Source organism: Marinobacter santoriniensis NKSG1 (assembly GCF_000347775.1).
Classification (GTDB): domain Bacteria; phylum Pseudomonadota; class Gammaproteobacteria; order Pseudomonadales; family Oleiphilaceae; genus Marinobacter; species Marinobacter santoriniensis.
This window is the reverse complement of record NZ_APAT01000003.1, coordinates 1-57,023: the sequence shown is the minus strand read 5'-3', so window position 1 is coordinate 57,023 and position 57,023 is coordinate 1. Positions and strand designations below refer to the sequence as shown.

Annotated in this window: 51 protein-coding genes, 1 other RNA gene and 1 pseudogene (1 of these 53 running past the window's edge); 10 read left to right on the top strand and 43 right to left on the bottom strand. The window is 59.4% G+C overall.

Going from position 1 to position 57,023, the window contains the following annotated elements:
* From MSNKSG1_RS00275 to MSNKSG1_RS00265, 3 genes and pseudogenes are all read right to left on the bottom strand, one after another.
* Positions 1 to 1,024 carry the 5' portion of a sodium-dependent transporter gene (locus MSNKSG1_RS00275; RefSeq protein ID WP_008937221.1) on the bottom strand. It extends 362 nt beyond the left edge of the window, so only the first 1,024 of its 1,386 coding nucleotides appear in the window; the start codon lies at positions 1,022 to 1,024; its stop codon lies beyond the left edge, outside the window.
* A 49-nt stretch (positions 1,025 to 1,073) separates the two neighbouring features.
* Positions 1,074 to 2,255 carry an amino acid aminotransferase gene (locus tag MSNKSG1_RS00270; protein WP_008937220.1) on the bottom strand — a complete coding sequence of 394 codons (1,182 nt, stop codon included), beginning with the start codon at positions 2,253 to 2,255 and terminating at the stop codon, positions 1,074 to 1,076.
* Positions 2,248 to 5,769 (bottom strand): annotated as a pseudogene (locus MSNKSG1_RS00265) (indolepyruvate ferredoxin oxidoreductase family protein). Before MSNKSG1_RS00265 ends, MSNKSG1_RS00270 begins: the two are co-directional and overlap by 8 nt.
* 158 nt (positions 5,770 to 5,927) lie before the next feature.
* Here MSNKSG1_RS00265 and MSNKSG1_RS00260 point away from each other — a divergent pair.
* Together MSNKSG1_RS00260 and MSNKSG1_RS00255 are read left to right on the top strand one after the other, a co-directional pair.
* A complete protein-coding gene (locus MSNKSG1_RS00260; RefSeq protein WP_008937219.1) occupies positions 5,928 to 6,401 on the top strand; it encodes an Lrp/AsnC family transcriptional regulator in 474 nt (157 codons plus the stop codon).
* Between the two features lie 148 nt (positions 6,402 to 6,549).
* A complete protein-coding gene (locus MSNKSG1_RS00255; RefSeq protein ID WP_008937218.1) occupies positions 6,550 to 8,061 on the top strand; it encodes a DEAD/DEAH box helicase in 1,512 nt (503 codons plus the stop codon).
* On the opposite strand, the gene MSNKSG1_RS00250 is transcribed toward MSNKSG1_RS00255, so the two are convergent.
* The 4 genes from MSNKSG1_RS00250 to MSNKSG1_RS00235 all read right to left on the bottom strand — a co-directional run bounded on the left by MSNKSG1_RS00250 (position 8,058) and on the right by MSNKSG1_RS00235 (position 11,437).
* Positions 8,058 to 8,570: a dihydrofolate reductase gene (locus MSNKSG1_RS00250; RefSeq protein WP_008937217.1), complete on the bottom strand. Its 513-nt coding sequence runs from the start codon at positions 8,568 to 8,570 to the stop codon at positions 8,058 to 8,060. The genes MSNKSG1_RS00255 and MSNKSG1_RS00250 overlap by 4 nt on opposite strands.
* A 434-nt stretch (positions 8,571 to 9,004) precedes the next feature.
* A complete protein-coding gene (locus tag MSNKSG1_RS00245) occupies positions 9,005 to 9,844 on the bottom strand; it encodes a thymidylate synthase (RefSeq protein WP_008937216.1) in 840 nt (279 codons plus the stop codon).
* Positions 9,841 to 10,629, bottom strand: coding sequence for a prolipoprotein diacylglyceryl transferase (gene lgt / locus MSNKSG1_RS00240; protein ID WP_008937215.1), 789 nt, complete (start codon positions 10,627 to 10,629; stop codon positions 9,841 to 9,843). The genes MSNKSG1_RS00245 and lgt overlap by 4 nt, the downstream gene beginning before the upstream one ends.
* A gap of 10 nt (positions 10,630 to 10,639) precedes the next feature.
* Positions 10,640 to 11,437: a sulfite exporter TauE/SafE family protein gene (locus MSNKSG1_RS00235; protein ID WP_040886489.1), complete on the bottom strand. Its 798-nt coding sequence runs from the start codon at positions 11,435 to 11,437 to the stop codon at positions 10,640 to 10,642.
* Between the two features lie 98 nt (positions 11,438 to 11,535).
* Between MSNKSG1_RS00235 and MSNKSG1_RS00230 the strand changes: the two genes are divergently transcribed.
* From MSNKSG1_RS00230 to dxs, 4 genes are all read left to right on the top strand, one after another.
* Positions 11,536 to 12,309: an NRDE family protein gene (locus MSNKSG1_RS00230; RefSeq protein ID WP_008937213.1), complete on the top strand. Its 774-nt coding sequence runs from the start codon at positions 11,536 to 11,538 to the stop codon at positions 12,307 to 12,309.
* 52 nt (positions 12,310 to 12,361) lie between these two features.
* Entirely contained in the window at positions 12,362 to 12,616 is a 255-nt protein-coding gene (locus MSNKSG1_RS00225; protein WP_008937212.1) for an exodeoxyribonuclease VII small subunit, read from the top strand.
* On the top strand, positions 12,616 to 13,512 hold the full coding sequence (locus MSNKSG1_RS00220; RefSeq protein ID WP_008937211.1) for a polyprenyl synthetase family protein: 897 nt from the start codon (positions 12,616 to 12,618) through the stop codon (positions 13,510 to 13,512). The genes MSNKSG1_RS00225 and MSNKSG1_RS00220 overlap by 1 nt, the downstream gene beginning before the upstream one ends.
* A gap of 76 nt (positions 13,513 to 13,588) precedes the next feature.
* A complete protein-coding gene (gene dxs, locus MSNKSG1_RS00215; protein WP_008937210.1) occupies positions 13,589 to 15,511 on the top strand; it encodes a 1-deoxy-D-xylulose-5-phosphate synthase in 1,923 nt (640 codons plus the stop codon).
* Positions 15,512 to 15,580: 69 nt separating this feature from the next.
* Here the strand turns inward: dxs and ribA are convergent, their stop codons facing one another.
* The 6 genes from ribA to MSNKSG1_RS00185 all read right to left on the bottom strand — a co-directional run bounded on the left by ribA (position 15,581) and on the right by MSNKSG1_RS00185 (position 23,057).
* Positions 15,581 to 16,192, bottom strand: a complete 612-nt coding sequence (gene ribA, locus MSNKSG1_RS00210) for a GTP cyclohydrolase II (RefSeq protein ID WP_008937209.1) — start codon at positions 16,190 to 16,192, stop codon at positions 15,581 to 15,583.
* A 131-nt stretch (positions 16,193 to 16,323) separates the two neighbouring features.
* The gene (moaC, locus tag MSNKSG1_RS00205; RefSeq protein ID WP_008937208.1) at positions 16,324 to 16,803 is read right to left on the bottom strand and encodes a cyclic pyranopterin monophosphate synthase MoaC; all 480 of its coding nucleotides are present in this window, start codon (positions 16,801 to 16,803) and stop codon (positions 16,324 to 16,326) included.
* A gap of 81 nt (positions 16,804 to 16,884) precedes the next feature.
* Positions 16,885 to 17,868: a Nudix family hydrolase gene (locus MSNKSG1_RS00200; protein ID WP_008937207.1), complete on the bottom strand. Its 984-nt coding sequence runs from the start codon at positions 17,866 to 17,868 to the stop codon at positions 16,885 to 16,887.
* Between the two features lies 1 nt (position 17,869).
* Positions 17,870 to 19,087: a bifunctional glutamate N-acetyltransferase/amino-acid acetyltransferase ArgJ gene (argJ, locus tag MSNKSG1_RS00195; RefSeq protein WP_008937206.1), complete on the bottom strand. Its 1,218-nt coding sequence runs from the start codon at positions 19,085 to 19,087 to the stop codon at positions 17,870 to 17,872.
* 110 nt (positions 19,088 to 19,197) lie between these two features.
* Entirely contained in the window at positions 19,198 to 21,939 is a 2,742-nt protein-coding gene (gene secA / locus MSNKSG1_RS00190; RefSeq protein ID WP_008937205.1) for a preprotein translocase subunit SecA, read from the bottom strand.
* A gap of 182 nt (positions 21,940 to 22,121) precedes the next feature.
* Positions 22,122 to 23,057 carry a M23 family metallopeptidase gene (locus MSNKSG1_RS00185; protein ID WP_008937204.1) on the bottom strand — a complete coding sequence of 312 codons (936 nt, stop codon included), beginning with the start codon at positions 23,055 to 23,057 and terminating at the stop codon, positions 22,122 to 22,124.
* A 256-nt stretch (positions 23,058 to 23,313) separates the two neighbouring features.
* Here MSNKSG1_RS00185 and MSNKSG1_RS00180 point away from each other — a divergent pair, with 256 nt between their 5' ends.
* Complete coding sequence (locus MSNKSG1_RS00180; RefSeq protein ID WP_008937203.1) at positions 23,314 to 23,736, top strand: DciA family protein; 423 nt, start codon at positions 23,314 to 23,316, stop codon at positions 23,734 to 23,736.
* A gap of 11 nt (positions 23,737 to 23,747) precedes the next feature.
* Here the strand turns inward: MSNKSG1_RS00180 and lpxC are convergent, their stop codons facing one another.
* The 18 genes from lpxC to rsmI all read right to left on the bottom strand — a co-directional run bounded on the left by lpxC (position 23,748) and on the right by rsmI (position 43,458).
* The gene (lpxC, locus tag MSNKSG1_RS00175) at positions 23,748 to 24,665 is read right to left on the bottom strand and encodes a UDP-3-O-acyl-N-acetylglucosamine deacetylase (protein WP_008937202.1); all 918 of its coding nucleotides are present in this window, start codon (positions 24,663 to 24,665) and stop codon (positions 23,748 to 23,750) included.
* Positions 24,666 to 24,898: 233 nt separating this feature from the next.
* A complete protein-coding gene (gene ftsZ / locus MSNKSG1_RS00170; RefSeq protein ID WP_008937201.1) occupies positions 24,899 to 26,059 on the bottom strand; it encodes a cell division protein FtsZ in 1,161 nt (386 codons plus the stop codon).
* Between the two features lie 96 nt (positions 26,060 to 26,155).
* Positions 26,156 to 27,391 carry a cell division protein FtsA gene (gene ftsA, locus MSNKSG1_RS00165; RefSeq protein ID WP_008937200.1) on the bottom strand — a complete coding sequence of 412 codons (1,236 nt, stop codon included), beginning with the start codon at positions 27,389 to 27,391 and terminating at the stop codon, positions 26,156 to 26,158.
* A 35-nt stretch (positions 27,392 to 27,426) separates the two neighbouring features.
* Positions 27,427 to 28,266 (bottom strand): cell division protein FtsQ/DivIB, encoded by an 840-nt coding sequence (locus tag MSNKSG1_RS00160; RefSeq protein ID WP_008937199.1) that lies wholly within the window; start codon positions 28,264 to 28,266, stop codon positions 27,427 to 27,429.
* Positions 28,259 to 29,233, bottom strand: a complete 975-nt coding sequence (locus tag MSNKSG1_RS00155) for a D-alanine--D-alanine ligase (RefSeq protein WP_008937198.1) — start codon at positions 29,231 to 29,233, stop codon at positions 28,259 to 28,261. Before MSNKSG1_RS00155 ends, MSNKSG1_RS00160 begins: the two co-directional genes overlap by 8 nt.
* On the bottom strand, positions 29,226 to 30,671 hold the full coding sequence (murC, locus tag MSNKSG1_RS00150) for a UDP-N-acetylmuramate--L-alanine ligase (protein WP_008937197.1): 1,446 nt from the start codon (positions 30,669 to 30,671) through the stop codon (positions 29,226 to 29,228). The genes MSNKSG1_RS00155 and murC overlap by 8 nt, the downstream gene beginning before the upstream one ends.
* On the bottom strand, positions 30,664 to 31,749 hold the full coding sequence (gene murG / locus MSNKSG1_RS00145) for an undecaprenyldiphospho-muramoylpentapeptide beta-N-acetylglucosaminyltransferase (protein ID WP_008937196.1): 1,086 nt from the start codon (positions 31,747 to 31,749) through the stop codon (positions 30,664 to 30,666). The genes murC and murG overlap by 8 nt, the downstream gene beginning before the upstream one ends.
* The gene (gene ftsW / locus MSNKSG1_RS00140; RefSeq protein ID WP_008937195.1) at positions 31,742 to 32,941 is read right to left on the bottom strand and encodes a putative lipid II flippase FtsW; all 1,200 of its coding nucleotides are present in this window, start codon (positions 32,939 to 32,941) and stop codon (positions 31,742 to 31,744) included. Before ftsW ends, murG begins: the two co-directional genes overlap by 8 nt.
* Positions 32,941 to 34,281: a UDP-N-acetylmuramoyl-L-alanine--D-glutamate ligase gene (murD, locus tag MSNKSG1_RS00135; RefSeq protein ID WP_008937194.1), complete on the bottom strand. Its 1,341-nt coding sequence runs from the start codon at positions 34,279 to 34,281 to the stop codon at positions 32,941 to 32,943. Before murD ends, ftsW begins: the two co-directional genes overlap by 1 nt.
* A gap of 15 nt (positions 34,282 to 34,296) precedes the next feature.
* Positions 34,297 to 35,382 (bottom strand): phospho-N-acetylmuramoyl-pentapeptide-transferase, encoded by a 1,086-nt coding sequence (gene mraY, locus MSNKSG1_RS00130; protein WP_008937193.1) that lies wholly within the window; start codon positions 35,380 to 35,382, stop codon positions 34,297 to 34,299.
* Complete coding sequence (locus tag MSNKSG1_RS00125) at positions 35,367 to 36,758, bottom strand: UDP-N-acetylmuramoyl-tripeptide--D-alanyl-D-alanine ligase (protein WP_008937192.1); 1,392 nt, start codon at positions 36,756 to 36,758, stop codon at positions 35,367 to 35,369. Before MSNKSG1_RS00125 ends, mraY begins: the two co-directional genes overlap by 16 nt.
* Positions 36,755 to 38,239 (bottom strand): UDP-N-acetylmuramoyl-L-alanyl-D-glutamate--2,6-diaminopimelate ligase, encoded by a 1,485-nt coding sequence (locus tag MSNKSG1_RS00120; RefSeq protein WP_008937191.1) that lies wholly within the window; start codon positions 38,237 to 38,239, stop codon positions 36,755 to 36,757. The genes MSNKSG1_RS00125 and MSNKSG1_RS00120 overlap by 4 nt, the downstream gene beginning before the upstream one ends.
* Positions 38,240 to 38,243: 4 nt before the next feature.
* Positions 38,244 to 39,983: a peptidoglycan D,D-transpeptidase FtsI family protein gene (locus MSNKSG1_RS00115; RefSeq protein WP_040886485.1), complete on the bottom strand. Its 1,740-nt coding sequence runs from the start codon at positions 39,981 to 39,983 to the stop codon at positions 38,244 to 38,246.
* 41 nt (positions 39,984 to 40,024) lie between these two features.
* The gene (gene ftsL, locus MSNKSG1_RS00110; protein ID WP_008937189.1) at positions 40,025 to 40,429 is read right to left on the bottom strand and encodes a cell division protein FtsL; all 405 of its coding nucleotides are present in this window, start codon (positions 40,427 to 40,429) and stop codon (positions 40,025 to 40,027) included.
* A gap of 19 nt (positions 40,430 to 40,448) precedes the next feature.
* Positions 40,449 to 41,402 carry a 16S rRNA (cytosine(1402)-N(4))-methyltransferase RsmH gene (rsmH, locus tag MSNKSG1_RS00105; RefSeq protein WP_008937188.1) on the bottom strand — a complete coding sequence of 318 codons (954 nt, stop codon included), beginning with the start codon at positions 41,400 to 41,402 and terminating at the stop codon, positions 40,449 to 40,451.
* The gene (gene mraZ / locus MSNKSG1_RS00100; RefSeq protein WP_008937187.1) at positions 41,399 to 41,851 is read right to left on the bottom strand and encodes a division/cell wall cluster transcriptional repressor MraZ; all 453 of its coding nucleotides are present in this window, start codon (positions 41,849 to 41,851) and stop codon (positions 41,399 to 41,401) included. The genes rsmH and mraZ overlap by 4 nt, the downstream gene beginning before the upstream one ends.
* A 300-nt stretch (positions 41,852 to 42,151) precedes the next feature.
* An RNA gene (gene rnpB / locus MSNKSG1_RS18605) (RNase P RNA component class A) lies at positions 42,152 to 42,501 on the bottom strand.
* 60 nt (positions 42,502 to 42,561) lie between these two features.
* A complete protein-coding gene (rsmI, locus tag MSNKSG1_RS00095; RefSeq protein WP_008937185.1) occupies positions 42,562 to 43,458 on the bottom strand; it encodes a 16S rRNA (cytidine(1402)-2'-O)-methyltransferase in 897 nt (298 codons plus the stop codon).
* A 131-nt stretch (positions 43,459 to 43,589) separates the two neighbouring features.
* Between rsmI and MSNKSG1_RS00090 the strand changes: the two genes are divergently transcribed.
* From MSNKSG1_RS00090 to MSNKSG1_RS00080, 3 genes are read left to right on the top strand one after another with little or no spacing between them, the layout of a single operon-like run.
* Positions 43,590 to 45,485, top strand: a complete 1,896-nt coding sequence (locus MSNKSG1_RS00090) for a penicillin-binding protein activator (protein WP_008937184.1) — start codon at positions 43,590 to 43,592, stop codon at positions 45,483 to 45,485.
* A gap of 28 nt (positions 45,486 to 45,513) precedes the next feature.
* Positions 45,514 to 45,879: a YraN family protein gene (locus MSNKSG1_RS00085; protein WP_008937183.1), complete on the top strand. Its 366-nt coding sequence runs from the start codon at positions 45,514 to 45,516 to the stop codon at positions 45,877 to 45,879.
* An 8-nt stretch (positions 45,880 to 45,887) separates the two neighbouring features.
* Positions 45,888 to 46,478, top strand: a complete 591-nt coding sequence (locus MSNKSG1_RS00080; RefSeq protein WP_008937182.1) for an SIS domain-containing protein — start codon at positions 45,888 to 45,890, stop codon at positions 46,476 to 46,478.
* 52 nt (positions 46,479 to 46,530) lie between these two features.
* Here the strand turns inward: MSNKSG1_RS00080 and MSNKSG1_RS00075 are convergent, their stop codons facing one another.
* From MSNKSG1_RS00075 to MSNKSG1_RS00020, 12 genes are all read right to left on the bottom strand, one after another.
* Positions 46,531 to 46,938: a ClpXP protease specificity-enhancing factor gene (locus tag MSNKSG1_RS00075; RefSeq protein ID WP_227497915.1), complete on the bottom strand. Its 408-nt coding sequence runs from the start codon at positions 46,936 to 46,938 to the stop codon at positions 46,531 to 46,533.
* 49 nt (positions 46,939 to 46,987) lie between these two features.
* Complete coding sequence (locus tag MSNKSG1_RS00070) at positions 46,988 to 47,617, bottom strand: glutathione S-transferase N-terminal domain-containing protein (RefSeq protein WP_008937180.1); 630 nt, start codon at positions 47,615 to 47,617, stop codon at positions 46,988 to 46,990.
* 107 nt (positions 47,618 to 47,724) lie between these two features.
* Positions 47,725 to 48,483: a cytochrome c1 gene (locus MSNKSG1_RS00065; protein ID WP_008937179.1), complete on the bottom strand. Its 759-nt coding sequence runs from the start codon at positions 48,481 to 48,483 to the stop codon at positions 47,725 to 47,727.
* Complete coding sequence (locus MSNKSG1_RS00060) at positions 48,483 to 49,715, bottom strand: cytochrome b (protein ID WP_008937178.1); 1,233 nt, start codon at positions 49,713 to 49,715, stop codon at positions 48,483 to 48,485. Before MSNKSG1_RS00060 ends, MSNKSG1_RS00065 begins: the two co-directional genes overlap by 1 nt.
* On the bottom strand, positions 49,715 to 50,308 hold the full coding sequence (gene petA, locus MSNKSG1_RS00055; RefSeq protein ID WP_008937177.1) for a ubiquinol-cytochrome c reductase iron-sulfur subunit: 594 nt from the start codon (positions 50,306 to 50,308) through the stop codon (positions 49,715 to 49,717). Before petA ends, MSNKSG1_RS00060 begins: the two co-directional genes overlap by 1 nt.
* A 246-nt stretch (positions 50,309 to 50,554) precedes the next feature.
* Positions 50,555 to 50,947 carry a 30S ribosomal protein S9 gene (rpsI, locus tag MSNKSG1_RS00050; RefSeq protein ID WP_008937176.1) on the bottom strand — a complete coding sequence of 131 codons (393 nt, stop codon included), beginning with the start codon at positions 50,945 to 50,947 and terminating at the stop codon, positions 50,555 to 50,557.
* A gap of 12 nt (positions 50,948 to 50,959) precedes the next feature.
* A complete protein-coding gene (rplM, locus tag MSNKSG1_RS00045; RefSeq protein WP_008937175.1) occupies positions 50,960 to 51,388 on the bottom strand; it encodes a 50S ribosomal protein L13 in 429 nt (142 codons plus the stop codon).
* 204 nt (positions 51,389 to 51,592) lie between these two features.
* On the bottom strand, positions 51,593 to 52,378 hold the full coding sequence (locus tag MSNKSG1_RS00040) for a TatD family hydrolase (protein WP_008937174.1): 786 nt from the start codon (positions 52,376 to 52,378) through the stop codon (positions 51,593 to 51,595).
* Between the two features lie 23 nt (positions 52,379 to 52,401).
* The gene (prfC, locus tag MSNKSG1_RS00035) at positions 52,402 to 53,982 is read right to left on the bottom strand and encodes a peptide chain release factor 3 (protein ID WP_008937173.1); all 1,581 of its coding nucleotides are present in this window, start codon (positions 53,980 to 53,982) and stop codon (positions 52,402 to 52,404) included.
* A 96-nt stretch (positions 53,983 to 54,078) separates the two neighbouring features.
* Positions 54,079 to 54,564 (bottom strand): ribosomal protein S18-alanine N-acetyltransferase, encoded by a 486-nt coding sequence (rimI, locus tag MSNKSG1_RS00030; protein ID WP_008937172.1) that lies wholly within the window; start codon positions 54,562 to 54,564, stop codon positions 54,079 to 54,081.
* On the bottom strand, positions 54,564 to 55,364 hold the full coding sequence (locus MSNKSG1_RS00025) for a hypothetical protein (protein ID WP_008937171.1): 801 nt from the start codon (positions 55,362 to 55,364) through the stop codon (positions 54,564 to 54,566). Before MSNKSG1_RS00025 ends, rimI begins: the two co-directional genes overlap by 1 nt.
* Positions 55,365 to 55,379: 15 nt before the next feature.
* The gene (locus tag MSNKSG1_RS00020) at positions 55,380 to 56,930 is read right to left on the bottom strand and encodes a 2-isopropylmalate synthase (protein ID WP_008937170.1); all 1,551 of its coding nucleotides are present in this window, start codon (positions 56,928 to 56,930) and stop codon (positions 55,380 to 55,382) included.
* Positions 56,931 to 57,023: the final 93 nt, after the last annotated feature.

The following is a 57,023-nucleotide window of genomic DNA, read 5'->3' as shown; positions in this document are numbered from 1 at the left end:
ATTCCACCACCGGCTCCAGCATGGAAATGGCCGAAGTCACGGCCGCGACGAGCAACAGGGTGAAGAAAATGGCCCCGAAAACGATACCGCCGCCCATCTTGCCAAATGCCAGGGGCAGAGTGACAAAGATCAGCCCCGGACCGGCGCCGGGCTCCAGCCCGTTGGAAAAGACCAACGGGAAGATCGCGAGCCCCGCCAGCAGAGCCACACTGGTATCGATCACGGCGATCGTCATGGCGGTGCCGGCGATATTGACCCGCTTGGGCAGATAAGAGCCATACGCCATGATGACACCGATACCGATACTCAGGGTGAACGCCGCGTGGCCCAGAGCCGTCAGCACACCCTGCGTCGTGAGCTTGCTGAAATCGGGCGAGAACATGAAACTGACGGCGCGACCGAAACTGTCGGTATTCATCGCGTAGATCACCATCGCAATCAGCAGCACGAACAACAACGGCATCAGCAGGTTCACTGCCCGCTCCAGCCCTGAGCGGATGCCTTTCGCCACGATAAAGATCACGATCGCCATAAAGACGCCGTGCCAGGCCAGCAACTCCCAGGGGTTGCCAAGAAGGCCACCGAACTGGGCACCGATAGCATCCGCGTCGGCTCCGACAAACGCCCCCGCGGCGGCCTTGCCAATGTAGACCAGCGACCAGCCGCCAATCACCGAATAGAAGGACAGCACCAGGAAGGAAGCGATCACACCATTCCAGCCGATGGCACGCCAGCCCCGGGATACGCCTTCGGATTCGGTCAGCGAGCGCATGGTGCCCACCGGGCTCTGCCCGCCACGGCGGCCAATCATTGTCTCTGCGATCAACACCGGCACCCCAATGACGGCGATACAGATCAGGTAGACAATCACGAAGGCGCCGCCGCCATTCTCACCGGTGATGTAGGGGAATTTCCAGATATTCCCCAGACCCACCGCCGAACCGGCGGCAGCGAGAATGAAGGCGAGACGCGACGACCAGAGGCTCGACGCCTGCTGGTGCGGTTGAACAGTTTGGTTACTCATTGAGATCTCCGGTTAGTTGTTTTTGTCGGAAAGCGCGAACAGAGACGGGTCACAGCACGGACCGGACAGCCTCCGCCACGCGTGGCATGGATTGGTCGTTCAGACCCGCCACGTTGACCCGACTGGAATCGAGCATGTAGATACCAAACTCTTCCCTGAGCTGCCGGACCTGCTCCGGGGCAATACCGAGGAATGAAAACATGCCCCGTTGACGGGCGATGAATCCAAAATCACCGGCAGGTGCAAGCGCTGCGGCAAAGGCATGACGCAGATGGAGAATCCGCTCACACATGCCGTTCAGTTCGCTCTGCCACTGGCTGCGCAACCCTTCGTCTCCCAGGATGGTCTCGACGATGGCCGCCCCATGGGCAGGCGGCATGGAATAATGGGAACGGATCACGCTCAGGAGCTGACTGGTAGCCGCTTTCTGGGCGTCCGCCGTTTCCCCGATCAGCATCAGGGCGCCAGTACGCTCCCGATAGAGACCGAAATTCTTGGAACAGGAAGAGGCAACCACCATTTCAGGAACCCGGCTTGCCACATGCCGAAGCCCTGCGGCGTCGGCATCGAGTCCGTCCCCCAGACCCTGATAGGCCATATCGACAAACGGCAGCAGGCCTTTCTTCAGCATCAGATCAGTGACCTGCTGCCACTGGTCGACGGTCAGGTCCGCGCCGGAAGGGTTGTGGCAACAGCCATGCAGCAACACAACGTCACCGGCGCTGGCCTGCTCCAGGGCACCCATCATGCGGTCGAAATCCACCTGAAGTGTCTGGCTGTCAAGGTAGGGGTACTCGCGGATCGCCAGACCGGCGCCGCCAAGCAGAGGCAGGTGATTGCCCCAGGTTGGCGTACTGACCCAGACGGTCGTGTCCGAATGGCACAGCCGCAGAAATTCCGCGGCCATGCGCAGGGCACCGCAACCACCGGGCGTCTGTACCACCGATACCCGCTGATCACGAATCAGCGCATTGTCGGCACCAAGCACCAGATCGGCGATGGCCTGATTGAAGCCTGCAGAGCCGGCCGGCCCGACATAGCTTTTGGTCACTTCCTGTTCCAGCAGGCGGCGTTCGGCCTCATGAACCGCCGCCATGATCGGTGTATTGCCAGAGTCGTCCTTGTACACCCCAATACCCAGATCAATCTTGTCGTCACGGGGATCGTCCCGAAACGTCTGCATCAGTTGCAGGATCGGATCCTGGGGTAACGGCTTGAGGCCTTCAAACATGGTTTTCCTCCTTCACATCGGCCTGAACGGTCCGGATCAATGTCGGCCGACCGGTATCCAGTGCCTTGAACAGTTGTGCCTGTTTCTCCTGGATCGCTTCGGCCGCCTGCTCGCGAACCGGTCCAAAACCGCGAATCTCTGCGGGCAACTCGGCCAGCTGCAGGAAAGTTTCATGGTTGTCCGCATTCAGTTCCCGAACGATCCGGTCAACCAGCGTGCGATAGTCATTCAGGAGAGACCGATCCAGCTTCCGATCCGCGGAATAGCGGAACGGATCCAGGGCCGTTCCTCGCAGACCGCGCAGTTTGGCCAGCAGTTTGAACGCCCGGAACATCCAGGGCCCGAACTGCCGCTTCTTCGGACGGCCCCGGGCATCCAGGCCCCGATTCAGGATCGGCGGCGCCAGATGGAAGTGAACCTTGTAGTCCCCTTCAAAGGTGTTACTGATTTCTTTCATGAAATCGGTTTCCGTGAACAGCCTGGCCACTTCGTATTCGTCCTTGTAGGCCATGAACCGGTAAAGCTGTTCGGCAACCGCCCTCGTCAGCAACAGGCTGTCCGACCCGAGTTCCTGCTCGGCCTTGCGCACCTGGTCGACCAGATCCCGATACCGATCCGCCCACTGGCGATTCTGGTATTGCTCGAGGTGGGCATGCCGGGTCTGGATCAATGCATCCAGGGAGGGCTCCACTTCGACCACGTCCGGTTGTTCACCGTTGCTCTCCGCCAGCTTGGTCACGACATCGAGACGCTCGGCGGCGACCCGCCCCCAGCCGAAGGCTTCCTTGTTGCGCTCAACCGCGACACCGTTGAGCTCAAGCGCCTTCATCAGTGCGTCTTTCGATAGCGGCAGCAGCCCTTTCTGCCAGGCGAACCCGAGCATCATCACGTTGGAGAACACGGTATCCCCCATCAGCTTGTCTGCCAGGGCATTGGCATCCAGCGCGGCGAAATGATCCTCACCAACGGCATCACGAATCACGCCCAGCCGTTTGTCCGCCTGCATGTCAGCGTCCCGGAACAACACATAGTCCGCCGTGGGCAGTTCGGCCTGGTTCGCCACCACACGGGTGTGATTCGGCCGCAGTACGCTGAGTGCTTTCTGGGACGAGGCGACAACCATGTCACAGGCAATCACCGCATCGGCCTGCCCGTTGCTGATTCGAACCTGGTGGAGCCTATCCGGAGACGGCGCCATGCGCACGTAGCTGAGCACGGTACCGCCCTTCTGCGCGAACCCCATGAAGTCCAGGACCGAAGCACCGCGGGATTCCAGGTGCGCGGCCATGGTAATGACCTGGCCGACGGTGACCACCCCCGTACCACCAACACCGCCAACGAGCAGATCGTAGGAGCCATTGAGCGCCGGCAGAGTGGGTTCCGGCAGGCTGGACAGGTTGTCCGCCAGCACGGATCCGGTATCCATCCCCCGGGACTTGCGGAGCTGACCGCCCTCGACGGTCACGAAGCTCGGACAGAAGCCGGACACGCAGGAGAAATCCTTGTTACAGGAGGACTGGTCGATCTTGCGTTTGCGCCCCAGCTCGGTCTTGCGCGGAACCACCGACAGGCAGTTGGACTGCACCGAACAATCACCACAACCTTCACAGACATGGGGATTGATGTAGGCGCGCTTGGCCGGATCCGGGAACTGACCACGCTTGCGGCGCCGACGCTTCTCGGCGGCACAGGTCTGGTCGTAGATCAGCACGGTACAGCCCGGAATCTCGCGCAGCTCCCGCTGCACCTGGTCCAGCTCGGAACGGTCGTGGAAGGTGACATCCGACGGGAACAGGGCTTCATGCCCCTTGTATTTTTCCGGCTCATCGCTGAGCACCACCACCCGGCGAACGCCCTCCGCCTTCACCTGCTGGGCGATCATTGGCACGGTAATCTGACCGTCCACCGGCTGGCCACCGGTCATCGCAACAGCGTCGTTGAACAGGATCTTGTAGGTGATGTTGATGCCGGCCGCTATGGCCTGGCGAATCGCCATGGAACCGGAATGGAAATAGGTTCCCTCACCCAGATTCTGGAACACGTGAGGATTGCCTGTGTACCGGCTCTTGCCGATCCAGTTGACGCCTTCACCGCCCATCTGGATCAGCGACTCGGTGTTACGGCCCATCCAGGATGCCATGAAGTGGCACCCGATGCCGGCCAGCGCTTTGCTGCCCTCCGGAACCTTGGTGGAGGTATTGTGCGGACAGCCCGAGCAGAAATACGGCAGGCGCTTCACCCCGCCGGGGTCCATTGCATCGGTCATCTGGTTGATGGCGCTCAGACGATCGCTGAAATCCACATCGAAGAACCGAGCCAGCCGTGCCGCGACGTATCCGGCCACCAGCTTCGGGCTGAGTTCGCCCACGTACGGAATCAGCGGTTGCCCGGATTCGTCCTATTTGCCGGTGATCAGAACCTCGCCGGGGCGATCCGGTTCGGACATGTATTCCTTAATCTGGCTCTCGATGATGCCCCGCTTTTCCTCGATGACCAGCACTTCCTGCTTGCCATGGACAAAGTTCAGGATGCCGCGACGTTCGAGCGGCCACACCATGCCCACCTTGTAGATATCGAGCCCCATTTCAGCGGCTCTGGCCTCATCGATACCCAGCAGGTCCAGTGCCTCCAGCAGGTCCAGGTGCCCCTTGCCGGTAGTTACGATGCCAAAACGGGCCTGCGGATTATTGAACAGGCACCGGTCAATCGGATTGGCACGGGCGAACGCCTGGACGGCGGCAAGCTTGTGCTCAATCCGTGTTTCCAGCTGGGGACCAGGCAGGTCCGGCCAGCGATAGTGGAGGCCGTCGGCCGGTGGCGTGAAGTCATCGGGAATCTGGAACTCGGGCAACGGCGGCAGCTCCACGGAAGCCGCGCTTTCAACGGTTTCCGAGATGGCTTTGAAACCGACCCAGCAGCCGCTGTAACGGGACAGCGCATAACCCCAGAGGCCGAACTCCAGGTACTCGGCAATGTTTGCCGGATTGATCGTTGGCATGAACCACGCCATGAATGCCACATCGGACTGGTGAGGCATGGAGGACGACACGCAGCCATGGTCGTCGCCGGCCACGACCAGCACGCCGCCGTGAGGGGAGCTGCCATAGGTGGTGCCGTGTTTGAGCGCATCACCGGCACGGTCTACACCCGGGCCCTTGCCATACCAGAGCCCGAAAACCCCGTCGACCTGGCGATCGTCGTCTGTTTCGACCTGCTGGGTGCCCAGCATGATCGTTGCGGCCAGGTCTTCGTTGATGGCCGGTACGAAATCAATGCGTTTCTCATCCAGCAGATCCTTGGCCTGCCAGAGCGCCTGGTCATAGGCACCCAGCGGAGAGCCCCGGTAGCCACTGACCAGCCCGGCGGTGTTCAGGCCGAGCTTCTTGTCCAGGGCTGCCTGCATCAGCGGAATCCGGACCAGTGCCTGGGTGCCGGTCAGGAAAACCCGGCCGGATTCCCGAAGATATCGATCCTCGAGCCGGTAGTCGTCGAGTTGAGGTGTACTGGCGGTCATGGTCGCCCCTCCGGTTGTCGATTTTATAACCAAAATTCTAGAGGGAAGGGCTTCAAAGGTGCTTGCTTTTTCATGCAGGCGGACAGCACGACGTGCAATATTCTTTGATAAATGACAATATTTAGAAATATTGTTTTGATATTTATGGGTGTTACCAAATGAAACAGGTCAACCTCGACAAACTGGACCGTCGCATTCTCGATGTCTTGCAGCAGGATGGGCGAATCAGCAACCAGATGCTCGCGGAACAGGTCGGCCTGTCTCCCGCCGCCTGCTGGCGCCGGGTACGAACCCTGGAAGAAGCCGGCGTTATCGTGGGATACAGCGCCCGGCTGGATCCCGAGGCCATGGGCCAGGGCCTGTGCGTACTGGTGAATCTCTCCCTGCAGCGACACACCATCGACAGCACGGCGGAAATCGAGCGGGAGGTCAGCAGCTATCCGGAGGTCCTGCAGTGCTTTGCCGTGACCGGCAATGCCGACTTCGTGTTGCGGGTTGTGGTGCCGGACATGGCCAGCTACGACCAGTTCCTGAACGAAAAGATCTTCACCCTGAGGGGAATTGCCCAGGTAAACTCCAACTTCGCCCTGCGCGAGATCAAGAACACCCATACCCTGCCGGTCAGCGAGTGATGGACAAGGACAGAACCGCCCGGGTCAGGGGAATTGCATACCCCCGCATCGCCATTGCGCGTATCCAAGGCGGCGCAAAGTGACTATACTGTGACCTTTGTCATGCATCGCGCCGCGATGCCCTGCCCTCCGAATTCCGAGTGAATCAATGTCAGAAACGTCCTTTGCCGACCTGGGGCTGGATGCAGCCGTACTCGAAGCTGTCACCGCCGTTGGCTATGAAACACCTTCGCCCATCCAGGCGAAATCCATTCCGGCTCTGCTCGCCGGCCGACATCTTCTTGGGGTTGCCCAGACCGGTACCGGTAAAACGGCGGCCTTCGCGCTGCCGTTGCTGAGCCGAATCGATGCCTCAACCGCAGAGCCGCAAATCCTGGTGCTGGCCCCGACACGGGAACTGGCCATCCAGGTCGCTGAAGCGTTCACAACGTACGCCAGCAAATTCCGGCAGTTCCATGTGCTTCCCATTTATGGTGGCCAGGACTTCGGCCCCCAGATCAAGGGCCTTCGCCGTGGTGCCCAGGTCATCGTCGGTACGCCGGGCCGATTGCTCGACCATCTGCGCAAGGGCACACTCAAGCTCAACAGCCTCAAGGCGCTGGTGCTGGACGAAGCCGACGAAATGCTGCGTATGGGCTTTATCGATGATGTCGAAGCCATCCTGGCGAAAACCCCCGAGAACTGCCAGCGCGCACTGTTCTCCGCCACCATGCCGCCGCAGATCAAGAAAGTCGCCCAGACCTATCTGAGGGATGCGACCGAAGTCCGGATCGAGAGCGAAACCCGCACCGTGGAGCGGATCTCCCAGTTTGTGCTGCCGGTCTACGCCGAACGCAAACTGGACGCGCTCACCCGCATCCTGGAAGTGGAACCGTTCGACGCGTCGATCATTTTTGTGCGCACCAAGGCAGAGACCACACTGCTGGCTGAAAAGCTGTCAGCACGCGGCCACGCGGTTGCGCCGCTCAATGGCGATCTGAACCAGCGCCAGCGTGAGCAGACAGTGGAAGATCTCAAGCGGGGCAAGAAGGACATCATCGTTGCTACCGACGTCGCCGCCCGCGGCCTTGATGTGCCCCGGATCACCCATGTGATCAACTACGATGTGCCTTACGACACCGAAGCCTACATTCACCGGGTCGGCCGGACTGGTCGTGCCGGTCGCGCCGGCAAGGCCATCCTGCTGGTCACACCGCGTGAGCGCAGCTGGTTGAGAACCCTGGAGCGAGCCACCAACTCGCCCATGGAGTCTTACCAACTGCCCTCTCCTGCCGATCTCCAGAAGATGCGGGTACAGCAGTTCGAGACCCAGCTGCTGGCGTTCGCCGAAGACGGCAAGCTGCCCAAGGCGATGGCACTGCTGGACGAGATTGCCGAGCGCAACGATATGGACATGGCGATGATCGCCGGTGCCATGGCGTGCTGGATGGAAATGGCCCAGCCGGGCGCATTGCCGCTGGAAACACCAGAAGCGCTGCCGGAGATTTCCGCAGCACCCCGCCGTGACCGCAAGGGCCCGCCGCCGGGCAAGAAGAACTTCCGCAAGGGCCCCGGCAAGGGCTTCAAGAAAGACGCCAAGCCCGGCCACCGCAAGGGCGGCCCGAAGGGCAAGCCCGCCGGCAAAGGCGGCAAAACCCCGAGCAAGCGCCCCGCCCGCTAAGCGGTGCGGCGCTGGTAAACGATGAAACTGTAGTCGTAGGGATTGTTATCGGACGCGGAGAAATCCTCCCGTCCGATTTCTTCCCACTCATCCCAGTTCACTTCCGGAAAGAACGCATCCCCGTCCACCTCGGCATGAACCTGGGTAATGTAGATGCGGTCGACTCTGGGCAGGGCCTCAGCGTAAATCTGTCCGCCCCCGATGATCATCACCTCGTCTCCCCCTTCCAGCTCAGCCTGGGCTGTCGCTTTCACCAGCGCATCATCCAGCGACGCGGCGGAAACGGTACCAGCCGGGGCCTCCCAGTCCGGATTACGGGAGATCACCACGTTCATACGTCCCGGCAACGGCCGACCGATGGAATCCCAGGTTTTACGCCCCATGATGATGGGTTTGCCCATGGTCGCCTGCTTGAAGTAACGCAGGTCGCCGGGGAGATACCATGGCAACTTGTTGTTCCGGCCGATGACCCGGTTTCGGGACATGGCTACGATCAGAGCTGTTCTCATCTCCGGTCCTCTTGACGGTGGAGTCTGGCTTTAAGAGTTCTTACTTGGGGGCTGCAAAAGGGCGGGAAGTGTTGACCAAAAAACGCCTCAAGGCATCCCTGCGCGGCTTGGGCTCCGCCATCCATGGCTCCGCACATTTTTGGTCAACACTTCCCACCCTCTTGCGATTCAACCCGGGGCAAACCGCCCAGCGCACACTCCCAGGTTGCTGACAACCCGATCTCAAAGTCGAATTTGCTACTCAATTATTCTTTTTCAGGTCGTCGATCACGGTAATGCGAACGCAGTGCAGCGGGCGGGGCTTATCGAAAATGTGCGGAGCCATGGATGGCGGAGCCCAAGCGTACAGGGACGTATTTATAGCGTTTTTCGATAAGCCCCGCCCGCTGCATTGCCACCGCCGAAACAACCGGACCGCGATTAAAGACTAAAAGTCAGATCGCAATAGGCGCCTTGATCACAGGATACGGCTCATACCCCTCGAACTCGAAATCCTCAAGTTCGTAATCAAAGATGCTTTCGGGCTTGCGCTTGATGACCAGTTTCGGCAACGACCGCGGCTCGCGCTTGAGCTGCTCAAAGACGATGTCGTCGGTCAGATGGTTCTGGTAAAGGTGACAGTCGCCAAAGGTATGCACAAACTCACCCACGCCGAGGTCACACTGCTGGGCGATCATGTGGGTCAGCAAGGCATAGGACGCGATATTGAATGGCACACCAAGGAACAGGTCGGCACTGCGCTGGTACAACTGACAGGAGAGCTTGCCGTCGGCTACGTAGAACTGGAACAGGCAGTGACACGGAGCCAGTGCCATCCGGCCTTCGCGGACATTGTCCTGCGGACTGATGGACTCGTCCGGCAGTTCCGCGGGGTTCCAGGCGGAGACGATCAAGCGCCGGGAATTGGGTTTGGTCCGGATCTGGTCGATCACCTCACTGATCTGATCCACCACCCGGCCATCCGGGCACTGCCAGCTTCGCCACTGTTTGCCGTAGATCGGGCCGAGGTCGCCATTTTCCAGTGCCCACTCGTTCCAGATGGACACTTTCCGCTCTTTCAGCCAATTGTTGTCCGTCGATCCACGCAGGAACCACAGCAGCTCGTAAATGATGCTCCTCAGGTGGACTTTCTTGGTCGTCACCAGAGGAAAACCCTCCTGGAGATTGAAGCGAAGCTGACGCCCAAACACCGAGCGAGTCCCCACACCGGTGCGATCGCCCTTGTCGAAACCGTTGTCGACGACGTCTTGCATCAGGTCAAGGTAGGCTTTCATGCCGAATGTCTCCGGTAAGCGATAGCAATGAGAATGGCGCCGGCAAGGATCATGGGCGCAGACAGTACCTGCCCCATGGTCAGCCAGTTGAAGGCCAGGTACCCGAGCTGGGGATCCGGCTGCCGGACGAACTCCACAAGAAAACGGAATATGCCATAGCAAAGCAGGAAGAGACCGGATACCGCCATCCTAGGCCTGGGTTTGGCCGAGAACCACCAGAGGATGAGGAACAGGGCAACCCCTTCAAGTGCAAACTGATAGAGCTGGGACGGGTGCCGCGCCAGAGCGTCCGGTGCCTTGGGAAAGACCATGGCCCAGGGCACATCCGTGGGCTTGCCCCAGAGTTCGCCGTTGATAAAGTTGCCGATCCGGCCCGCACCGAGGCCGATGGGGACGAGCGGCGCGACGAAATCGGCAATGCGCCAGAATCCGGCATCGACTTTGCGGCCATACCACCACATGGCGAGCATCACCCCGAGCAATCCGCCATGGAAGGACATTCCGCCTTCCCAGACCCGGAACAACCAGAGCGGGTCGGCGAGGAACAGGTCGAAATTGTAGAACAGGACATAGCCCACCCGGCCACCGAGAATCACGCCGAGTGCCAGGTAAAACAGGAGGTCCCCCATCTGTTCTTCGTTGATCGGAGACCAGGGCTTGCGGGTGCGTAACCGCCCGAGCCACCAGCCGGCCAGGAAGCCAAGCAGATACATCAGCCCGTACCAGTGGATCTTCAGCGGGCCGAGGGAGACGGCAATGGGATCGAACTGCGGATATTTGATCATCAGAGACCTGTCAACTCAGGAGGAAACGGAGCCCCACGATCAGGAGCACGGTGGCAAAAATACGTTTGAGAATTCTGGCATTCAGGCGGTGGGCAAGATTTGCGCCCACCCGTGCAAAGAGCACGCTGGTCAGGATAATACCGACCAGCGCCGGCAGATAAATGAATCCGACACTGTAGTCCGGCAGGTTCGGATCCTGCCAGCCGGTCCAGATGTTGCCCAGCGCTCCGGACAGGGCGATCGGCAGCCCACAGGCAGCGGAGGTGCCGACTGCATTCTGCATGCGCACGTTACACCAGCTCAGGTAGGGCACCGTCAGCGTACCGCCGCCGATCCCGAAGATGGCAGAGGCCCAGCCGATACCGACACCAGCGGCTCCAAGCCCGCCGGTTCCGGGGATGTCCCGGGAGGGCTTCGGGTTCACCTCCAGATACATTTTCAGCGCCACCAGGATGGCAAACACGCCGATAATCAACTGCAGAGCGCGGCCACTGAGGAAGGCGGCCGTCCAGGCCCCGGCGATCGCACCCAGAACGATGCCCACGGTCATTGGCCGGAAAATATCCCAGCGCACCGCACCGTGATTGTGGTGGGAGCGGATTGACGACAGCGACGTAAAGACGATGGTTGCCAGGGAGGTACCGACAGCCAGATGCGCTGCGACGTCCGGGCTGATCCCCTGCACACCGAAACTGAAGATGAGGACCGGCACGATGATCAGGCCGCCCCCGATGCCGAACAGGCCCGCCATGATCCCGGCCAGTGCGCCAAGCGCCATGTATAATGCGAATACGGTTACCAGGGTCATCGTCATATACGCCCAGAAGAAAACAAGGCTGGTATGATACACACCGTTCGTGGCAAGTTCATTCCCCAACCTCACGTTCTCTGGAGTCGACTCCGTTCATGTGTCTGATCACATTCTGCCTGGGCCAGAACCCCCATTTTCCACTCGTGGTGGCCGCCAACCGGGACGAATTCTTTCATCGCCCGACAGATCCGATGGCCTGGTGGACATCGGACTCCGGGCTGCGGATTCTTGCCGGGCGGGATCGTCAGGCCGGAGGAACCTGGCTCGCGATCACTCCGGATGGAGAGGTATCGGCCGTAACCAACGTACGCGAGGGCACGCCGGAGGCGGGGCGATCCACCCGCGGCGAACTTCCGCTGAGAGCACTGGAAGAGCAGCGCTCAGAGCTGTTCCGTTCTCTGGCAAGCGATCCCGACCGCTACGCCGGCTTCAACCTGATCCAGTTGAATCAACAGAGTGGCTGGTATTTCAGCAACCGGGACGCGCACCCCGGCCGGCACCTGCACCGGGGCACCTACGGCCTGAGCAATCACCTGCTGCAAACACCCTGGCCCAAACTGCTAAGGCTTCGACAGGCCGTCGACCGGATTGTGGAAACCGCCGATGAAGACGCAGATGCACTGCATCAGCAACTGATTGCGCGACTCCAGGACTCCGAACCCGCGCCGGACCGTTTTCTCCCGGATACCGGGGTTGGTCTTGCCACGGAACGCTTCCTGTCGTCCCCGTTTATCGTGGGCGACGACTACGGCACCCGGGCCACCACCGTCGTTACCGTCTCCCGCAGCGGGAATATCCGGGTGACCGAACAGAATTGGGGACCAGGCGCGGCAAAAGCCGGCTGCCAACGCTTTGACTGGCAGCGATAGCGCTCCGGCTCTGATATAATCCGCGAAATTCTGCACCCGACCGGAGGGCCTGATGGCCGGTGAAAAAGACACCACATCCCTTGCCGACTTCGAAAAATCACTGGATGAGCTGGAAAAGCTGGTCCGGGATCTGGAACAGGGCGAGTTGTCGCTGGAGCAGTCTCTGACTGCCTTCGAGCGCGGGGTCAAACTGACCAGGGAGTGCCAGCAGGCACTGAAAAGTGCCGAACAACGCGTCGATCAGCTGGTAGAGAACAGCGACGGCACTCTGGAAACACGCCCCTTCTCTGCGGATGACGCCGACTGATGAGCGAACAGACCCTGGACGCCACTCGCTTTCTCGACAGTTGCCGTGACCGGGTTGATGCGGAGCTGGATCGCTGTATCGACCGGAAGGCCGCATCGGAGCGGCTTCAGGAAGCCATGCGCTACAGCGTACTTGGTGGCGGCAAACGAATCCGGCCAGCACTCTGCCTGGCGGCCGCCAAAGCCGTCGGCGGCTCCTTTGAGTCGGCGCTGGTGCCGGCGTGTGCGGTAGAACTCATCCACGCATACTCCCTGATCCACGATGACCTGCCGGCCATGGATGACGATGAGCTTCGGCGCGGGCGCCCCACGACCCATATCGCCTTTGACGAGGCCACAGCAATTCTTGCCGGTGACGCCCTGCAGGCCCTGGCGTTCGAGATGCTTTCACAGAGCTCCACGCTGGACACCGAAGCACGGCTTGCCATGATCCGCGAACTGGCGGCCGCCTCCGGTCATCGGGGTATGGTGGGCGGCCAGGCGATCGACCTCGAGTCGGTGGGTCGAACACTGACCCTCGCGCAGCTTGAAACCATGCACCGCCACAAGACCGGGGCGCTCATTGAGGCCAGCGTTCGCATGGGGGCGCTGGTTTCCCCAGAATTGGACGAACCGGCGCTCGACGCCCTCACCGCGTTCGCGCGATCACTCGGGCTGGCGTTTCAGGTTCAGGATGACCTTCTGGACATTGAGGGCGCGACCGAAGTCATCGGAAAACCCCAGGGCTCCGACGCCGCCCGGGCCAAACCAACGTATCCGGCGCTGCTGGGACAGGAAGGCGCCCGTCGCCATCTGTCGGACCTGCTGTCCGACGCCCATGAAAGCCTGCGGGCGTTCGGGCCGGAGGCAGACCCACTGAGAGCGATGGCGGACTTTGTGGTGGCACGAACCCATTGAACCACCCGGCGCCAAAGGCGCACACTTGCGGTACTGATTCTTGAACTCATTGGACGACTCCAAAAGACCCGAGCAAATGCAGGACACATATACATTCAGGGAAATTCCCTTGCAGAGGCCAAACACGCCGCTGCTGGACCGGATCGAGGTACCGGCACAATTGCGTGAGCTGCCACCAGAGCAGCTGACTCAGCTGGCCCGCGAACTCCGGGCGTTTCTGCTTTGGTCGGTCGGACAGACCGGTGGCCATTTCGGTGCGGGGCTCGGGGTTCTGGAACTGACCGTGGCCCTGCACTATGTATTCAATACCCCGGAAGACCGTCTGGTGTGGGACGTCGGGCATCAGGCCTATCCTCACAAGATCCTGACCGGACGTCGCGAACAGATGGGCACGATTCGCAGGAAAGGTGGACTGGCCGGCTTTCCGAAAAGGGCCGAAAGCGAATACGACACCTTTGGCGTGGGGCATTCGAGCACGTCCATCAGCGCAGCCCTGGGCATGGCGATCGCGGCCCGCATGCAGAACACCGGCCGCAAGAGCATTGCCGTCATTGGCGATGGTGCCATGACCGCCGGCATGGCGTTCGAAGCGCTGAATCACGCCGGCCACCTGCACGCCAATATGCTGGTGGTACTCAACGACAACGACATGTCCATTTCCCGGAACGTGGGCGGACTGTCCAACTATTTTGCCAAGCTCCTCTCCAGCCGGACCTACAACCAGGTTCGGGATGGCAGCAAGAAGGTGCTTCAGGGTGCCCCGCACCTGATGGCACTGGCGAAAAAGACCGAAGAGCATTTCAAGGGCATGATCGCACCGGGAACGCTGTTCGAGGAACTCGGTTTCAACTACATCGGGCCGATCGACGGTCATGACCTGCCCCTGCTGGTGGAAACGCTGGAAAACATCCGTGAGCTGGACGGTCCCCAGTTCCTGCATGTGGTCACCACCAAGGGCAAGGGATTTGCCCCGGCCGAAGCCGATCCGATCGGCTACCATGCCATCAACAAGATCGAACCGGTGCCGCCAACCCGGCCGGAGCCGGTCAAGAGCACGCCGTCACGCCCCAAGTACGCGAATGTGTTCGGCCAGTGGCTATGCGACGCGGCGGAGCAGGACGAACGGATTGTCGGTATCACGCCGGCCATGTGTGAGGGCTCGGATCTGCTGGCCTTTTCACAGCGCTTCCCCGACCGCTACTTCGACGTCGCCATCGCCGAACAACACTCGGTCACCCTCGCCGCAGGGCTTGCCTGCGACGGAGCCAAGCCTGTCGTTGCCATCTATTCCACGTTCCTCCAGCGCGGCTACGACCAGCTGATTCATGACGTCGCGATCCAGAACCTTGACGTTCTGTTTGCGATCGATCGTGCGGGCCTGGTGGGTGAGGATGGACCGACCCACGCCGGCGCGTTCGATATTTCCTATCTGCGATGCATTCCCAACATGGTGGTCATGACACCGTCGGACGAAAATGAAACCCGGCAAATGCTCCACACCGGCATGTTGTTCGAGGGTCCCGCCGCCGTCCGTTACCCCCGGGGAACCGGGCCCGGCGCCGAGATAGAACCGACTCTTGCCCCGCTTCCGCTGGGCAAGGGCCGTCGGGTTCGGGAAGGCACCAACGTCGCAATTCTCAACTTCGGCACACTGCTGGCCCCTGCGCTGGAGGCGGCCGAGGCTCTCGACGCCACCGTAGCGGACATGCGCTTCGTCAAACCTCTCGACGAAGCACTGGTCCTTGAACTGGCAGAGCAGCATGACCTGCTGGTGACGCTCGAGGAAAACGTCGTGGCCGGCGGCGCCGGCAGCGCCGTGACGGAGTTCCTGAACGGCCGGGAAGTTTCCCAGCCGGTTCTGCAGCTGGGCTTGCCGGACACGTTTATCGACCACGGGAAACATGCCGAGCTGCTTTCAGATTGCGGACTGGACGCAGAGGGCATACGGGAACGGATCGCCAAACGTCTTCAACACGTCCGGCTCAAGGCCGTGAAGTAACCCGCCTCCCATCAAAAAAGCCCGCACTGAGTGCGGGCTTTTTAATAAGGCCTGAGGCGTCTATCCCGATCACTCCGGGTCGTCGTCCTGATGCGTTTCCAGCCAGTGGCCGAGCTTGCTCTGCTTGGTATTCAGGTAATTTTCGTTGTGCGGGTTACGACCGACGTGCAGTGGAACCCGCTGAGCGATATCAATACCGTAGGACTCCAGGGCTTTCACCTTCCTGGGATTATTCGTCATCAGCCTGAGGCTTCGAATCCCCAGATGCCCCAGCATATCCCGACACATACTGTAGTCTCGCAGGTCGGCGGCAAATCCGAGCTTTTCATTGGCCTCCACGGTATCGGCTCCCTGATCCTGCAGGTGGTAGGCCCGGATCTTGTTGAGCAACCCAATACCGCGCCCTTCCTGACGAAGGTAGAGCAAGACACCCCGGCCTTCCCGGGCGATACTCCGCAAGGCCTCTTCCAGCTGGTAACCGCAATCGCATCGCATGCTGTACAAGGCATCGCCGGTCAGGCACTCGGAATGGGTCCGGGCCAGCATCGGCTCGTCACTCTCCAGATCACCCAGGGTCAGGGCGACGTGCTCCTTACCGGTGTCCGGTTCCTCGAAACCGTGCATATCAAATACCCCGAACGGGGTCGGTAGCCGGCAGGTCTGGATGTAACGAACAGCCACAGTCTATCCTCGTGGTTCAGTCAATCGGGGCGCGCATTCTACCACGGGGCCGGCAACTTGGCGTAGTCCTGCCCAGAGTCCCGTGGCGCCGATCAATGCACCGCTTGGTACGGGAGACCGAGGACCCCGGATCACGAACCGACGACCCAGTGTCCGCTGCGCCCCCCTTTTTTCTCCAGCAAACGCACACCGTCCACCGTCATACCGCGATCGACAGCCTTGCACATGTCATAGAGAGTCAGGGCGGCGACACTGGCCGCAGTCAACGCCTCCATCTCTACCCCCGTCTGTCCGGAGAGTTTGCAGCGGGTCAGGATATGTACCGACGCGCCGTCATCGCCCGGTGCCAGCTCGACTTTCACGGAAGTGAGATTCAGGCTGTGGCACAGGGGAATCAGCTCGTGGGTCTTTTTCGCAGCCATGATGCCGGCGATCCGGGCCGTGGCAAAGACATCGCCCTTGGGGTGCTCCCCCTCGATAATCATCCTCAGGGTTTCCGGCGCCATACGAATCGTGGCTTCAGCCCGGGCTTCCCGCTCCGTAACGGCCTTATCGGTGACATCCACCATTCGGGCTTCGCCCTTGTCGTCGAGATGGGTCAGTTGGCTCATGGTGCCTCCAGATTGGCATTCAGGGAATGGCAGGACAGTGTGATGTCCAGTGTAACGAAACTCGGAACTCAGGCATTGATATCAATCGGATTCACGCCACCAGTACCGGATCCCGGCGACGCCCTGACTTCCAAGCTCTCTGGCCCGGGGCACATCTTCCGGCCCGAGGCCGCCGAGGGCGTAGACCGGCAGCGTGGCACGGGCAACCAGTGACTGGAACCGGGGCCAGCCCAGGGCCGGCTGGCCAGGATGACTTTCTGTCGGCAATACCGGGCCAAGGGTGGCGAAATCCGCACCGAGGGCTGCGGCATGAGCCAGCTGCGCCTCGTCGTGGCAGGAAACGCCAAACCAGGCAGAGACCGGCACCGGTCGCGACTCAAGGGTCCGGGCCTCGCGCCATGGCAGGTGAATTCCGGCCGCCGAAGGTATTCGGGTATAGCGTTCGGCCGGGCCGTGAAGCAATGGCAAGTGCCCGAGTTCACGACAACGTCTGACGGCCTGTTCGGCAAACGCGAGGTAGGCGTCTTCGCTTAAATCGGGCGCACGGAGCATCACCATGGCCGGCTCATCGGGATCGAGCACAGCCAGACTGCTCTCAAGTATCTCCAATCCTTTGCGCGGCTCATCGAACGGGCCGCTGATCGCCAGAACACCTGGGAGGCGCAGGGCCCGGATAATGGGCCGATTGGCGGCCGGGAACTGATCGTCCCGGAGTTCCGAGGGATCGAGCCAGTCAACAGGCTGGCCTTCCCGGCCCTCGGCCTCTCCAATGGCATCCCGGGTGTGCCACACGTCCAGAAAAACCCGCTTGTCGCCATAGTCGTGCCGGATCCCGATGACCGGTGCCAGGGAGTCCTCCGGGACCTTCAGGCCCGTTTCCTCTGCGATTTCGCGAATCAGGGCCGCCTGAACCGTCTCTCCGGGCTCGACCTTGCCCCCCGGAAACTCCAGCAGGCCGCCCTGGTGGGCATGATCCGGCCGGCGCGCAATCAGTATCCGGCCCCGTCGCTCGATAACGGCAACTGCCACATGGACCTCCCGCCCGGACGAATTCGCTTTCGTCATGTCAGGTCCGGTATTCCGCATTGATGGTGACGTAATTATGGGAAAAATCGCAGGTCCATACCGTTTCGCGGACATCGCCCCGCTTGAGGTCGATGGCAATGGTAATTTCTTCGCGATCCATCACCGCCTGCCCTCGCTCCTCGGAATAGTCTTCGGCCCGGCCGCCATGGCGCACCAGGCAAACGTCGCCCAGATAGATTTCGAGAGCATTGAGATCCAACCCGGAAACACCCGCTCGCCCCACAGCCGCCAGAATCCGACCCCAGTTCGGATCAGAGGCATAAAGGGCCGTTTTCACCAGTGGCGAATGGGCAACCGTGTACGCCACATCCAGTGCCTCCTGCTGACTGGCCGCACCGCTTACGTCGATGGTCACGAACTTGGTGGCGCCCTCTCCATCGCGCACAATCGCGTGAGCCAGTTCCAGATAGACCTGCTCCAGCGCATCCCGCAATGCGGCCAGATCCGGACTGTCAGCGGTTATTTCCGGGCCGCCGTATTGGCCGGATGCCATCAACATACAGGCATCATTGGTGGACGTATCGCCATCGATCGTGATCCGGTTGAAGGATTTCTCACCAAGACCAGAAGCCAGGGACTGCAGGAGATCGGGCGCAATGAGCGCATCTGTGGCGATAAAACCCAGCATGGTCGCCATATTCGGACGAATCATCCCTGCGCCTTTACTGATCCCGGAAATCGTGACAGTCCGCCCGTTCACCTCCACCTGACGGCTTGCCCCTTTCGGCCGGGTATCGGTTGTCATGATGCCGCTGGCCGCTTCCGCCCAGCGATCCCCCGAGACAGCCTCCAGGGCCTGCGGCAAGGCATTGACGATTTTCGTGACTGGCAGCGGTTCACCGATCACGCCGGTGGAAAATGGCAGGACTTCTTCCATGCTGATGCTGGCCTGATCGGCCAGTGCCCGACAGCAGGCGATCGCATCTTCCATGCCCTGCGCACCGGTTCCGGCGTTGGCATTGCCGGTATTGATCAGCAGGTAGCGGGGCGAGGCCAGCGACAGATGGCGACGGCTGAGGGTCACCGGTGCCGCACAGAACTGGTTGCGGGTAAAAATCCCGGCCACCCGGCTTCCCGGGGCGAGTTCAAACACCACCAGATCCTTTCGGCCCGGCTTTTTGATACCCGCGCTGGCTATGCCCAACCGGATTCCCGGGACCGGGAAAAACTCAGGCAGGGTACCTGGACCTACCGCCATGGTGCATCTCCTTCTCTGAATACTGATACAAAACGTTCATAACGCAAAAACCCGCAGCCCGGGTGAAACCGGGTTGCGGGCCAATGCAGCTGGCTGATCGTGCCTCGGTGTCAGCTAACCTTGCCGCAGCACTGTTTGTACTTCTTGCCGGACCCGCAGGGACAGGGTTCATTTCGTCCGACCTTTCGTTCCTGGCGAACGAAGGTCTCCGGAGTGGCTCCCTGCTGACGCCCCTCAACGTCCCCCTCGCTCTCGCTTTCGGCGGTTGCGCTGGTTTCGTCATGACGCAGACGGGCGCGCGCGAGCTCTCTCTCCAGTTCCTCTTTCCGACGACGCTCGACCTCTTCCATCTCTTCCGGGGTCTGAACCCGAACGTGACAGAGGATACGGGTCACGTCCCGTTTCATGGTCTCGAGCATATCCTCAAACAGGTTGAAGGCCTCGCGCTTGTATTCCTGCTTGGGGTTCTTCTGGGCGTAGCCACGAAGATGAATCCCGCGGCGCAGGTGATCCATGTTGGAGAGATGCTCTTTCCAGAGTGTGTCGAGAACCTGCAGGAAGACCTGCTTCTCGAACTTGCGCATTGCCTCCGGTCCTGCGATCTCCTCCTTGGCGTCGTAGGCGGCAACCACCTCGGCCAGAATCTTCTCTCGCAGGCTTTCTTCATAGAGTTTGCTGTCTTCGGAGAGCCATTGCTGAATGGGCAGATCGATCGCCATTTCGGACTGCAGCTGGGCTTCCAGGCCGGATACGTCCCACTGCTCCGGCATGCTCTGGGGCGGGATGTACTCGCTGATCACCTCATTGACCACATCTTCCCGGATGGTCTTGACCATGTCGGAAATGTCGTCAGACGACATGACTTCGTTACGCTGATCGTAGATCACGGTCCGCTGATCGTTCGCCACATCATCGTATTCGAGCAGGGTCTTACGCATGTCGAAGTTGCGACCCTCGACCTTACGCTGCGATTTCTCGATCGCATTGGTCACCATACGGTGCTCGATGGCTTCGCCCTTCTTCATGCCCATGGCCTGCATGAGGCTCTTCACCCGATCCGGGGCGAAAATCCGCATGAGGTTGTCTTCCAGCGACAGGAAGAAGCGGGAAGAACCCGGATCCCCCTGACGACCGGCACGGCCCCGCAACTGGTTATCGATACGGCGGGATTCATGGCGTTCGGTGCCGACAATGTGCAGGCCGCCCGCCTCGAGGACCTGATTGTGACGCTCAGTCCATTCCGCCTTCAGTCGTGCAATCTCCTCGTCGGTGGGATTCTCCATCGCCGCGGCTTCGAATTCCCAGTTACCGCCAAGCACAATATCGGTACCACGTCCCGCCATGTTGGTGGCGATGGTGACTGCGCCCGGCCGGCCCGCCTGGGCCACGATCAGCGCTTCCGATTCGTGCTGCTTGGCGTTCAGGATCTTGTGATCAATCCGAGCCTTTTTCAGGAGCATGGACAGAAGCTCGGACGCTTCGATAGAGGCTGTGCCCACGAGAATCGGGCGACCTTCCGCCGTCACATCCTTGATTTCATCAATAATGGCGTGGAATTTCTCTTCCTGGGTCAGATAGACCAGGTCGTTGTAATCAATCCGCTGGATGGGCTTGTTGGGCGGGATCACCACCACGTCCAGTCCGTAGATTTCCCGGAATTCGAACGCCTCGGTATCCGCGGTGCCGGTCATGCCCGCCAGCTTGTCGTACAGACGGAAATAGTTCTGGAAGGTGGTGGAAGCCAGTGTCTGGCTTTCGGCCTGGATCTTCACGCCCTCTTTGGCTTCGATGGCCTGGTGAAGGCCCTCGCTCCAACGACGCCCCGGCATGGTCCGACCGGTGTGTTCGTCAACAATGACCACCTGATCGCCCTGGACGATATAATCCACGTCCTTCTGGAACAGATGGTGAGCACGGAGCGCGGAGTGGACATGGTGCAGGAGGCTCAGGTTGGACGCCGAATACAGGCTCTCGCCCTCATTCAGCAGGCCTCGGCTGAGCAGCAGCTCTTCCACTTTCTCGTGGCCCGCTTCAGTCAGCTCGACCTGGCGGGTTTTCTCATCAATGGTGAAATCGCCGGTGGGCTCACCGTCCTCCGGAGCCTCGCCCTTTTCCAGACTCGGCACCAGGGCATTGATCGCCTGATACAGTTTGGAGCTGTCCTCGGCGGCACCGGAAATGATCAGCGGAGTCCGGGCCTCGTCAATCAGGATGGAGTCCACCTCGTCGACGATCGCGTAGTTCAGACCGCGCTGTACCTTGTCGTCGGTGCTGAACGCCATGTTGTCGCGCAGGTAGTCAAAACCGAATTCGTTGTTGGTCCCGTAGGTGATATCCGCCTGGTAGGCCGCTCGTTTCTCTTCGGGCGACTGACCGGCGACCACAACACCCACCTGGAGACCGAGGAAGCGGTAGAGTTTACCCATCCATTCGGCGTCACGGCGCGCCAGGTAGTCGTTTACGGTCACCACATGGACGCCTTTGCCCGCCAATGCGTTGAGGTAAACCGAAGCCGTCGCCACCAGGGTCTTGCCTTCCCCGGTCTTCATCTCGGCGATGCGCCCTTCATGCAGCGTGATACCACCGATCAACTGGACATCGTAATGCCGCATGCCCATGACCCGGCGACTGGCCTCCCTGACCGTGGCGAATGCCTCGGGCAGGATGGCATCCAGATTCTCACCGTCGGCGATTCGACGCTGAAACTCTGCGGTCTTTCCTTGCAACTCTGTATCGGAGAAATTCCCGAACTGCTCTTCAAGTTCATTGATGCGCGCGACAGACTTCCGCATCCTCTTGATTTCACGGGCATTTTTACTGCCGAACATCTTAGTTGCAAGCTTTGTGAACATAGACCACTGCTTCTTTAATTAAACGAAGGAAGCCGGCATTCTAACCTTATTTTCCGACAGGACAAAAGGCGCACATCTCAAGTGCGATGTTATAACTCATGGAATGCCAACGACTTGCCCATTAATGGGCCGAAACTGCCCTGTGCCGCGCGAATGTCGGGAGGGCGAAGGAGCCAGGGCGATCAGTGATCGGCCCGGGCGATATACTTTCTCGGATCGGTGGAGCGACCGTTTTTACGCACTTCGAAATGCACATGGGGTCCCGTTGACCGGCCGGTGCTGCCCATCAGACCGATGACCTGCCCTTTCTGGACAACATCACCGACCTTGACCTCCACTTCCTTGCAATGCCCGTAACGCGTGGTCAGGCCATCGCCGTGGTCGATTTCCACCAGATTACCATAACCATAGCGATCGCCCGCCCAGGTCACGACACCAGCCGCTACCGCGATGATATCGCTGCCTTCCTTGCCGGCCAGGTCCACACCATCGTGCCAGGCGCGCTTGCCGTTGAACGGATCGGTACGATAACCGTAGTTGGATGACAACCATCCCCAGGTGATCGGACGCCCTTCGACATATCGTTCGTCCTCAATCTTCTTGCGGGAGGCCAGCTTGTCCAGCAGCCGCAACTGCTGTTCCCGGTCGGAAAGCTGATTGTCCAGCCGGTCGATCATGTCGGTCAGCGCCGGAATAGAGTAGGAATCCTTGAGGGAGGAACTTTCCGGGCCACCCACCGCCGGCGGCTCACTGAAATCGAATTCCTCACTGGCCACCAGTCCGGACTCGACAAACCTCTGGCCCAGAGCATCCAGACGAAGCAGACGTCCCTGCATTTCGCCAAGACGAAGTGTCAGCGCATCAATCTGCTGTTGGGCGTCTTCCCGGACCTGGGCAAGCTCCTGTTTCTGGTCACTGAGCTTTGACTGCCAATGCTCGACTAACTCGGAGGGCGTCGGCTCGGCCGCCTCTGCCTGACTTACCGCAGCCTGGTACCCTCCCCACCCGGCAGCGACCAGCAGACCCAGCGCGAGCCCGCCCAATCCAACTGCCAGTTTACCGTTCAGGGCCAACACCCGGGATTTACCATGGTGCTTGCCAACGAGGATAATGTTCATAGTGTCTTCTGATGTTTTCATCGGGGAGTCGCACGCCTGATCCTGTAGTGTTGCGACCCGGAATCTCCGAAGGGCTGCCGATCCGTGGCAACAGCTACGCGTCAAATGATCGTAGCGCCCGCTGGACATACACGATACTGTCAATGTAGAACGAATGACATACCGGCACTACGCACAAACCGTGCCGAAGTGTAACCAATCGTTAACCTGAGCGTCGAGCAAAAACACGACAGGGTGGACAAAAAGTGAGCAAAAAATGAGCTTTGACAAATTTGAGGGATCCCCTGCTCTCAAATCCCTTGTTGCCCGGGCGGAGCTGCACCGAAGTGCCGAATCCCAGATTCTGGAGGCGCTGCCGGAGGACCTTAAAACCGGTGTCCGGTTTCTGAGTTGCGAGGAGGGAGAACTGGTACTCTCGGCGGAAAACAGCTCAAGGGCGAGCCAGATACGCTTTCGTCAGCACGAGATCATGGAGAACGTTCGGCAGCATGAGCTGTTCCGTTTCGTCTGGAAGCTCAGGGTCAAGGTCGCACCCCCCAGGTTCCGGGAGCATCGAAAGGTCGAGAAACAGCCATTGAGCAAAGAAAATGCCCGGCTTCTCGAGGAAGAAGCCGGGCACACGAAGGATAAAGCTTTACGCGAGGTTCTCGAAAAACTCGCAAGCCACGTCAGGAACTGAGGCCTCCCGCCTCAGCCCTGCGCCGCAAGGACGGGCTTCATATAGGAAATAGGAGCCGTGGCTTCATCGTCGAAGGTCACCACTTCCCAGGCGTCCTCTTCAGCCCTGAGTTTGCGGAGCAGCTTGTTATTCAGATCGTGACCGGATTTCACGCCGCGGAATTCACCGATCAGGCTGTTGCCCAGCAGATACAGATCGCCAATGGCGTCGAGCACCTTGTGCTTGACGAACTCATCGTCGTAGCGAAGACCGTCCTCATTGAGGATCTTGTAGTCGTCGACCACGATGGCATTGTCGACAGATCCGCCCAGAGCAAGATTCATCGCCCGAAGCTTCTCGATATCACGCATGAAGCCGAAGGTGCGCGCCCGGGAAACTTCCTTCACGAATGACGTGCTGGAAAAGTCCACGGTGGCGGTTTGCGCCCGTCCCTTGAAGACGGGATGGTCGAAGTCGATGCCGAAGCTGACCTTGAAGCCTTCAAACGGCAGGAACGTCGCCTTCTTGTCGCCTTCTTCCACGCTGACTTCGTGCTTGATGCGAATGAAACGCTTCGCAGCTTCCTGCTCGGCAATGCCGGCGGACTGAAGCAGGAACACGAACGGTCCGGCGGACCCATCCATGATCGGCACTTCAGAAGCGCTCAGTTCCACAAAGCAGTTGTCGATACCGAGACCAGCCATGGCCGACAGCAGATGTTCTACTGTTGCCACACGGACACCGTCTTTTACCAGCGTCGTGGACAGCATGGTCTCACCTACATTCTCCGCGCAGGCACGGATCTCGACCATCGGGTCCAGATCGGTACGGCGGAAGATGATGCCTGAGTCAACCGGTGCCGGCTTGAGCGTCAGGTACACCTTTTCGCCCGAATGCAGGCCCACGCCGGTAGCCCGGATGGTATTTTTGAGTGTCCGTTGTCTGATCATCGGTTCATCATTCCGTCACAAAATGGCGATATTCTGGGCAAAAATCCGCCCGGAGAATATCAGAAAATAAGACTGAGTACCATTTAACCAGGACCCACCGGCCCCGAATTTACACAAAGCCTACAATCGGCACCCAGCCGCACGCAGTTTTCGCCTGAGTGGTTCCATTTTTCGCTCAAAACAGCGAAATGGATCCCAGGCTATTCAGGCCAAACCACAAGTGCGACAGATTATCAGTCAGCCTGGCGACGGAGGAATGCGGGAATATCGAGATAGTCCACGCCCTGCTCCTCGCTTTCTTTGCTCTGATCAATCGCCACATTACCGTTCGACACGGCACGACGACGCAGAACTGCCGGCCGGTCCAGCTGGTTGTAATCGGTCTTGCCATCCAGGGTACGGGTGTTGTCCACCACCTTGGTAGGCTTCTCCCCACGATCACCACCGAGGCCAGTAGCCACGACCGTTACCTTCAGCTCGTCGGTCATTTCCGGATCGATGACGGTACCCACGACAACCGTCGCGGAATCGGAAGCAAATTCGCGCACGATATCGCCAACCTCGGAAAACTCGCCCAGGTTGAGATCCATGCCCGCCGTGATATTGACCAGGATACCCTTGGCGCCCTGCAGGTTGATGTCTTCCAGCAGCGGGCTTCGAACGGCGGCTTCGGCCGCTTCGCGCGCACGGTTTTCGCCGGTGGCCCGGGCCGTACCCATCATCGCCATGCCCATTTCGGACATCACGGTTTTCACGTCGGCGAAGTCGACGTTGATCATACCGTTGCGAGTGATCAGGTCAGCGATGCCCTGAACGGCACCCAGCAGCACATCATTGGCGGCCGCGAAAGCATCCAGCAGGCTGGTTTTCTTGCCCATCACTGCCAGCAGCTTCTCGTTGGGAATGGTGATCAGCGAGTCGACGCTTTCCTCGAGCTCCTGCAAACCGGCTTCAGCCACACTCATCCGCTTGCCGCCTTCAAACATGAAGGGCTTGGTAACCACGGCAACGGTCAGGATGCCAAGCTCGCGAGCCACTTCGGCCACAATCGGCGCTGCACCGGTTCCGGTTCCACCACCCATTCCGGCGGTAATAAAGACCATGTCAGCACCCTGCAGCGCTTCGGCGATCCGGTCGCGATCTTCGAGAGCCGACTGACGGCCCACTTCCGGGTTGGCACCAGCGCCAAGCCCCTTGGTGATATTTCCGCCCAGCTGGATGATCTGACGAGCATCCATATCGGTGAGAGCCTGGGCATCCGTGTTGGCGCAGATAAATTCCACACCTTCAATGTCGCTGCTGAGCATGTGACGAACGGCGTTTCCGCCGCCTCCACCAACACCAACGACTTTAATGACAGCATTTTGCTGGACATTATCGACTAGTTCGAACATTTCCCCTACTCCTTCGTGCTGTTTTCGGCCTTTTACAGGCCGTTTATTCGAGATTTGTGTTTTCGAGATACCTTCGTGTACTTCCTGCCCGGTCCGTCAGAAATGACCGGTAAACCAGGCCTTCATGCGCTCCAACAGCGTGGGGGCGTCCTCCCCCTTGAGCACTGGCGCCCGCCCAAGATCCATCTGGCGGAAGCCGTGGATCAGCAACCCCACGCCGGTGGCGTAGATCGGGTTGTTGACCACTTCCGTCATACCGGAGACCGCCTGCGGAGAGGCGAGCCGGACCGGCATGTGGAAGATCTCTTCGGCCAGCTCCACCACGCCTTCCATGGTGGAGGAGCCGCCGGTCATCACGATGCCCGCGGGAATCATGTCCTCGAATCCGGATCTGCGCAGCTCTGACTGGACCAGAGTAAACAGCTCCTCGTAACGGGGCTCGACGACTTCGGCGAGCGCCTGTCGGGACAGATCCCGTGGGGCACGATCCCCCACGCTGGGCACCTTGATGGTTTCATCGGCGCCTGCGAGCTGGGTCAGCGCGCAGGCGTACTTGATCTTGATTTCCTCGGCATTCTGGGTCGGTGTGCGCAGGGCCATGGCAATGTCGTTGGTCACCTGGTCGCCGGCGATCGGAATGACCGCGGTATGGCGAATGGCGCCTCCGGTGAACACTGCGATGTCCGTGGTACCGCCTCCGATGTCCACGACGCAGACCCCGAGCTCCTTTTCGTCTTCGGTGAGAATCGCGTGACTGGAAGCCAGCTGCTCGAGAATGATGTCATCGACCTCCAGGCCACAGCGTTTCACGCATTTCTCGATGTTCTGGGCAGCATTCACTGCACAGGTCACCAGATGCACCTTGGCTTCCAGCCGGACCCCGGACATCCCCATGGGTTCCTTGATGCCTTCCTGACTGTCAATGACAAATTCCTGGGGCAGGATATGCAGGATTTTCTGGTCTGCCGGAATCGCCACTGCCTGGGCCGCGTCGATGACCCGATCGATATCAGCCTGGGTCACTTCCCGATCACGGATCGCCACAATCCCATGGGAGTTGAGACTCTTGATGTGGCTGCCCGCGATTCCCGCGTAGACCGAGTGAATACGGCAGCCTGCCATCAGTTCGGCTTCTTCGACGGCCCGCTGAATAGCCTGAACGGTGGTTTCAATATTCACCACGACGCCACGCTTGAGCCCCCGCGAAGGGTGGGAGCCGATGCCGACGACCTCAATGGTGCCGTCCATCTTGCGCTTGCCCACGATCGCAACCACCTTCGAGGTTCCGATGTCGAGTCCAACTATCATGTTTTCCGTTTCAACCGATGACATGTGTTCCACCAAACCTAGGGTCTGTCGTTGAGTTGCTAAGAATTCGGTCCGGAAGCGCCTTTTGCCTGCTTCCACTGCACCGCCACGCCATTGGTGTAACGGGCATCAATCCGACTGACTTCATCCGACCGGGACGCCAGTCGGGTTTCATACACTGTCAGGAACCGGTCAAACCGGTCCCTGACCTGATCGCGACCGAGCTCGACGTCGATGCCATTGGCCAGTTTCAGGCTCCAGGCGCCGCGTGCTTCCAGAGACAGCCCGGCAAAACCCAGGCCGTGAGCAACCAGCCGGTCACTGATCGTCTGTCCCATCTTGATCACATCCCGGACCCGCTCATCCGGACCGGAAAGCCGCGGAAGCGATCCGGCAACCTCCGGATTAGGTGGGCGGAAAAGTTCGCCCTTGCGACTGACCAGGCGACCATCCGTCCAGTACGCCAGGGGTTTCTTCTCCCGGATGTCGACCACCAGCCGGTCCGGCCACACGCGCCGAACCGCCGCCGATTCGACCCAGGGCCGCTGCTCCAGATCCGCCTTGATCTCTGACAGATCCGTTGCGAAATAACTCTTGCCAATCCATCTGCCCGCCTGACGCTCAATGGCGGTTCGGCTGTCGCCGATAAAATCACCGTTCACATCAATGGCCATGATCTGCTGATCCATGGCACCCAGAACCTTGCCTGTGCCCCAGGGCACCAGGCCGGCAAGCAGCACGATCACTGCACCCAGCCCGACCTGCAGCCAGGGTACCGCCTGCAGAACAGCCCGAACCGCGCCAAACCGGTCCCGCTCGGGTCCGACGGAGGTCGCCCCCCGACGCCGAGGCGGCTCGGACGGAATCGCCCGGCTCCGGATCAGCAGGTTCTCAATCATTCGCGTCCTCCAGGGTGTCACGGAGTATGCGCACCACCAGTTCCTCAAAGCTGATGCCGGCGGCACGGGCCGCCATAGGCACCAGGCTGTGGTCCGTCATGCCCGGCACGGTGTTCACTTCGAGCAACCAGAACTGGCCGTCGGCATCCTGCATGATGTCCACGCGGCCCCAGGTGCGGCATCCCACAACCCGAAACGCATCCTGGGCCAGTTGCTGCAGGCGGACCTCGTCATCCGGCGCCAGTCCGCAGGGAATCCGGTAATTGGTGTCGTCTGCCAGGTATTTTGCGTCGTAGTCGTAAAACACGTGATCGGTACTCAGACCGATTGCGGGCAGAGCCCGGTCCTGCAGCAGGCTGACGGTAAATTCCGGCCCTTCGATCCACTCCTCAACCAGCACCAGGTCATCCATGGCGGCGGCCTCGGTGTAGGCCTCGACCAATTCCGCCTCGGTGGTCACCTTGCGAATCCCGATACTCGAGCCTTCATGAGCCGGCTTTACGCTCAGTGGCGCCCGCAGTTCGCGGATAATTTTCTTCGCCTCCTCAACCGACGCCATGGCCCGGAACCGCGGGGTTGGCAAGCCACAACCTTCAAAAACGTATTTGGTGCGAAGCTTGTCCATTGCCAGTGCCGACGCCAGCATCTCACTCCCGGTATAGGGAATGCCCGCCTGGGCGAGAATGGCCTGAATCGTACCGTCCTCGCCGCCACGCCCGTGCAATGCGATGAAGACACGGTCGAAGTCGGGATCTTCTACGGTTTTCAGCAGGCAACCCCGCACATCCACGCCGAAGGCATCAACGCCTGCCGATTGCAGGGCGGACAACACGGCCTTCCCACTCTTCAGGGATACCTCCCGCTCGGCCGAGTCTCCGCCCATAAACACGGCGACCCTGCCAAATCGACGCGTCAGGGCAGGATCCGCCTGGTACGCCGCAATGTCGTTATGGTGCGTATCACTCACCGGACATAACTCCCGCTGCGGCCAGACGCGCAGCTACACCACCAATATCGCCGGCGCCCTGGGTAATCAGCAGGTCGCCGTCCTGAAGCACATTGGCCAACAGACTTTCTATTTCCCGATTGTCTTCAATGAACACCGGCTCCACCTTGCCCCGTTGGCGGATACTGCGGCACAGAGATCGTCCATCGGCCCCCGGAATCGCCGGTTCGCCCGCCGGATACACATCCATCAGCAAAAGCGCATCCACCTCGGACAGGACACGCACGAAATCCTCGTAAAGGTCCCGGGTCCGGGTATAACGATGAGGCTGGTACAACATCACCAGGCGGCGCTCCGGCCAGGCATCATGGGCAGCCCGGATCACGGCTTCCACTTCGGTGGGATGGTGTCCGTAATCGTCGATGAGCGTAACGGTGCCTTTCGGTGTCTGATAATCCCCGTATACCTGGAAGCGCCGGCCGACACCGGCAAATCCGGACAGCCCTTCGCAGATGGCATCGTCGTCAACGCCTTCGTCAGTCGCCACCGCAATCGCCGCGAGGGCATTGAGCACGTTGTGGCGCCCGGGCATCCTGAGTTCTACAGACAGGTCGCTGCGACCGCCGGGGCGCTTCACGACAAAACGGGTCTTCAGGCCATCCGAGACAATGCCCTCGGCGCGGTAATCCGCCGCCGGATTCTCGATGCCGTAGGTAATGATCGCCCGGGAAATCCGGGGAATGATTTCCTGCACGTACGCGTCGTCAACGCACATGACTGCCACGCCATAGAAAGGCAGGTTGTGAAGGAAATCCACGAACGTCTGCTTGAGCTTCTCGACGTCACCGCCATAGGTGTCCATGTGATCCGCTTCGATGTTGGTCACCACGGAAATCACAGGCGTGAGGTGGAGGAACGACGCATCGCTTTCGTCCGCTTCCGCAACCAGGTAGCGAGAACCGCCCAGCTGCGCGTTGGTTCCGGCACTGTTGAGCTTTCCACCGATTACGAACGTCGGGTCCAGACCCGCCTCGCCCAGAACCGAGGCAATCAGGCTGGTCGTCGTGGTCTTGCCATGGGTGCCGGCGACCGCGATTCCGTGGCGGTAACGCATGATCTCCGCCAGCATTTCGGCACGGGGAACGATCGGGACCCGTCGGCTGCGGGCAGAGACAACCTCAGGGTTGTCGGAGGCAACGGCCGTGGACACCACGACTACATCTGCCCGGGCACTGTTTTCTTCTCGATGGCCGATCTGAACATCGACACCCAGCGCCTTGAGGCGATCGGTGACCGGGCCTTCCTTCAGGTCCGACCCCGAAACCTCGTAGCCCTGGTTTTTCAGCACCTCGGCGATGCCGCTCATGCCGGCGCCGCCAATACCCACAAAGTGGATATGACGGATCCGGCGCATCTCAGGCACCTGATAGACCAGTGGCGGATTCGTTGCATCAGCCATTGGCGGCCTCCAGACAGTAATTCACGACTCTCTCCGTTGCATCCGGGCGGGCCAGCGTGCGCGCGGCCTTCGCCATATTCATGACCCGTGACCGGTTACCCGCCAGGTCTTCCAGGGTTTCCGCCAACACCGTCGCTGTCAGTTTTGGCTGTGGTATCAGGATCGCGCCCCCGGCATCGACCATCTGACGGGCATTGGCCGTCTGGTGATCGTCGACGGCATGCGGGAACGGCACGAGCACTGCACCAATCCCAGCGGCACACAGCTCCGACACCGTCAGCGCACCCGACCGGCACACCACAACATCGGCCCAACTGTAGGCTTCCGCCATGTCCTTGATAAACCGGTCCACCCGGGCTGATACGCCACTCGCCTCATAGGCTTCGGCGGTGGCATCGTATTTGTTTTCGCCACACTGATGACGCACCTCTGGACGTCGATCCTCCGGGATCAACGCCAAAGCTTCGGGCAGGCGCTCATTAAAGACCTGAGCCCCCAGGCTACCGCCGACCACCAAAACACGGAGCGGGCCGTTCCTATCGCCCATGCGGGCTTCCGGAGCCGGCAGGTCCGCCAGATCCTGGCGCACCGGATTGCCGGTGCACCGGGTGATGACGTCGGCACCGAAGCTGCCTGGAAAGGCTTCCAATACTGTTTCCGCGAACCGCACCAGGATCCGGTTGGTCATACCGGCAATGGCGTTCTGTTCGTGAACCACCAGGGGCGTGCGGGTGATCCAGGCGGCCACACCGCCGGGGCCGGTGACAAAGCCGCCCATTCCCACCACACAGTCCGGCTTGACCCGCCGAACGATGGTAAAGGCCTCACCGAGTGCGCGCATCAGCCGGAACGGTGCGAGCAACAGCGCCAGTCTGCCCTTGCCCCGAAGCCCGGAAATGTGAATAAGGGACAGGGGAATATCGGTGTCACCAATCAGCCGCTGTTCCATTCCTCCTCTGGCTCCGAGCCAATGCACCTCATGTCCGCGAGCCTGCAGCGCGCGGGCCGTGGCCAGTGCCGGGAACACGTGGCCACCGGTGCCGCCAGCCATCATCAGGAAGCGCCGGGCGTTACTCATAACGCGCACCTCCCCGTTTGGACGACCCGGTTTTCTCGCGATCCAGCCGTACCTTGTCGAGACGCTCCATCTCGACACGAGCCAGGACCCCGATGCAGATGCAGCTCACCATGAGGCTTGATCCGCCGTAGCTGACCAGCGGCAACGTCAGGCCCTTGGTCGGAAGCAGACCTGTGCTGACGGCCATATTGATGCCCGCCTGCAAGCCTATGAGCAGGCTCAGGCCATAGGAAAAACACGCACCGAACGGCATCCCCGCCTTTTCAGCGCGACGGGCGATCACCAGCCCGGACGTCACCAGAATCGTGAACAGCCCGAGCACAATCAGCGATCCGATCAAGCCGAACTCTTCCGCAACAATGGCGAAAATGAAGTCCGTGTGGGCCTCGGGCAGATAGAACAGCTTCTGAATCGAGTTGCCCAACCCGACGCCGAACCACTCGCCCCGACCGAAGGCAATCAGCGACTGGGTCAACTGATAGCCACTGTCGAACTGATCCTTCCAGGGATCCAGGTAACTCACGACCCGCTTGATCCGGTACGGCTGGGTCAGTACCAGCAACGCGCCCAATACAATCAGCGTGATGATCAGAGGCACAAACCGGCTGAGACGGACGCCGCTGAGAAAAATCATGCCGGCGGACGCCGAGACCAGAACCACCGTGGCCCCGAAATCCGGTTCCGTGACCAGCAGGAAAGAGGCAACCCCCAGAATGAGCAACGGTTTGAGAAAGCCCGGCCATGTGTTCAGCAATTCTTCCCGACGCCGGACCACGTATCCGGCCAGATAGGCAATCAGGCACAGCTTGGCCACCTCAGACACCTGGACATTGAACAGTCCGAACGGAATCCAGCGCGTTGAACCATTCACCGTGCGCCCAAGCGGCGTAAGCACCAGCACCAGCACGACCAGGCCAATCGACAGCAGCAGCCAGCCGCTGCGCTCCCACCAACTGACCGGCACATTCACGGCCAAAAGCGCCAGACCACAGCCCATCACGGCAAACAGCAGTTGACGAATCACATAGTGATAACTGTTGCCGACGGTCTCCGCGGCCATATCCATCGAGGCTGAAGAAATCATCACGACGCCAATCACCATCAGGGCGATTGCGCTGATCATCAGCATCGGCAACGGCTCGAACCTGGCAAACCACCGGTTCTGGATGGGAAGGCTGGCTTCAAGTGACATCACAGGCCCTCCACAAGTTGCCGGAACTGATCTCCGCGATCGTTGTAATCACGGAACATATCGAAACTGGCACACGCGGGTGACAACAGCACCCGATCACCGGGACGGGCCGCCGCCCGGGCTTCAGTCACCGCCTCGGCCAGGGTTGTTGCCTGCTTTACCGGAACGGAAGAACCGATGACCTCCGCGATGCGCTCCGCATCCTGCCCGATCAGGACCACAGTGCGGCAGTGCAGCGTGACCGGCGCCTCCAGCGGAGAAAAATCAGCGCCTTTACCATCGCCGCCGGCGATTAACACAACCTTGCCGTGATCCGGCACAAGACTCTCGATCGCGGCAACGGTGGCGCCTACGTTGGTTCCCTTGGAATCGTTGATATAGTCAACGTCATCCAGCGAACGGACAAATTCACAGCGGTTCGGAAGCCCACGGAAATTCCGGACGACCTCCAGCATCACAGCCATCGGGAAGTCCGCCGCATGGCCCAGGGCCAGCGCCGCCATGACGTTGCTGACGTTGTGGTGGCCCATCAGTTTGAGCTCACTGGTCAACAGGAGGTTATCAAGTCCGAAAGTAATCCAGGTTCCCTGATCATCGTCCCGGGTACTGAAGGTATCCGGGTTCACGCGATGGAAGCCGAAACACAGGAATCTCAAAGTATCCCGGGCCATCGGGGTACTGAGCGCATCGTCGAGGTTGACGATGGCGTTTTTCGCCCCCCGGAAAATTCTCTGCTTGGCCTGGAAATACGCCATCTTGTCCGGATACCGGTCCATGTGATCATCACTGACATTCAGAACGGTCGCCGCCAGCGCATTGAGCTCTTCAGTGGTTTCAAGCTGGAAACTGGATAATTCCAGCACGTAAAGATCCGCGCCCTGGCCCAGAAGATCCAATGCGGGTGTACCTATATTGCCGCCGACCTGCACATTCCGGCCCGCAGCCCGGGCCATTTCGCCAACGAGCGTGGTGACGGTGGTCTTTCCGTTGGAACCGGTGATGGCAATGATCGGCGCATCAGCGGCCTCCGCGAACAAGTCGATATCGCCGCGGATGCGGGCTCCGTGCTGAGCGGCGTAGGCGATCGCCGGCTCGGCAATCGCAATACCCGGGCTGACGACCAGTTCGTTGAATGTGGCGAACTGCTCAGCGTTGAATGGTCCCAGATGCACCGGCACTTCTGGATACCGTGAGCGCAGCTCATCGATTCCGGGCGGATTGTCCCGGCTGTCAGCCACAACGATCTCCCTGCCCTGAGCCGACAGGTAACGCACGCAGGAGAGCCCGGTTTTACCGAGCCCTACCACCAATGTGCGACGATCCGATGCGATGACACTCATAGCAGAAGCAAAGTCCTATCGTATCTTCAGACTGGCGAGGCCAATCAGTACCAGAACAACCGTAACGACCCAGAACCGCACGATAACTCTCGGTTCTGGCCAACCCTTCAATTCAAAGTGGTGGTGCAGAGGGGCCATCCGGAAAATCCGGCGACCGGTCAGGCGGAACGATGCCACCTGCAGGATGACCGAGACCGTTTCCATGACAAAAACGCCACCCATGATGAACAGCACGATTTCCTGCCGGACGATGACGGACACCACGCCCAGCGCAGCTCCCAGTGCAAGCGCGCCGACATCGCCCATGAACACCTGCGCCGGATAGGTGTTGAACCAGAGGAACCCCAGCCCTGCACCGACCAGCGAACCACAGAAAATGATGAGCTCCCCGGTGCCGGGCAGGTGGGGGATCAGCAGGTAGTTGGCAAACTGGGCGTGGCCAGATACATACGCGAAAATGGCCAGGGCACCGGCCACCATCACCGTGGGCATGATGGCGAGCCCATCCAGTCCATCTGTCAGATTCACCGCGTTACTGCTGCCAACGATGACGAAGTAGGTCAGCAGGATAAAAAACACCGGCCCGAGGGTCAGCGAAACGTTCTTGATGAACGGGAGGTACAGTGACGTTTCCTGTGGCAACGACGAACTGAAATACAGGAACACGGCAGCCCCGCCTCCGATAACCGACTGCCAGAAATATTTCCAGCGCGCCGGTAACCCCCGCGGATTGCGCTCAACCACCTTGCGGTAGTCATCCACCCAACCGATGGCCCCGAACAGAAGCGTGACCAGCAGGGTAATCCAGACATAGCGATTGCTGAGATCGGCCCAGAGCAGAGTGCTGACAGCTATGGCGACCAGGATCAGTGCACCACCCATGGTCGGGGTTCCGGCCTTGCTCAGATGTGTCTGGGGGCCATCGTCACGCACCGCTTGGCCGATCTGGTACTGGCTGAGCTTCCGGATCATCATCGGTCCGATCACGAGGGAGATCAGCAACGCCGTCAGGATTCCCAGAATCGCGCGCAGCGTCAGATACTGAAACACTGCCAGTTCGGAAAAATATTGGGATAGTACCTCTGTCAGCCAGAGCAGCATGCGTCATTCACCTTTTCTTTTATTCCCTCCACCACGCGATCCATGGCGGAACTGCGAGAACCCTTCACCAGGACAGTCGTCGGCTCGTTCAGCCCTTTGACCACTGCGTTGACGGCTGTTTCGTGATCCTCAAATGTTTCTGTTTCCTGGCCGAACCCATCGGCATAGCCCTCACACCCGGGGCCAACAACCAGCAACCGGTCAATCCCCAATTCCCGGGCGCAGGCACCGACCTCGGCGTGCAGTTCTCGGGCCTGCTCCCCCAGCTCGGCCATCGCGCCAAACACCGCCATTAGCCGGCCTTCCCTGCCCGCGAGCACCGCCAATGCGGCCTTCATGGACGCGGGGTTCGCGTTGTAACTGTCATCAATCACCGTCAGACGATCGCTGAGTTCCAGACTCTGCAACCGTCCGGAAACCGGACGCACATTCTCCAGCCCTTCCCGTATCTGCGCGTCGCTCGCCCCCAGGTCCCGGGTGGCGGCAATCGCCAGCAGCGCATTGATCTGGTTATGGTCGCCAGGCAGTGGCACCGTCAGGCGGCACTGCCAGTTGTCCGGACCAGCCACGGTCAACGCCTGACCGTCGCGCGCTACTGACACATCCGTCACTCGGTAGTCGGCATCCGGATGCCCCAGCCGACTTACACTGACAACGCGACGATCTCCGGCGCGATTCAGCCACTGGTCAAACGCCGGGTCGTCACGATTGAGAACGACCAGGCCGCCCTCGGTCACACCTTCGATAATTTCGCCTTTTGCCAGAACAATGTTCTGGTAACTGCCGAATCCTTCCAGGTGCGCCTGCCCTGCGTTGGTCAGTATCACGACCTGCGGACGGGTGATCGCTACGGTATGGGCAATTTCACCCAGCCCGCTGGCACCCAGCTCTATGGCGCCGTAACGGTGCTCCGGCGCGAGACGGAAGAGCGTGAGTGGCACCCCTATGTGGTTGTTCAGGTTGCCCTCAGTAACCAACGTGGGTCCCATGGTTGACAGAATGGCTCCTGTCATTTCCCGAACCGTGGTCTTGCCACTGCTGCCCGTGACCGCCACCAGCTCAGCGGTACTGGCGTCCCGGTTGCCGGCTGCCAGACGAGCCAGGGCTTGTACCGTGTCGCCAACCACCAACTGCGGCAGGTCGACGCTGTCGTCCTCGACATCCACGACCGCCGCCACGGCTCCGGCATCACGGGCCGCAGAAAGGAATCGGTGGCCGTCAAAATTCTCGCCCCGCAACGCCACAAACAGGTCGCCGGGAGACAACGAACGGGTATCTGTCGACACGCCCGTATAACGGGTGCCTGTCAGGTCCCCCGCACGACTGGAAGCACCGGCCCAGGCACTGGCCTCTGCCAGTGAAAAGGCGCGCATCATGCCACACCTCCATTCAGGTTCAAGCGATGCCGTACCTGTTCGGTGTCACTGAACGGCAACTTCTGGCCCGCCACTTCCTGATAGGCCTCATGCCCCTTACCGGCGATCAGTACCAGGTCGTCCTTACTCGCCAGATCAATAGCGTTTGCAATCGCCTGCGCACGGTCGTGGATCACCGTTACCCGCTCCGGATGAACAAACCCGGCCATAATGTCCCGGGTAATGGCATCCGGACTTTCACTTCGGGGATTGTCATCGGTCACAATCACCTGGTCGGCGAGGGCTTCGGCCTCTTTGGCCATTTCGGGCCGCTTTCCGCTATCCCGATCGCCGCCACAGCCAAAGACACAGATCAGGCGCCCCGCCACATGCATGCGAAGGGCGGACAAGGCATTCGACAAGGCATCCGGGGTATGGGCGTAATCCACGACGACGCGGACGCCATCTCCCCCCGAAAAGCATTCAAGACGCCCCGGGGGCGGCTGCAGGCGACTGACCGCCGTCCGGACGCGCTCCAACGGCACACCCAGAGCCAAGACTGAGGCCATGGCTGCCAGCGTGTTACTGGCGTTGAAGCTACCCATGATCGGCACATGAATCTCGAAAGCGCCCCACTGGCCATCGACAGATGCCACGAATCCCTCGTCGGTGGGAGTGAACTCCTTCAACCACAGCTCGGTCTGCGCCTCGTGGAGGCTGTACCGCACCCGGTCGCACTTCCCTTCAAGCTGCTCGTAAAGCTGCCGTCCGAAAGGATCGTCGAAATTGATAACGGCAAAGTGCAGGCCTTCGCGGAAGAACAGTTTGGCCTTGGCCTCTCCGTACGCTTCCATGGTGCCGTGATAGTCCAGATGATCCCGGGTCAGATTGGTGAATACCGCTCCGGTCATGCTGATCCGGTCCACGCGTCCCTGATCAAGGGCATGGGAAGACACCTCCATGACTGCCGCTCGACCACCCTGGCGCAAAATCTGTGAGAGCACCCGGTTGACCTGAACAACATCCGGCGTGGTATGCGTGGCCGGCTGCAGGGCGTCCGGCATCCCATAACCCAGGGTACCCAGAAGACCGCAGGGTGTGCCCGTCTCCTTCAGCAACTGCGAAATGTATTGTGAGACGGACGTTTTACCATTGGTACCGGTCACACCGATCAGACGCAGACGCTGGGACGGGTGCTCGAAGAAGCGATCGGCAATCCTTCCCAACTCCCGACGCAGACCTGCAACCGGGACGATGAGGGCGCCGTGGTGTTCCGTGCACTGCAAAGTTTCATCGGACTCCAGCAACACCACCGTCGCACCGGCCTCGATGGCCTTGTCGACATAGTGGTCAGCCGGCGTTCGGGCACCGGCCAGCGCGACGAATGCGTCTCCGGACCGCACCGTTCGGCTGTCCGTCTGCAGACCGTGGATAGTGACGTCAAATACCGACGGCACTTCAACGATGCCATGTAACAACGTGCTGAGAGATGCGATGCACATAGGCCTAACCTCGCTCCCCGGTCGGCCGGGATCCGGAATGGGAACCCGACACTTCCAGTTCTGGCTTCACATTCAGCAGTCGCAGAGCGTCACTCATAACCCGGGCAAATACCGGGGCAGCCACTTCGCCGCCGTAGTATTCCCCGGACTGCGGCGCATCAACGGCCACAACCGTCACAATTCGCGGATTATCCATGGGCGCCATGCCGGCAAAAATGCCCTTGTACTGATTGTCCTCATAACCCTGATTGCCAACCAGGTGAACGGTTCCCGTCTTGCCGCCCGCAGAATAAAGACCCGGGTCTGCCCGCGTACCGGTTCCGCGCTCGACCACACCGTGCAGCATTTTCCGGATTTCTGCAGTGACGTGCTCCGATAACACCCGATGCCCTTTTGGCTTTTTATCAACCTTGAGCAGGCTCAGGGGATATTTTATGCCCCCGTTCGCCAGCACCATGTAGGCCTGCGCAAGTTGTAGTGCGTTCAGGCTCATACCGTATCCATAGGAAAGCGTTGCTTCGTCCACCGGATGCCATTTCGGCGGGGCCGGCAGAACTCCGACCGCCTCACCGGGAAACCCGACGCCGGTCGGCTCACCCAGCCCGACACGGCTGTAAAGATCCCTTATGGCATCGCCACCGAGTTCGGTGGCGATTTTGCTGATGCCGACGTTGCTGGACTTCACAATGATGTCCGTCAGGCTGAGCACCCCATAGTTCCGGTGATCCCGAATCGTGAAACGACCGAAACGCCGATACCCGGGATTGGTATCAACCACATCGCCTACCGAATACTTGCCCGATTCCAGCGCAGCGGCCATGGTTATGGGCTTCATGGTGGAGCCGGGCTCGAACAGGTCGGTAATTGCCTTGTTGCGCAGATTGGCGGGATCCAACTGGCTCCGGTCATTCGGGTTGTAGGAGCCCTGGTTCACCATTGCCAGAACCTCGCCGGTATCGACGTCCAGCATGACCAGAGTGCCGCCCCTTGCATTCTGGGCGTTCACCATTGCCTTCAACTCACGGTAGGCAAGGTACTGGAGACGCAAATCGATACTGAGCTGCAGATCGTGCCCCCGCTCCGCGTCCTGAATCAGTGCAAGATCCTTGATGACACGCCCACGATTATCCTTGAGCACCCGTTTACTGCCCGGCTTACCGGAAAGCCATTCGTTGTAGGAGAGTTCCATTCCCTCCTGACCCTGCTCGTCGATATTGGTAAAGCCGACAACGTGGGCCGTCACCTCGCCGGCCGGGTAATAACGCCGATATTCCTGACGGCTGTAGACACCGCTGATGTCCAGATCCATGATCCGCCGGGCCAGATCCGGCTGGACTTTTCGGCGCAAATAGATGAATTCGCGACCGGAATAGTCCCGAAGACGCTGCCTCAAACGAGCTTCACTCATTCCCATCAAACGCGCGAGACTGGCGAGCCTAGGCTCGTCCGGATCGGTTTGGGAGGGATTCGCCCAGATAGTCTGTACCGGTGCACTCACGGCCAGCGGTTCGCCATGACGGTCAGTAATCACACCACGATGGGCGTCGATTTTTTCGACCCGGATGGTGCGCACATCACCCTGTTGGCGAAGGAACTCATGATCAACGACCTGCAGATCGACCAGGCGCCAGACCAGGGCTGCCATCACCACCAGGAAAACGCCCAGCACGGCGCCGAACCGCCAGCCTTTCTGGCTGACAGCCGCTTTCTGGCTCCATGTGGGTTTCGCTCCCTGACCGGACAAATCGTTCACCCTGACGGTTTGTGAATGTTCTTGTTATCGTTTCAGTGCACGGAAGACGGAGACATCATCGGTACCAGAACGATATCTTCCCGTCCCGGAACCACCATCCCGAATCGTTCGGATGCCAGCTTTTCCACTCGCCCGTGCGCACTGAGCGCACTCTGCTCAAGCAACAACTGGCTCCATTCCCGGTGATACTGATCCCGCTTGGTCTGTAGCTGAGCCAATGTATTGAACAGATCCCGGTTCTGGTGGACGCTGGCAACCACGCCGATCGCAGACGCCACCAACACAGCCACCAGGACCAGAGAAATCATCACCTGTTTCTGACCCAGCGCATCAAAGACCTGCCGGGAGAGCCTGACAGCGGTCGCGACACTTTCCCGCACCCTGCGTTTGCTCGATTTCGCCGTTTTGACCGGCTGTTCTATGGCTACCGCGCCCATGGTTACGCGCTCCTCGCGTTCATTCGTTAACGTCAATCCGCTCCAACACCCGCATCACTGCACTGCGGGCCCGAACGTTATCACTGATTTCTTCATCGCCCGCCTTGCTCGCCTTGCCAACCAGACGAAATGCGGACCGCTCCTGATCAGCCGTTACCGGTATCCCCTTCGGCAACTTTGGCCCACGGGCCAGGTCCCGCATAAACCGCTTGACCAGCCGGTCCTCCAGGGAGTGGAAACTTATAACCACCAGCCTCCCGCCCGGCGCGAGCCTTTCCGCAACGGCACTCAGGCAGACTTCAAGGTCTTCAAGCTCCCGATTGATGAAGATCCGGATAGCCTGAAACGTCCGGGTAGCCGGATGCTTGTGCTTTTCCTTTTTTGGCACTGCCTCACTGACCAGTTCAGCCAGCTGGCGAGTGGTCTCAATGGGCGCTTCCTGTCGGCGCTCCACAACGAAACGGGCGATACGGCGGGAAAATCGTTCCTCTCCGTATCGCCAGATCACATTGGCAATGTCCTGCTCATCCGCCTGCGCGAGCCATTCCGCGGCGCTGGGCGATTGATGCGGATTCATCCGCATATCGAGCGGACCGTCCCGCATGAAACTGAATCCCCGCGTGGGATCGTCCAGCTGCGGTGAAGACACGCCCAGATCGAGCAGGACACCATCCACCTGTTCCCAGTCCCGGCGGGCCATCGCCAAAGCAACTTCGGCAAAGGAACCGTGAAACCAGGAGAAGCGGGCATCTTCAGCGGCCAGGGATTCGGCCGCTTTGATCGCCTCGGGATCCTTGTCAAAACCAAGCAGGTGACCCTGATCACCAAGCCGATCGAGGATCAGGCGACTGTGGCCTCCCCGACCGAATGTTCCGTCGATGTAACGCCCCTGGGGATCGGTCACCAGATAATCCACGGCCGAATCCAGCAAAACCGAACGGTGCGCAAACGTATTTTTGTCATCGGATGTCATAGCGACAGAGCCTCCATTTCGGGCGGCATATCGTCATCCCCGGAGGACTCATCCAGCCAGGCAAACCAGCGCTCTTCGCTCCAGAGCTCCAGTTTTTTCCCCTGGCCAATCAACATCAGCTTTTTCTCTAGGTGCGCATAGCTTCTCAGCGTGGGCGGAATCAGGATCCGGCCCGCGGAGTCCAACTCCATCGGGGCCGCATTACCCAGCAACAGACGCTGAAGGCGCTTTACGGCCTTGTGCATGTTCGGCAAGGCCTCGATTTTGGGCCGAAGTGCCTCCCATTCGGGTTCGGGATAGACCAGCAGACAGCGCTCTTCATCAGCATTGGCAGTCACCACGATGCGGCCATCGCAGATCTGCGAGAGCGACTCGCGGACCTTGGCGGGGATCGCCAGGCGACCCTTCGCATCCATGTTGATGGCATGACTGCCCAGAAAATTGCTCATTTACGCCGTCTCAAGGTGCCTGATATCCACAAAAAACCACTACTAACCACTTTTTCCCACTTCTGCACACTATAGAAACACGCAATACACAATGCAAGCGCCGCAAACGGCGCCACAGTGACAAAACTTCCTTTTATGACAAGAGGTTACAGAGGACGGATCGACCAGAGAGAAAGGTTACAGATAAGAAAAGAAAGAAAATCAAATACCTGCAGGGAGTTCTGAATACTTGAAATGAGGTTTAAGATTTTTTGGCTATAACAGGAAGGGACTGATAATGAAGGCTATCACAGATCGAAAAAAATGAGCTCGCCGATAAGCCGGGTTCTGTCTTGGACAGTCATTCATCTAGGGCCTGCGTCACCACAGGCCTCAAGCAACCTACCCGAATCCAGCGCGGGCCACGCCATTGGATTCCTATTTGGTCTTGCTCCAGGTGGGGTTTACCATCGCCGTGGACTGTTGCCAGCCACGCGGTGCGCTCTTACCGCACCGTTTCACCCTTACCGGCGCCCGAAGGCGCTTAGGCGGTATACTTTCTGTTGCACTTTCCGTCGGCTCGCGCCGCCCAGGCGTTACCTGGCACCTTGCCCTGCGGAGCCCGGACTTTCCTCCCCCGGAAAACCGGCGGCGACTGTCTGGCGAGCTCGGGCGTGACGATACTCCCGCCCCTGACTGCTTGCAAGGAAAACCTCATTCCCGGAGAGACCTCAACGCTCCTTGAGCGAGAGGGCCCGCTGATAAAGCTCGTTTTTCGACCCACCGGTCAGGTCCGCGACCACCCGTGCGGCCTTCTTGACCGGCAACTCACGAAGCAACAGCTCCAGCAATCGGTCCTCGTCCAGCGCCGATTCGGATTGAGGCTCGCCGGAGGGCTCATAGCCGCGCACCATGACAACAAATTCACCCCGTGTCCCATGGGCATCGGACTGCAGCGCTTCGATGACCTCCGCCAGGGAGCCGCTATAGAAGGTCTCGAATGCCTTGGTCAACTCCCGCCCGAGAACGACCTCTCGGGTGTCGCCCAGGACATCAGCCATATCAGCCAGCGCTTCGAGGATACGGTGTGGAGACTCGTAGAACACCAGAGTGGCCAGCTCACGACGCAGGGACTCAAGCGCTGCTTTTCTGGCGGATCGCTTGGCCGACAGGAAACCACCAAACAGGAAACGGTCGGTCGGCAGACCCGCAGCACTGAGCGCCGTCACCGCCGCGCAGGCACCCGGCACGGGACTCACCTTCACCCCCAGGGCCCGAGCCTCCCGGACCAGCACGTACCCCGGATCCGAAATCAACGGCGTCCCGGCATCGGAAACCAGAGCCACACTCTTACCCGCCTGCAGCTCATCGAGCACTCTCTGATAGCGCTCCCGCTCATTGTGATCGTGAAGAGCAATCATCGGCTTGCGGGTTCCGAAGTGTTGAAGCAGACGGCCGGTATGACGCGTATCTTCAGCCGCGACCAGGTCAACGGTCGAGAGCACGCGCTCTGCACGGGGCGACAGATCTTCAAGGTTACCGATGGGCGTTGCCACGATATAGAGAGTGCCAGGACCGGAAGCAGAGACCGGGTTCGGGGAGGATGGTTCGGCCACAGATTTACTCAATCGTCTTACTCCACTTGCGGAATCGGTGCTCCGTGAAAGCAACGTCATGTGAATTGCCCCCGGAGCTGTTAAACTTGCCACCGTTAATGCGGCGCCACAAGCCCAACGATCCGGAGTGAGCCAAGCTTGTCATGATCAAGAAGTCAATCAACCAGTCCGCCGTGGCCAGCGTTTTGCTGTTCGTCCTTTCTCTATCGGGATGTGCCACCGTCAACCTCCAGTCCCGCGTTGCGCAAACGGCAGACGAGGCCATCAACCTCGCCAGCCAGGAGGACAATCGCGACACGGCGGTGCGATTCCTGCTGAAAAGCGCGAACCACCTGCAGAAACAGGGCAATCATACTGGCGCCCGAACCATACTCCAGAGCCAACAGTTAAGCCAGCTGGGCCCGGAACTTGAGCAACAGAGGCAATTACTGGCCATGGACAGCGCCGTCGCTCTGGACGACCGCCCCTGGGCGCAAACGCTGGCCGGTCAACTCTCGCCGGAGAGCTTCACCCGGTATTCTGCGGAGTTGCTGTCCCGGGCGGCCAACCTCCAGGCAAAAACATTCGAGCTCGCAGGCAAGCCGCTGGACGCGGCACTGACACTCATCCTGCTGACACAAGCCGACGCCACCGCAGATATCCAGGCGCTTCACGATCGGATCTGGCAACTGCTTAAAAAAGTACCGGACCAGGCTCTCGATGAGGCAAACGCCAAGTCCATCGGTTATGAAAGCCAGGGCTGGCTGGAACTGGCCGCCCTTCTGCGCGCGCCGGGTGCGAACCTGGACGAACAGGGCAGGATTGTGCGCCGATGGCAGAACAACTGGCCCGGACACCCCGCAGCTCAGGTCCTGCCCTCGGAACTGCAGCTGATCGCCACGCTCGCCACCAGTCGCCCTGAAAAAATAGCCCTTGCGCTGCCATTGGACGGCGACCTGGCCAACGCGGGACGCGCCATCCGTGACGGCTTCCTTTCCGCGTTCTACCTCGACCAGTCGGTGGATCGCAGTAAAACCGAAATCCGGATATTCAACACGGCCAAACAACCCTTTAGCGAACTCTACCGGGACCTTTCGTCCCAGGACTTCGACCTCATTGTCGGCCCCCTGGAAAAATCGGCACTGACGAGCCTCAGTGCGCTGCACACACTGCCAGTTCCCGTTCTTGGACTGAATTACCTGCCTGAGGACACCAAAGCACCAGAGGGCCTTTACCAGTTCGGGCTGTCAGCGGGGGACGAAGCCCGACAGATAGCCGATCGACTCGCGGCGAAAGGGCTGAATCAGGTTCTTGCGCTCATTCCCAAGGGGGACTGGGGAGACCGCGTCGAAAAGGCACTGCTGGACAGATTGTCAGAGAACGACGCCATTGCGCTGGATGTTGAACGATTTTTCCCGGAGGATAATCTTCGGGCCGTCACAGCGGCACTTCTGGGCATCAACGCCTCCCGGGACAGGGCAATTCAGGTGGAACGGACAATCGGCCTGAACGTGGAGTTTGAACCACGTCGGCGCCAGGATGCCGACGCCATTGTCATGGTCGCGCTGCCCACCATCGCACGACAGTTCAAACCGCTCTTCGCCTTCTACTACGGAGGCGATCTACCCGTCTATTCGCCCTCCATTGTCTACGAGGGCACACCGGACCCGACGCGCGACCGGGACTTGAATGACGTGACCTTCACCGACATTCCCTGGGTCCTCGACGACAATGACGAATTCAGAGATGAGGCAGCCCAATACCTGAAGGGCACCCGAGGCCAGCTCGGCCGCCTGTTTGCCATGGGCGCCGACGCGTGGCAACTGGGCAAGCGCCTGCCTTTGTTGCGCCAGGTGGACGGTGCTGCCATCAATGGCCAGACCGGTACGCTCACCATGAACCGCCAGGGGAGCATCCAGCGTGAACAACTCTGGGCACAGTTCAAAAATGGCGTACCTGTCGTGCTGTCAGAGCCGGAAACAGGACCCGACGAGGAGTCTGCCGGGGACGGACAGCCCACCGACGTGACCAACGGCGCCACCGGGGAACGCACTCCCTGAACAGAGACTTTTAACGGGATGCTGAGCCATGGAAGGCAAAAGAGGCATTGGGAACCATTATGAAGGCGTCGCTGCCCGATATCTGAAAAGCAGGGGCGTCATAATAACCGACCAGAATGTATACAACCGGGGCGGAGAAATCGACCTGATTGGCCGAGATGGAAGCACTCTCGTCTTTTTCGAGGTTCGCTTCCGGGGAGAGGGTCGATTGATCGATCCACTGACGTCCATTACTTATCCCAAGCAACGGAAGCTACTTCGCGCCACGGCATTTTATCTGCACCGGCACGGCTTGTGGGATTGCACCAGTCGGATCGACGTCATAGGCATCACCCCGGGAACCACCAGCAAATATCGGATACAGTGGATCAAAAATGCTATCCAGGCAGGTTAAAACAGGCAATGACAGATACTGAACAACAGATCAGCCAATGGTTTGCGACCCACATGGAGCTGACCGCGCAGACGGCAAGTACCGCGTTACCGCAGATAGAGCCTGTGGCGGATGCCATGGTGAATGCCCTGCTGCAGGACGGCAAACTGATCGCCTGCGCCAACGGCAGCGCCAACATTCTCACCCAGTATTTCTGCACCACCCTGCTTAATCGGCTGGAGCACGACCGCCCGGCCCTGCCGGCTATCAACCTGGGGGCCGATGCAACCACCTACTCCGCCATCTGCAGGGACAACCGGTTTAACGACACTTTTTCCCGGCAGGTCCGCGCCATCGGGAAGCCCGGGGACCTCCTCCTGGTGATCGTCGAGGATGGCCACAAGGCCAACCTGATTCAGGCCATCCAGGCTGCCCACGACCGGGAAATGCAGGTCGTCGTCGTAAGCGCGAGAGAAAAGTCTGACATTACCTCGCTGCTGCACCCGGAAGACCACGAAATTGCTCTCAACAATCTTGGCATTGTCGACGCCCCTCCACTAATGCTGCTCGTGCTCAACACGCTGTGTCGCCTGATCGACCAGAAAATTTTCGGCGGCTAGATAGAAAAAAAGCCAGCGAATGCTGGCTTTTTCAGTATCAAACAAGTCTCGTCTATTTGACGACCTTGAGGGTCGGTCGTCCCGATGGGCGCTCTTCAGAAGAACCGGAACCATCACCATCTTCTCCGGGACCGTCCGGATCGGGCGTGCCAGGCTCACTGCCAAACACCATCCCCTCACCGTTTTCCTTGGCGTAAATCGCCATCACCGCCTGCAAAGGAATGAAGACCTGCATCGGCACTCCGCCAAAACGGGCACTGAATTCCAGCGCGCCATTGCCGATGACGAGGCTTCTTACCGCGCCCGGGCTGATGTTCAGAACAATCTGACCATTGGCCACATGCTCCGTCGGAACCTGAACACCCTGCACCCCTGCGTCCACAACGATATAGGGCGTACAGTCATTATCCAGAATCCACTCATTGAAAGCCCGGACCAGATAAGGCCGACTGGATGTCATGGAAGGTTTGTTTTCCGACACTGCCTAACTCCTGCTGATGGGCGAGAATTCAGCTGCGAATATCTTCTTCAAGATCCGACAGGCTGGCCTTGAATCCTTCACGGCCGAAGATGCTCTCCATGTATTTCAACAATGGCTTGGCCTGCTTCTCATTCAGCTCGATGCCCAGAGCCGGCAGTCGCCACAGGATCGGAGCAATGCAGCAATCCACAATGGTGAACTCTTCTGACATGAAAAACGGCATTTCCCCGAACAGGGGAGCCGCCGCCAACAGGCTTTCACGAAGTTCCTTGCGGGCCGCTTCAGAAGCCTTGGCATTCGGCTGGGCCAGAATCTGGTCCACCAGCCCGCACCAGTCCTTCTGGATACGATGAATCATCAGTCGACTGTTTGCTCGGGCGACCGGATACACCGGAAGCAGAGGCGGATGCGGGAAGCGCTCATCAAGATATTCCATCATGATGTTGGGCTCATACAGAACCAGATCCCGGTCAACCAGAGTCGGAAGCGCGTTGTAGGGATTCAGGTCTGCGAGTTCCGCAGGCGGGTTGTCGGGATCGACATCGACAATATCAACGGTGACCCCTTTCTCAGCCAGGACAATGCGTACCCGGTGGCTGTAATGACTGGCCGGGTCCGAGAAAAACGTCATTGATGACCGCTTGGTCACAACGCCCATAGAACTACCTCACGAGTAAACAAACCGAAAAAACCCTGAAAATGCAAAATTCCAGCGGACCCTTACGCGTCCGCTGGAATTCAGGAAACGGGATTATACCCTATTTCTCAGTGCACGTCCTTCCAGTACTCACGATTGAGCAGATAAGCGAAGACGAAGAAGATCGCCACGAAGATCAGAACAAAGATCCCCAGACGCTCACGCTCCAGCTTCACCGGGTCGGCCGTGTAAGACAGGAAGTTGGTCAGGTCGTACATGGCCTGATCAAACTCTGCTTCGGACATGGATCCCTCAGACACATAACTCGGGCAGAGTTCTCCATTATTGATGTTGCCACTGAGCGGTTCGACCGAGGCCGGGACACCCACGTTCGGCTTCACGCCGCACAGGCCCTGCAGACTGACCAGGACATGCGGCATGCCAACGTTCGGGAATACCACATTGTTGACACCTGTCGGCCGGGTATCATCCTTGTAGAATCCGCGAAGGTAGGAATAAACCCAGGACTCACCACGAAGACGGGCTTCCAGCGTCAGATCAGGCGGCGGAGCGCCAAACCAACCTGCAGCCATGTCCTTTTTCATGGAGTTCTTCATCAGTTCGCCAATCTTGGCATCAGTGAAGATCAGGTTTTGCTCGTACAGATCTTCCGGAATACCCAGATCGTTGGCAACCCGCTTGTAACGGGCATACTGCATGGAGTGACATCCCATGCAATAGTTCGTAAACAACGCCACACCCCGCTGCAGGGATGCCTTGTTGGCATGATCCGGCTCCATATGGTCCATCGGAACCCCGGCGCCACCAGCTGCCAGCCCAAAAGCTGGCAGGACCGCGAAAACAAAAGCAACAATCAGCTTTCTCATTATCCTGTCACCCTCTCTGGAACTGGCTTGGTTTTCTCGATGCGCGTATAGAACGGCATCAGGATGAAATACAGGAAGTAGAGCACCGTCAGAATCTGGGCAACGGTGGTACGACCTTCCGTCGCCGGAACCAGGCCGAGATACCCGAGAATCACGAAGCTCACCGCAAAGATCGCCAGGGCAATCCGGCTCAGCCAGCCCTTGTAGCGGATTGAGCGCACCGGACTCCGATCAAGCCACGGCAGCACGAACAGAATGGCGATGGCACCACCCATCACAACCACGCCCCAGAACTTGGCCGGCAGACCGAAGAGATCCACGGTAACCGCACGCAACATGGCGTAGAAGGGTGTGAAATACCACACCGGCGCAATGTGTGCAGGCGTCTTGAGCGGGTTCGCGGGTTCAAAGTTCGGCTTCTCGAGGAAGATGCCGCCCATCTCCGGGAAGAAGAACACCACCACGAAAAAGATGAAGAAGAAAACAGCAACACCGAGCAGGTCGTGCACGCTGTAGTAAGGGTGGAACGGGATACCGTCTTTCGGGATACCGTTTTCGTCCTTGTTCTTCTTGATATCGATGCCGTCGGGGTTGTTGGAACCCACTTCATGCAACGCCAGAATGTGCAGTACCACCAGACCAAGCAACACGATCGGCAAGGCAACCACATGCAGGGCAAAGAATCGGTTGAGCGTGATGCCTGAAATGAGATAGTCGCCCCGAATCCACAGTGACAGGTCGTCACCGATGACCGGGATAGCACCAAACAGGTTCACGATAACCTGGGCGCCCCAGTAGGACATCTGACCCCAGGGCAGCAGGTAACCCATGAACGCCTCGGCCATCAGCACGAGGTAGATCAGCATACCGAAAATCCATATCAGCTCGCGGGGCTTCTGGTACGAACCGTACATGAGGCCACGGAACATGTGCAGGTATACAACAATGAAGAAGGCGGAAGCACCGGTTGAGTGCAGATAGCGAAGCAACCAGCCCCACTCCACATCCCGCATGATGTATTCAACAGATGCGAAGGCACCTTCAGAAGTCGGGTTGTAGCTCATGGTGAGCCAGATACCGGTCACCAGCTGGTTGACCAGAACCAGCATCGCGAGTGACCCAAAGAAGTACCACACGTTAAAGTTTTTCGGCGCGTAATACTTGGCGAGGTGTTTGTTCCAGGCGTCGACGATTGGAAGACGGTCGTCTACCCATTGAATTAGCTTTTGCATTACGCTGCCTCCGGATCAAGACCAATCGTCAGGGTCGACTCATCGTCGTAGCGATAAGGCGGCACCTCCAGGTTCAGGGGAGCAGGCTGAGCTTGCCATACCCGACCGGCCAGATCGTAATGAGAACCGTGGCACGGACAGAAGAAACCACCCAGCCAGTCTTCGCCGAGGTCTTCGGGGGCAACTTCCGGACGGTAAGTAGGCACACACCCCAGATGAGTGCATATACCAACCAGCACAACGATTTCGGGCTTCAGCGAACGGTAGATGCCTTCGATATAGGACGGCTGCTGGGGCTCCTTGGATTCAGGATCCTTGACCTCATCATTCATTTTCTTGATGTTTTCCAGCATCTCCGGCGTACGACGGACGACCCACACCGGCTTACCGCGCCATTCAACGGTAATTTGTTGGCCCGGCTCAATCTTGCTGATATTGACGGTTACCGGTGCACCGGCAGCTTCGGCCTTGGCACTGGGATTCCAGGATGCCACGAACGGAACGGCCGCACCGACGACGCCGACTCCTCCCACCACAGACGTGGCACCGATCAGGAATCGGCGCCGGCCTTGGCTCACGTCGCCATTATTCATTATGGTTTTCTCCCATCAGGAGATGCCTCCAACCGCTTCAAAGAGGCTGACTGCAGGCATCTAAAAGGACTTCACAACCCAAAAATGTAAGCGCCCAAATGGTAATGAAATTACCAGAACCTTACAAGTCGGAAAGGTGGCCCGGGCGGCGCTTCTCTGCTCCAGATCAATTTGCTGACAATTCTCTGAGACACAAAAAAACCCGGCTCGAAGGCCGGGTTTTTTGAGCGTTTCTGCGACGCAGAATTAACGCTTGGAGTACTGCGGACGCTTACGCGCTTTGCGCAGACCAACCTTCTTACGCTCAACCTCACGAGCATCGCGAGTCACGTAACCAGCCTTGCGCAATGCCGGACGCAGTGTCTCGTCGTAATCCATCAGTGCACGGGTCAGACCGTGGCGAATTGCGCCCGCCTGGCCACTGGTGCCACCACCCTTGACGGTGATGTTGATGTCAAAACGATCGGTAGACTCGGCAACCACGAGCGGCTGACGAACGATCATGCGCAGAGTCTCACGACCGAAGAACTGCTCGATGGTGCGACCGTTGATGGTGATGTTACCGCTACCCGGCTTGATAAAGACGCGAGCCGTGGAGTTCTTGCGGCGACCAGTACCGTAATTTTGTGCTACAGACATATCCGCCTTCCGTTAAATGTCGAGTTCTTTGGGCTGCTGGGCTGCGTGAGGGTGCTCAGCGCCTGCGTAGACTTTCAGCTTTTTGAACATGGCACGACCGAGCGGGCCTTTCGGAAGCATGCCTTTGACAGACTTCTGAATGATTTGCTCGGGAGCCTTGTCTACCAGCTTCTCGAAATTGATGGACTTGATTCCACCCGGAAAGCCGGTGTGGCTGTAGTACATCTTTGCAGATGCTTTCTTGCCGGTAACCTGCACCTGGCTGGCATTAATCACAACAATGTAGTCGCCAGTGTCCACGTGAGGGGTGTACTCAGGCTTATGCTTGCCCCGCAGACGACGGGCGATTTCTGTTGACAGACGACCCAGCGTCTTGCCGGCTGCGTCTACAACGTACCAGTCACGTTTTACTGTTTCTGGTTTCGCACTCAGAGTCTTCATTGATTCCGCCTTGAACGCTATAAAAGAAACGTTGAAAACCACCACCGGTAAATGCAAGGCATCCGGAGGAGGTTCGTACCTGTAATGTTGGCAGTGGTACCATTCGGGGCTGAGATAGCACCATCACCTTGAAAAGCCAGGGCGCGAAGTATACTCCAACCCCCCGGGAAAACCAACCCCGTCTGACGCTGTTTCGTCATTCCCTTATGACGGCAGATCCCTCTCCCGCCAACCATAGAGCGAACACACGTTGGCCAGAAGATCCGGGGCGAGCCCCGACGCCTCCACGCCCCGCAGCTCCGCGAGCGTCTCAAGAATCCGGGGCAGATACACCGGGGAGTTCCGGCCCGAAGCGACCCCGGCCGGTGACATGTCCGGAGCATCCGTCTCCAGAACCAGGCAATCCGTCGGAAGGCGGGCAACGGTTTCACGGGTTTTGCGGGCCCGGTCGTGGGTAATCACTCCGCCAATGCCGATATAACAACCAAGGTCCACCAGCTTGGCGGCCTGTTGATAGCTGCCGGAAAACCCGTGAATCAACGCACGCCCGGTCCAGTTGGCCCTACGGAGTGCACTATGGATCTCGTCATGGGTCCTGACCGAGTGAACAACGAGCGGCACCTCCAGCCTGGCAGCCAGGGCCACCTGTTGCTCGAACCATGGTAGCTGCTCGGTCAGCGATCCGTGCAAACGGTCGAGACCACACTCTCCGAGCGCTACGCAAGCAGCCTCTCTCGAAGCAAGCTTGTCCTCCAGTCGCTGAAGATCCCGTTCCGAGTGCTCCTGCACAAACCAGGGATGGACACCCAGGCAGTACCAGAGTCCGCGATGGGCGCTGGCCACCCGGCGAACGCGTTCCCAGTCCGGCTGCCGAACTCCGGGTATTACTGCGCCCAGCACTCCGAGGGCCCGGGCGCGAGCCCATTCCTCGTCGCGCTCCCCTTCAAAACGGGGAAAATCAAAGTGGCAATGGGCGTCGATCATTCTCATGCCTGCCTCCGCCCGCAACCGGCTCAGTGCTCCCGGGTTTTCTGGAAACGGATATCCGGATAACGTTCCTGGGCCAGGTTGAGGTTGACCATCGTCGGAGCAATGTAGGCCAGCCGATCACTGCCGTCGAGGGCCAGATAGTCGTTGTTCTTGCGCTCGAATTCGTCCAGTTTCCGCTCATCGTCACAACCGACCCAACGCGCCGTGGCAACGTTGATAGGCTCATACACGGCATCCACCTTGTATTCGCTCTTCAACCTGGCAACCACCACATCAAACTGCAATACGCCAACCGCGCCCACGATCAGATCGTTGTTCTTGAGCGGCCGGAATACCTGAACCGCCCCTTCTTCCGACAGTTGAATCAGCCCCTTTTGCAACTGCTTGGCCTTGAGCGGATCCTTGAGCCGGATTCTGCGGAACAGCTCCGGCGCAAAGTTGGGAATACCGGTGAACTTCATATCCTCACCGGCGGTAAAGGTATCCCCAAGCTGGATGGTGCCGTGGTTATGCAGCCCGATGATATCTCCGGCAAACGCCTCGTCAGCGTGTTCACGGTCACCGGCCATGAAGGTCAGGGCATCGGAAAACCGGACGTCCTTGCCGATACGAACATGGCGGGCTTTCATTCCCTGGGCATACTTTCCTGACACAATGCGAAGGAAGGCAATGCGGTCGCGGTGCTGGGGATCCATGTTTGCCTGGATCTTGAACACAAAGCCCGAGAACCCGTCTTCGGTGGGCTGAACCGGACGTTGATCCGTTTCCCGAGGCTGGGGCGTGGGCGCCCATTCCACCAGACCATCGAGCATATGGTCGACACCGAAATTACCCAGAGCCGTTCCGAAAAACACCGGCGTCAACTGGCCGGCCAGAAAGGCGTCAATGTCGAATTCGTGGGAAGCGCCTTTGACCAGCTCGATCTCATCCCGAAGATCAGAGGCATAGGCTCCGATAACCTCGTCGAGTTCCGGATTGTCCAGTCCCTTGATTACTCGCTTCTCCTGGATTGTGTGGCCCTGGCCCGACTGGTACAGGATCACCTCATCACGCAGCAGGTGATACACGCCCTTGAAATTCTTGCCCATGCCGATGGGCCAGGTGATCGGCGCACACGCAATCTTGAGAACGTCCTCGACCTCGTCCATCAATTCAACCGGATCGCGGGTGTCCCGATCCAGCTTGTTCATAAAGGTCAGAATCGGTGTATCCCGGAGCCGTGTTACTTCCATCAGTTTGATGGTCCGTTCCTCGACGCCTTTGGCACTGTCGATAACCATCAGACACGAATCCACCGCTGTCAGTGTCCGGTAGGTGTCTTCGGAAAAGTCCTCGTGCCCCGGGGTATCCAGCAGATTGACCAGTCGATCGTGGTAGGGGAACTGCATGACCGAGGTCGTTACGGAAATCCCCCGCTCCTTTTCCATTTCCATCCAGTCGGATTTTGCATGCTGTCCCGATTTCTTGCCCTTGACGGTACCGGCCTTCTGAATCGCCTGACCGAACAGCAACACCTTTTCCGTGATGGTCGTTTTACCAGCATCAGGGTGTGAAATAATGGCGAACGTACGGCGTTTGGCCACTTCCTGGGAAAGATTGGACATAGTCTGAATGGCACCCGGAATAAAAGGATTTGAAAAGCGTACAAGTATAAAGGTTAAGCACCGCCTGCGTGAACCGGCGCAGGCTGGAGGAAGCGCTCAGGTATGGAGATCGAGCTTCATCACGCGGGCATCCTCAGCACCATCGACACCCGGGTAGTAGCCGGGGCGCACGCCAATTTCTTCGAACCCTTCGCTTAAATACAACGCCGCGGCCCCCTCATTACTCCTCCGTACCTCCAGAAGAACCTGGTGCATGCCATCGTGAATGGACCGGGCCACGAGATATCTCAGCAGCTCACGCCCCGCACCCTGACCACGGGATGCCCGCCCTACGCAAAGGTTCAGCAGGTGGGCCTCATCGAACTGATAGGCAACGATGGCATACCCGACCAACCGGTCCCCATGACAGATCGCCCACAGCCGGTAATTGTCCCTGAAGCAGTCGAGAAAGACGGATTCGGACCAGGGACGAGCATATCCCTGGCGCTCTATTTCCAGCACTTCGGGAAGATCCTCTGGCTGCAGCGGCCGAAATACGAAATCGATGCCCTGCATTGCCCGGTAGGAGCGCGTCCCGTCCATCAGCTTCGTACAAGCGGTTTCAGGCAGGACCAGAGCTCACGCTTCAGGGCGGGGTCGCCAGCGATCTGGGCGAGCGAATGGGAGAACTCCAGCATCGGCGCCTGCCTGGTCGCCGAAGAGAGCCAGTGAACTCCGCCTTCCTCTTCGTTTGTTCCGGGCACTCCGAGGAGCAACGAACGCTGATCCACACAGGGAGCAAGCATGGCCCGGGCAACGTCGATCAGTTCTTCCATGCGGCTTCCGGGCACCACCGGGTTATTAAAAACCGGCCAGTGCAGAGGGCCGAGGACCTGAACGACCTCATCCCCCACACTCTTGAGGATGTTCCGGGCCAGGGTGTCCTGCAGGCGAAGACTCGCGTCCGACGAAAGATCGGAGATCAGCGCGAACTGGCGACCCAGCCATACCTGAAGTTCAAGCCGGATCAACAACCGATCTTCTGACGCCTCAACACCTTCATCGTCGCTGGCCTCTGCGGGCGACGCGCTCACTGCAGTCTCAGCCAGAGCACGGTTGACCGGCAAGGGCGAGGCGTCGCCTCCGCCAACCTCTGAAGCCTCTTGGGACACACCATCCATAAGGGCCCTGAGATTGACCGTGCGGGCCGGAGAGCTTTCCGGCTTCTCAGGCTGCACCGGCTCCTTCAACTCCAATTCCCTGGCTGGCTGAGGAGCCGGGGCGGTATCGCCAAAATCAAAATCCGGACTTGGTGCAGCTCCGGGCAGTGGCTCTCTGGCGTACCAGAGTCGCACGCCCGTTACGCCCAGATAAAACTGACGTTCGGCTTCGGTTCTCGTCATCAGGCTACCTGCAAATCAGACATCCGCAACCTGAGGGTGCTGGCGAATGCCACCCCGGCTGATCAGATTCAGGGCCTCGATATAGGCTTTTGCCGAGGCGATAATCACGTCGGTGTCTGAACCCACGCCATTGACGATCCGGCCACCCCGCTCCAACCGAACGGTAACCTCGCCCTGTGCGTCCGTGCCGCTGGTGATGGCATTGACCGAATACAGCTGGAGATTGCAGCCGGAATCAACCAGGGATTCGATGGCCTTGAACGTGGCGTCCACCGGACCGCTGCCCTCTGCCTCGACCTTGTGTTCCTTGCCCTCGACCGAGATCGTCAGGCTGGCCCGTGGCACCACGCCGGTTTCGGAACACACCTGCATGCACACCAGGCCATAGGGACCTTCCTCTTCCTTTTGACGGGTATCGCTGGCAATGGCCTGCAGGTCCTCGTCAAAGATCTCGTGCTTCAGGTCAGCCAGTGCCTTGAAGCGGGTAAAGGCTTCGTTCAACTCCGTTTCGGTATCGAACTGTATGCCCAGCTCCAGCAGCCGGGTCCGGAACGCATTCCGGCCGGAGTGCTTGCCAAGGACCAGACTGTTGGTGTGCCAGCCGACATCCTGGGCTCGCATGATCTCGTAGGTCTCACGATGCTTCAGCACGCCGTCCTGGTGGATACCAGATTCGTGTGCAAAGGCGTTTGCCCCGACGATGGCCTTGTTGGGCTGCACCGGGAACCCGGTAATCGTCGACACCAGACGTGATGCCGGCACGATATGCTGGGTATCGATGCGGGTATCGATGTTGAACAGATCCTGGCGAGTGCGCACGGCCATGACGATTTCTTCGAGCGCGGCATTTCCGGCACGCTCGCCCAGACCATTGATGGTGCACTCCACCTGACGGGCTCCCTGGGTGACGGCCGCCAGTGAATTGGCAACGGCGAGCCCCAGGTCGTTGTGACAGTGCACAGAGAAAACGGCTTTATCGGCGTTTGGCACACGATTCATGATCTGGCGAATGGTTTCACCGAACTGCTCCGGAATCGCATAACCCACAGTGTCGGGAATGTTGATCGTGCGGGCCCCGGCATCAATGGCGGCCTCGATGATCCGGCAGAGAAAATCCAGCTCCGAGCGCCCCGCGTCTTCACAGGAAAATTCAACGTCGTCAACGTGACTTCGGGCCCGCTTGACCGCGCGAACCGCCTGCTCGACCACCTCGGCAGGCTCCATCTGGAGCTTGTGCTTCATGTGGATCGGCGAGGTCGCAATAAACGTGTGTATCCGTCCCCGCTCAGCAGGCCGGATGGCTTCCGCAGCCCGATCAATATCACTGTCCAGCGCCCTCGCCAGACTGCAGACAGTCGATTCGGTGATGGTTTCTGCGATCGACTTGACGGCGTCAAAGTCACCCTGGCTCGCGATGGCAAACCCTGCCTCGATCACGTCGACGCGGAGCTTCTCCAGGGCCTTGGCAATGCGGAGCTTTTCCGCCTTGTTCATGGTGGCGCCCGGGCTTTGCTCGCCGTCGCGAAGGGTTGTGTCAAAAATCACAAGGTGTTCGGTTGCCGACATCGATGCGCTCCCATCAGACATTGGAGAGGATTATTTTGAGCCAGTATATCACCGATGCCCGGCATGTAGTGGTGCAGGCTTTTAACGGAATTT

Excerpts from the sequence above, each read along its gene's own strand:
- MSNKSG1_RS00270 (WP_008937220.1), bottom strand. The coding sequence starts at position 2,255 with ATGTTTGAAGGCCTCAAGCCGTTACCCCAGGATCCGATCCTGCAACTG.
- MSNKSG1_RS00260 (WP_008937219.1), top strand. The coding sequence starts at position 5,928 with ATGAAACAGGTCAACCTCGACAAACTGGACCGTCGCATTCTCGATGTC.
- MSNKSG1_RS00255 (WP_008937218.1), top strand. The coding sequence starts at position 6,550 with ATGTCAGAAACGTCCTTTGCCGACCTGGGGCTGGATGCAGCCGTACTC.
- MSNKSG1_RS00250 (WP_008937217.1), bottom strand. The coding sequence starts at position 8,570 with ATGAGAACAGCTCTGATCGTAGCCATGTCCCGAAACCGGGTCATCGGC.
- MSNKSG1_RS00245 (WP_008937216.1), bottom strand. The coding sequence starts at position 9,844 with ATGAAAGCCTACCTTGACCTGATGCAAGACGTCGTCGACAACGGTTTC.
- lgt (WP_008937215.1), bottom strand. The coding sequence starts at position 10,629 with ATGATCAAATATCCGCAGTTCGATCCCATTGCCGTCTCCCTCGGCCCG.
- MSNKSG1_RS00235 (WP_040886489.1), bottom strand. The coding sequence starts at position 11,437 with ATGACCCTGGTAACCGTATTCGCATTATACATGGCGCTTGGCGCACTG.
- MSNKSG1_RS00230 (WP_008937213.1), top strand. The coding sequence starts at position 11,536 with ATGTGTCTGATCACATTCTGCCTGGGCCAGAACCCCCATTTTCCACTC.
- MSNKSG1_RS00225 (WP_008937212.1), top strand. The coding sequence starts at position 12,362 with ATGGCCGGTGAAAAAGACACCACATCCCTTGCCGACTTCGAAAAATCA.
- MSNKSG1_RS00220 (WP_008937211.1), top strand. The coding sequence starts at position 12,616 with ATGAGCGAACAGACCCTGGACGCCACTCGCTTTCTCGACAGTTGCCGT.
- dxs (WP_008937210.1), top strand. The coding sequence starts at position 13,589 with ATGCAGGACACATATACATTCAGGGAAATTCCCTTGCAGAGGCCAAAC.
- moaC (WP_008937208.1), bottom strand. The coding sequence starts at position 16,803 with ATGAGCCAACTGACCCATCTCGACGACAAGGGCGAAGCCCGAATGGTG.
- MSNKSG1_RS00200 (WP_008937207.1), bottom strand. The coding sequence starts at position 17,868 with ATGACGAAAGCGAATTCGTCCGGGCGGGAGGTCCATGTGGCAGTTGCC.
- argJ (WP_008937206.1), bottom strand. The coding sequence starts at position 19,087 with ATGGCGGTAGGTCCAGGTACCCTGCCTGAGTTTTTCCCGGTCCCGGGA.
- secA (WP_008937205.1), bottom strand. The coding sequence starts at position 21,939 with ATGTTCACAAAGCTTGCAACTAAGATGTTCGGCAGTAAAAATGCCCGT.
- MSNKSG1_RS00185 (WP_008937204.1), bottom strand. The coding sequence starts at position 23,057 with ATGAACATTATCCTCGTTGGCAAGCACCATGGTAAATCCCGGGTGTTG.
- MSNKSG1_RS00180 (WP_008937203.1), top strand. The coding sequence starts at position 23,314 with ATGAGCTTTGACAAATTTGAGGGATCCCCTGCTCTCAAATCCCTTGTT.
- lpxC (WP_008937202.1), bottom strand. The coding sequence starts at position 24,665 with ATGATCAGACAACGGACACTCAAAAATACCATCCGGGCTACCGGCGTG.
- ftsZ (WP_008937201.1), bottom strand. The coding sequence starts at position 26,059 with ATGTTCGAACTAGTCGATAATGTCCAGCAAAATGCTGTCATTAAAGTC.
- ftsA (WP_008937200.1), bottom strand. The coding sequence starts at position 27,391 with ATGTCATCGGTTGAAACGGAAAACATGATAGTTGGACTCGACATCGGA.
- MSNKSG1_RS00160 (WP_008937199.1), bottom strand. The coding sequence starts at position 28,266 with ATGATTGAGAACCTGCTGATCCGGAGCCGGGCGATTCCGTCCGAGCCG.
- murC (WP_008937197.1), bottom strand. The coding sequence starts at position 30,671 with ATGGCTGATGCAACGAATCCGCCACTGGTCTATCAGGTGCCTGAGATG.
- murG (WP_008937196.1), bottom strand. The coding sequence starts at position 31,749 with ATGAGTAACGCCCGGCGCTTCCTGATGATGGCTGGCGGCACCGGTGGC.
- ftsW (WP_008937195.1), bottom strand. The coding sequence starts at position 32,941 with ATGTCACTTGAAGCCAGCCTTCCCATCCAGAACCGGTGGTTTGCCAGG.
- murD (WP_008937194.1), bottom strand. The coding sequence starts at position 34,281 with ATGAGTGTCATCGCATCGGATCGTCGCACATTGGTGGTAGGGCTCGGT.
- mraY (WP_008937193.1), bottom strand. The coding sequence starts at position 35,382 with ATGCTGCTCTGGCTGACAGAGGTACTATCCCAATATTTTTCCGAACTG.
- MSNKSG1_RS00125 (WP_008937192.1), bottom strand. The coding sequence starts at position 36,758 with ATGATGCGCGCCTTTTCACTGGCAGAGGCCAGTGCCTGGGCCGGTGCT.
- MSNKSG1_RS00120 (WP_008937191.1), bottom strand. The coding sequence starts at position 38,239 with ATGTGCATCGCATCTCTCAGCACGTTGTTACATGGCATCGTTGAAGTG.
- ftsL (WP_008937189.1), bottom strand. The coding sequence starts at position 40,429 with ATGGGCGCGGTAGCCATAGAACAGCCGGTCAAAACGGCGAAATCGAGC.
- rsmH (WP_008937188.1), bottom strand. The coding sequence starts at position 41,402 with ATGACATCCGATGACAAAAATACGTTTGCGCACCGTTCGGTTTTGCTG.
- mraZ (WP_008937187.1), bottom strand. The coding sequence starts at position 41,851 with ATGAGCAATTTTCTGGGCAGTCATGCCATCAACATGGATGCGAAGGGT.
- MSNKSG1_RS00090 (WP_008937184.1), top strand. The coding sequence starts at position 43,590 with ATGATCAAGAAGTCAATCAACCAGTCCGCCGTGGCCAGCGTTTTGCTG.
- MSNKSG1_RS00085 (WP_008937183.1), top strand. The coding sequence starts at position 45,514 with ATGGAAGGCAAAAGAGGCATTGGGAACCATTATGAAGGCGTCGCTGCC.
- MSNKSG1_RS00080 (WP_008937182.1), top strand. The coding sequence starts at position 45,888 with ATGACAGATACTGAACAACAGATCAGCCAATGGTTTGCGACCCACATG.
- MSNKSG1_RS00075 (WP_227497915.1), bottom strand. The coding sequence starts at position 46,938 with ATGACATCCAGTCGGCCTTATCTGGTCCGGGCTTTCAATGAGTGGATT.
- MSNKSG1_RS00070 (WP_008937180.1), bottom strand. The coding sequence starts at position 47,617 with ATGGGCGTTGTGACCAAGCGGTCATCAATGACGTTTTTCTCGGACCCG.
- MSNKSG1_RS00065 (WP_008937179.1), bottom strand. The coding sequence starts at position 48,483 with ATGAGAAAGCTGATTGTTGCTTTTGTTTTCGCGGTCCTGCCAGCTTTT.
- MSNKSG1_RS00060 (WP_008937178.1), bottom strand. The coding sequence starts at position 49,715 with ATGCAAAAGCTAATTCAATGGGTAGACGACCGTCTTCCAATCGTCGAC.
- petA (WP_008937177.1), bottom strand. The coding sequence starts at position 50,308 with ATGAATAATGGCGACGTGAGCCAAGGCCGGCGCCGATTCCTGATCGGT.
- rpsI (WP_008937176.1), bottom strand. The coding sequence starts at position 50,947 with ATGTCTGTAGCACAAAATTACGGTACTGGTCGCCGCAAGAACTCCACG.
- rplM (WP_008937175.1), bottom strand. The coding sequence starts at position 51,388 with ATGAAGACTCTGAGTGCGAAACCAGAAACAGTAAAACGTGACTGGTAC.
- MSNKSG1_RS00040 (WP_008937174.1), bottom strand. The coding sequence starts at position 52,378 with ATGAGAATGATCGACGCCCATTGCCACTTTGATTTTCCCCGTTTTGAA.
- prfC (WP_008937173.1), bottom strand. The coding sequence starts at position 53,982 with ATGTCCAATCTTTCCCAGGAAGTGGCCAAACGCCGTACGTTCGCCATT.
- rimI (WP_008937172.1), bottom strand. The coding sequence starts at position 54,564 with ATGGACGGGACGCGCTCCTACCGGGCAATGCAGGGCATCGATTTCGTA.
- MSNKSG1_RS00025 (WP_008937171.1), bottom strand. The coding sequence starts at position 55,364 with ATGACGAGAACCGAAGCCGAACGTCAGTTTTATCTGGGCGTAACGGGC.
- MSNKSG1_RS00020 (WP_008937170.1), bottom strand. The coding sequence starts at position 56,930 with ATGTCGGCAACCGAACACCTTGTGATTTTTGACACAACCCTTCGCGAC.